Annotated in this window: 53 protein-coding genes and 1 other annotated feature; of the genes, 42 read left to right on the plus strand and 11 right to left on the minus strand. The window is 49.6% G+C overall.

Features of this window, described 5'->3' with window-relative positions:
- Nucleotides 1-371: 371 nt before the first annotated feature.
- From wcaA to RT197_RS00115, 23 genes are all read left to right on the plus strand, one after another.
- Entirely contained in the window at nt 372-1,211 is an 840-nt protein-coding gene (gene wcaA / locus RT197_RS00005; RefSeq protein ID WP_312947527.1) for a colanic acid biosynthesis glycosyltransferase WcaA, read from the plus strand.
- 2 nt (nt 1,212-1,213) lie between these two features.
- Complete coding sequence (wcaB, locus tag RT197_RS00010) at nt 1,214-1,702, plus strand: colanic acid biosynthesis acetyltransferase WcaB (protein WP_312947530.1); 489 nt, start codon at nt 1,214-1,216, stop codon at nt 1,700-1,702.
- Complete coding sequence (wcaC, locus tag RT197_RS00015) at nt 1,699-2,916, plus strand: colanic acid biosynthesis glycosyltransferase WcaC (RefSeq protein ID WP_312946048.1); 1,218 nt, start codon at nt 1,699-1,701, stop codon at nt 2,914-2,916. The genes wcaB and wcaC overlap by 4 nt, the downstream gene beginning before the upstream one ends.
- Nucleotides 2,891-4,111, plus strand: a complete 1,221-nt coding sequence (gene wcaD, locus RT197_RS00020) for a colanic acid polymerase WcaD (RefSeq protein ID WP_312946051.1) — start codon at nt 2,891-2,893, stop codon at nt 4,109-4,111. The genes wcaC and wcaD overlap by 26 nt, the downstream gene beginning before the upstream one ends.
- A gap of 13 nt (nt 4,112-4,124) precedes the next feature.
- Nucleotides 4,125-4,871 (plus strand): colanic acid biosynthesis glycosyltransferase WcaE, encoded by a 747-nt coding sequence (gene wcaE / locus RT197_RS00025; protein WP_312946054.1) that lies wholly within the window; start codon nt 4,125-4,127, stop codon nt 4,869-4,871.
- 140 nt (nt 4,872-5,011) lie between these two features.
- Nucleotides 5,012-5,548, plus strand: a complete 537-nt coding sequence (gene wcaF, locus RT197_RS00030) for a colanic acid biosynthesis acetyltransferase WcaF (RefSeq protein ID WP_312946057.1) — start codon at nt 5,012-5,014, stop codon at nt 5,546-5,548.
- A 324-nt stretch (nt 5,549-5,872) separates the two neighbouring features.
- Entirely contained in the window at nt 5,873-6,994 is a 1,122-nt protein-coding gene (gene gmd / locus RT197_RS00035) for a GDP-mannose 4,6-dehydratase (RefSeq protein ID WP_312946060.1), read from the plus strand.
- Nucleotides 6,995-6,996: 2 nt separating this feature from the next.
- Nucleotides 6,997-7,962, plus strand: coding sequence for a GDP-L-fucose synthase (locus RT197_RS00040; RefSeq protein ID WP_312946062.1), 966 nt, complete (start codon nt 6,997-6,999; stop codon nt 7,960-7,962).
- A 2-nt stretch (nt 7,963-7,964) separates the two neighbouring features.
- Nucleotides 7,965-8,444 carry a GDP-mannose mannosyl hydrolase gene (locus RT197_RS00045; protein WP_312946064.1) on the plus strand — a complete coding sequence of 160 codons (480 nt, stop codon included), beginning with the start codon at nt 7,965-7,967 and terminating at the stop codon, nt 8,442-8,444.
- Entirely contained in the window at nt 8,441-9,667 is a 1,227-nt protein-coding gene (gene wcaI, locus RT197_RS00050) for a colanic acid biosynthesis fucosyltransferase WcaI (RefSeq protein ID WP_312946066.1), read from the plus strand. Before RT197_RS00045 ends, wcaI begins: the two co-directional genes overlap by 4 nt.
- Before the next feature lies 1 nt (nt 9,668).
- Nucleotides 9,669-11,105 carry a mannose-1-phosphate guanyltransferase gene (gene cpsB / locus RT197_RS00055; RefSeq protein WP_312946068.1) on the plus strand — a complete coding sequence of 479 codons (1,437 nt, stop codon included), beginning with the start codon at nt 9,669-9,671 and terminating at the stop codon, nt 11,103-11,105.
- Between the two features lie 25 nt (nt 11,106-11,130).
- The gene (cpsG, locus tag RT197_RS00060; RefSeq protein WP_312946069.1) at nt 11,131-12,501 is read left to right on the plus strand and encodes a colanic acid biosynthesis phosphomannomutase CpsG; all 1,371 of its coding nucleotides are present in this window, start codon (nt 11,131-11,133) and stop codon (nt 12,499-12,501) included.
- Nucleotides 12,502-12,858: 357 nt separating this feature from the next.
- Entirely contained in the window at nt 12,859-14,241 is a 1,383-nt protein-coding gene (gene wcaJ, locus RT197_RS00065) for an undecaprenyl-phosphate glucose phosphotransferase (protein ID WP_312946070.1), read from the plus strand.
- Between the two features lie 10 nt (nt 14,242-14,251).
- Entirely contained in the window at nt 14,252-15,730 is a 1,479-nt protein-coding gene (locus RT197_RS00070; RefSeq protein WP_312946072.1) for an MOP flippase family protein, read from the plus strand.
- Nucleotides 15,731-15,769: 39 nt separating this feature from the next.
- Entirely contained in the window at nt 15,770-17,050 is a 1,281-nt protein-coding gene (wcaK, locus tag RT197_RS00075; RefSeq protein WP_312946073.1) for a colanic acid biosynthesis pyruvyl transferase WcaK, read from the plus strand.
- On the plus strand, nt 17,047-18,267 hold the full coding sequence (gene wcaL, locus RT197_RS00080) for a colanic acid biosynthesis glycosyltransferase WcaL (RefSeq protein WP_312946074.1): 1,221 nt from the start codon (nt 17,047-17,049) through the stop codon (nt 18,265-18,267). The genes wcaK and wcaL overlap by 4 nt, the downstream gene beginning before the upstream one ends.
- A 12-nt stretch (nt 18,268-18,279) precedes the next feature.
- Nucleotides 18,280-19,686: a colanic acid biosynthesis protein WcaM gene (gene wcaM, locus RT197_RS00085; protein ID WP_312946076.1), complete on the plus strand. Its 1,407-nt coding sequence runs from the start codon at nt 18,280-18,282 to the stop codon at nt 19,684-19,686.
- Nucleotides 19,687-19,832: 146 nt separating this feature from the next.
- Nucleotides 19,833-20,729, plus strand: coding sequence for a UTP--glucose-1-phosphate uridylyltransferase GalF (galF, locus tag RT197_RS00090; RefSeq protein ID WP_312946078.1), 897 nt, complete (start codon nt 19,833-19,835; stop codon nt 20,727-20,729).
- Nucleotides 20,730-21,484: 755 nt separating this feature from the next.
- Complete coding sequence (locus RT197_RS00095; RefSeq protein WP_312946080.1) at nt 21,485-22,603, plus strand: glycosyltransferase family 4 protein; 1,119 nt, start codon at nt 21,485-21,487, stop codon at nt 22,601-22,603.
- Nucleotides 22,597-23,055: an acyltransferase gene (locus tag RT197_RS00100; RefSeq protein ID WP_312946081.1), complete on the plus strand. Its 459-nt coding sequence runs from the start codon at nt 22,597-22,599 to the stop codon at nt 23,053-23,055. Before RT197_RS00095 ends, RT197_RS00100 begins: the two co-directional genes overlap by 7 nt.
- Complete coding sequence (locus RT197_RS00105) at nt 23,045-24,298, plus strand: oligosaccharide flippase family protein (RefSeq protein ID WP_312946083.1); 1,254 nt, start codon at nt 23,045-23,047, stop codon at nt 24,296-24,298. Before RT197_RS00100 ends, RT197_RS00105 begins: the two co-directional genes overlap by 11 nt.
- Before the next feature lie 9 nt (nt 24,299-24,307).
- Entirely contained in the window at nt 24,308-25,507 is a 1,200-nt protein-coding gene (locus RT197_RS00110; protein WP_312946084.1) for a hypothetical protein, read from the plus strand.
- Complete coding sequence (locus RT197_RS00115) at nt 25,504-26,460, plus strand: glycosyltransferase (protein WP_312946085.1); 957 nt, start codon at nt 25,504-25,506, stop codon at nt 26,458-26,460. Before RT197_RS00110 ends, RT197_RS00115 begins: the two co-directional genes overlap by 4 nt.
- 313 nt (nt 26,461-26,773) lie before the next feature.
- Here the strand turns inward: RT197_RS00115 and RT197_RS00120 are convergent, their stop codons facing one another.
- Nucleotides 26,774-27,739 (minus strand): right-handed parallel beta-helix repeat-containing protein, encoded by a 966-nt coding sequence (locus tag RT197_RS00120; protein ID WP_312946087.1) that lies wholly within the window; start codon nt 27,737-27,739, stop codon nt 26,774-26,776.
- Nucleotides 27,740-27,944: 205 nt separating this feature from the next.
- Between RT197_RS00120 and RT197_RS00125 the strand changes: the two genes are divergently transcribed.
- The 4 genes from RT197_RS00125 (at nt 27,945) to ugd (ending at nt 33,393) form a co-directional block, all read left to right on the plus strand.
- Nucleotides 27,945-29,066 (plus strand): glycosyltransferase, encoded by a 1,122-nt coding sequence (locus RT197_RS00125; protein WP_312946089.1) that lies wholly within the window; start codon nt 27,945-27,947, stop codon nt 29,064-29,066.
- A gap of 69 nt (nt 29,067-29,135) precedes the next feature.
- On the plus strand, nt 29,136-30,149 hold the full coding sequence (gene galE / locus RT197_RS00130; protein ID WP_312946090.1) for a UDP-glucose 4-epimerase GalE: 1,014 nt from the start codon (nt 29,136-29,138) through the stop codon (nt 30,147-30,149).
- Nucleotides 30,150-30,557: 408 nt separating this feature from the next.
- The gene (gene gndA / locus RT197_RS00135; RefSeq protein WP_312946092.1) at nt 30,558-31,964 is read left to right on the plus strand and encodes an NADP-dependent phosphogluconate dehydrogenase; all 1,407 of its coding nucleotides are present in this window, start codon (nt 30,558-30,560) and stop codon (nt 31,962-31,964) included.
- Nucleotides 31,965-32,226: 262 nt separating this feature from the next.
- On the plus strand, nt 32,227-33,393 hold the full coding sequence (gene ugd, locus RT197_RS00140; RefSeq protein ID WP_312946094.1) for a UDP-glucose 6-dehydrogenase: 1,167 nt from the start codon (nt 32,227-32,229) through the stop codon (nt 33,391-33,393).
- Nucleotides 33,394-33,468: 75 nt separating this feature from the next.
- On the opposite strand, the gene RT197_RS00145 is transcribed toward ugd, so the two are convergent.
- The gene (locus RT197_RS00145; protein ID WP_312946096.1) at nt 33,469-34,473 is read right to left on the minus strand and encodes an NAD-dependent epimerase; all 1,005 of its coding nucleotides are present in this window, start codon (nt 34,471-34,473) and stop codon (nt 33,469-33,471) included.
- Between the two features lie 812 nt (nt 34,474-35,285).
- On the opposite strand from RT197_RS00145, the gene RT197_RS00150 reads away from it, so the two are divergent.
- The 12 genes from RT197_RS00150 to RT197_RS00205 all read left to right on the plus strand — a co-directional run bounded on the left by RT197_RS00150 (nt 35,286) and on the right by RT197_RS00205 (nt 47,710).
- The gene (locus RT197_RS00150) at nt 35,286-36,539 is read left to right on the plus strand and encodes a flippase (RefSeq protein WP_312946097.1); all 1,254 of its coding nucleotides are present in this window, start codon (nt 35,286-35,288) and stop codon (nt 36,537-36,539) included.
- 1 nt (nt 36,540) lies between these two features.
- Nucleotides 36,541-37,365: a glycosyltransferase family 2 protein gene (locus RT197_RS00155; RefSeq protein WP_312946099.1), complete on the plus strand. Its 825-nt coding sequence runs from the start codon at nt 36,541-36,543 to the stop codon at nt 37,363-37,365.
- A 15-nt stretch (nt 37,366-37,380) separates the two neighbouring features.
- Nucleotides 37,381-38,292 carry a glycosyltransferase family 2 protein gene (locus RT197_RS00160; RefSeq protein WP_312946100.1) on the plus strand — a complete coding sequence of 304 codons (912 nt, stop codon included), beginning with the start codon at nt 37,381-37,383 and terminating at the stop codon, nt 38,290-38,292.
- Nucleotides 38,285-39,424 carry a glycosyltransferase gene (locus RT197_RS00165; protein ID WP_312946101.1) on the plus strand — a complete coding sequence of 380 codons (1,140 nt, stop codon included), beginning with the start codon at nt 38,285-38,287 and terminating at the stop codon, nt 39,422-39,424. Before RT197_RS00160 ends, RT197_RS00165 begins: the two co-directional genes overlap by 8 nt.
- Nucleotides 39,424-40,362 (plus strand): glycosyltransferase, encoded by a 939-nt coding sequence (locus RT197_RS00170; RefSeq protein ID WP_312946103.1) that lies wholly within the window; start codon nt 39,424-39,426, stop codon nt 40,360-40,362. Before RT197_RS00165 ends, RT197_RS00170 begins: the two co-directional genes overlap by 1 nt.
- Nucleotides 40,363-40,368: 6 nt before the next feature.
- A complete protein-coding gene (gene wbaP, locus RT197_RS00175) occupies nt 40,369-41,796 on the plus strand; it encodes an undecaprenyl-phosphate galactose phosphotransferase WbaP (protein ID WP_409529660.1) in 1,428 nt (475 codons plus the stop codon).
- A gap of 19 nt (nt 41,797-41,815) precedes the next feature.
- Nucleotides 41,816-42,358, plus strand: coding sequence for a dTDP-4-dehydrorhamnose 3,5-epimerase (gene rfbC / locus RT197_RS00180; RefSeq protein ID WP_312946105.1), 543 nt, complete (start codon nt 41,816-41,818; stop codon nt 42,356-42,358).
- 26 nt (nt 42,359-42,384) lie between these two features.
- Nucleotides 42,385-43,470: a dTDP-glucose 4,6-dehydratase gene (rfbB, locus tag RT197_RS00185; RefSeq protein ID WP_312946106.1), complete on the plus strand. Its 1,086-nt coding sequence runs from the start codon at nt 42,385-42,387 to the stop codon at nt 43,468-43,470.
- Nucleotides 43,470-44,369, plus strand: a complete 900-nt coding sequence (rfbD, locus tag RT197_RS00190) for a dTDP-4-dehydrorhamnose reductase (protein WP_312946107.1) — start codon at nt 43,470-43,472, stop codon at nt 44,367-44,369. Before rfbB ends, rfbD begins: the two co-directional genes overlap by 1 nt.
- 23 nt (nt 44,370-44,392) lie before the next feature.
- The gene (gene rfbA / locus RT197_RS00195) at nt 44,393-45,265 is read left to right on the plus strand and encodes a glucose-1-phosphate thymidylyltransferase RfbA (protein WP_312946108.1); all 873 of its coding nucleotides are present in this window, start codon (nt 44,393-44,395) and stop codon (nt 45,263-45,265) included.
- A 99-nt stretch (nt 45,266-45,364) separates the two neighbouring features.
- The gene (gene wzzB / locus RT197_RS00200) at nt 45,365-46,345 is read left to right on the plus strand and encodes an LPS O-antigen chain length determinant protein WzzB (protein ID WP_312946110.1); all 981 of its coding nucleotides are present in this window, start codon (nt 45,365-45,367) and stop codon (nt 46,343-46,345) included.
- 252 nt (nt 46,346-46,597) lie between these two features.
- Nucleotides 46,598-47,710 (plus strand): hypothetical protein, encoded by a 1,113-nt coding sequence (locus RT197_RS00205; RefSeq protein WP_312946112.1) that lies wholly within the window; start codon nt 46,598-46,600, stop codon nt 47,708-47,710.
- 28 nt (nt 47,711-47,738) lie between these two features.
- Here RT197_RS00205 and hisIE read toward each other — a convergent pair whose 3' ends face one another.
- From hisIE to hisL, 9 genes are all read right to left on the minus strand, one after another.
- Complete coding sequence (gene hisIE / locus RT197_RS00210) at nt 47,739-48,347, minus strand: bifunctional phosphoribosyl-AMP cyclohydrolase/phosphoribosyl-ATP diphosphatase HisIE (RefSeq protein ID WP_312946114.1); 609 nt, start codon at nt 48,345-48,347, stop codon at nt 47,739-47,741.
- Nucleotides 48,341-49,117: an imidazole glycerol phosphate synthase subunit HisF gene (gene hisF, locus RT197_RS00215; RefSeq protein ID WP_312946116.1), complete on the minus strand. Its 777-nt coding sequence runs from the start codon at nt 49,115-49,117 to the stop codon at nt 48,341-48,343. Before hisF ends, hisIE begins: the two co-directional genes overlap by 7 nt.
- A complete protein-coding gene (gene hisA / locus RT197_RS00220; protein WP_312946117.1) occupies nt 49,099-49,836 on the minus strand; it encodes a 1-(5-phosphoribosyl)-5-[(5-phosphoribosylamino)methylideneamino]imidazole-4-carboxamide isomerase in 738 nt (245 codons plus the stop codon). The genes hisF and hisA overlap by 19 nt, the downstream gene beginning before the upstream one ends.
- Nucleotides 49,836-50,426, minus strand: coding sequence for an imidazole glycerol phosphate synthase subunit HisH (gene hisH, locus RT197_RS00225; RefSeq protein WP_312946118.1), 591 nt, complete (start codon nt 50,424-50,426; stop codon nt 49,836-49,838). Before hisH ends, hisA begins: the two co-directional genes overlap by 1 nt.
- On the minus strand, nt 50,426-51,493 hold the full coding sequence (gene hisB, locus RT197_RS00230; protein WP_312946120.1) for a bifunctional histidinol-phosphatase/imidazoleglycerol-phosphate dehydratase HisB: 1,068 nt from the start codon (nt 51,491-51,493) through the stop codon (nt 50,426-50,428). The genes hisH and hisB overlap by 1 nt, the downstream gene beginning before the upstream one ends.
- Nucleotides 51,490-52,551: a histidinol-phosphate transaminase gene (hisC, locus tag RT197_RS00235; RefSeq protein WP_312946122.1), complete on the minus strand. Its 1,062-nt coding sequence runs from the start codon at nt 52,549-52,551 to the stop codon at nt 51,490-51,492. The genes hisB and hisC overlap by 4 nt, the downstream gene beginning before the upstream one ends.
- Entirely contained in the window at nt 52,548-53,852 is a 1,305-nt protein-coding gene (gene hisD / locus RT197_RS00240) for a histidinol dehydrogenase (RefSeq protein WP_312946124.1), read from the minus strand. Before hisD ends, hisC begins: the two co-directional genes overlap by 4 nt.
- Nucleotides 53,853-53,857: 5 nt before the next feature.
- Nucleotides 53,858-54,757: an ATP phosphoribosyltransferase gene (gene hisG, locus RT197_RS00245; RefSeq protein WP_312946126.1), complete on the minus strand. Its 900-nt coding sequence runs from the start codon at nt 54,755-54,757 to the stop codon at nt 53,858-53,860.
- Between the two features lie 33 nt (nt 54,758-54,790).
- Nucleotides 54,791-54,912: a sequence feature (His leader region), on the minus strand.
- Nucleotides 54,888-54,938, minus strand: coding sequence for a his operon leader peptide (gene hisL, locus RT197_RS00250; RefSeq protein ID WP_312947534.1), 51 nt, complete (start codon nt 54,936-54,938; stop codon nt 54,888-54,890). It overlaps the preceding feature by 25 nt.
- A 172-nt stretch (nt 54,939-55,110) precedes the next feature.
- Here hisL and RT197_RS00255 point away from each other — a divergent pair, with 172 nt between their 5' ends.
- From RT197_RS00255 to RT197_RS00260, 3 genes are all read left to right on the plus strand, one after another.
- The gene (locus RT197_RS00255) at nt 55,111-55,935 is read left to right on the plus strand and encodes an SDR family oxidoreductase (protein ID WP_312946128.1); all 825 of its coding nucleotides are present in this window, start codon (nt 55,111-55,113) and stop codon (nt 55,933-55,935) included.
- Nucleotides 55,936-56,221: 286 nt separating this feature from the next.
- Entirely contained in the window at nt 56,222-56,284 is a 63-nt protein-coding gene (yoeI, locus tag RT197_RS21950) for a membrane protein YoeI (RefSeq protein ID WP_103674467.1), read from the plus strand.
- Nucleotides 56,274-57,632: an APC family permease gene (locus RT197_RS00260; protein ID WP_312946130.1), complete on the plus strand. Its 1,359-nt coding sequence runs from the start codon at nt 56,274-56,276 to the stop codon at nt 57,630-57,632. The genes yoeI and RT197_RS00260 overlap by 11 nt, the downstream gene beginning before the upstream one ends.
- The last annotated feature ends 39 nt before the right edge of the window (nt 57,633-57,671 follow it).

Genomic DNA, 57,671 nt, shown 5'->3' on the forward strand with positions numbered 1-57,671 from the left:
GGGGGAGAGGGTGAGGGAGAGGCGTTGACGTGAGGGAAGGAGGATAAACGCCCCCTCACCCCGACCCTCTCCCTCAAGGGAGAGGGAGAAAACAGGACGTTACCCCGAACTCGATCTGTTCCCTCTCCCGGGGGAGAGGGTTAGGGAGAGGGCGTTGACGTGAGGGAAGGAGGATAAACGTCCCCCCCCCCCCCCCCCCCCCCCCCCCCCCCCCCGGAGAAAACAGGACGTTACCACGAACTCGGTTTTGGGGAGAGGGTCAGGGAGAGGGCGGAAACCCATCCCCCGCGCCACCACCCTCCCCGGTAAAGAGAGCAGAACGTGCCGCGTAAGGCCAATAACCATTATCTGGAGAATGGAAAAAAATGAGCATCAATAATACACCACTCATCTCCATCTATATGCCAACCTGGAACCGGCAGCAGTTGGCGATCCGCGCCATAAAATCGGTGCTGCGTCAGGATTACCCGCACTGGGAAATGCGCATTGTGGATGACTGCTCGGCGCAATTTGAACAGCTACAAAAGTTTGTCGAAGACCTTAACGATCCGCGTGTCAGCTACACCCGTAACGACTTCAATTCCGGGGCCTGCGCGGTGCGGAACCAGGCGATTATGCAAGCAAAAGGCCAGTACATTACCGGCATTGACGATGACGACGAGTGGACGCCGGAGCGCCTGAGCATTTTCCTGGAGCATAAACATCAACTGGTCACCCACGCGTTTTTGTATGCCAATGACTATGTCTGCGAAGGGGAAGTCTATGCGCAACCGGCCAGCCTGCCGCTGTATCCGAAATCACCTTTCTCGCGCAAGCTGTTCTACAAACGCAACATCATTGGCAATCAGGTGTTTACCCTGGCGTCGCGCTTCAAAGAGAGCCTGTTTGATACCGGGCTGAAGGCCGCCCAGGACTATGACATCTTTCTGCGCATGGTGGTGGAATACGGCGAGCCGTGGAAAGTGGAAGAGGCCACGCAAATTCTGCATGTGAATCACGGCGAAATGCAGATCACCTCCTCGCCAAAGAAATTTTCCGGCTATTTCCAGTTCTACCGCAAGCACAAAGACAAATTCGACCGCGCCAGCAAAAAATATCAGCTCTTCACGCTGTACCAGATCCGTAACAAACGGATGAACTGGCGCACGCTGTTGACGCTGTTTTCCGTGCGCAACGGTAAACGTCTGGCCGACGGCCTGCGGGGGAAGTGATGCTGCTGGAAGATTTACGCGCCAATAGCTGGAGCCTGCGCCCGTGCTGCATGGTCGTTGCCTACCGCATCGCTCATTTCTGCTCGGTGTGGCGCAAGAAAAACGTCATTAATAACCTGTGGGCCGCGCCGGTGCTGGTGGGGTATCGCCTGCTGACCGAATGCTTTTTCGGTTACGAAATTCAGGCCGCAGCCACCATCGGTCGCCGCTTCACCATTCACCACGGCTATGCGGTGGTGATCAATAAAAATGTGGTCGCCGGGGACGATTTCGTCGTGCGCCACGGCGTCACCATCGGCAATCGCGGGGCGGGAAATCTCGCCTGCCCGGTGATTGGCAACGGGGTGGAGCTGGGAGCCAACGTTATTATTACCGGCGACATCACCATCGGCAATAACGTCAGGATCGGCGCGGGCAGCGTCGTGCTCGACAGCGTGCCGGATGATGCGCTGGTGGTCGGTGAGAAAGCGCGCATAAAGGTCAGCCAATGAATATTCTGCAATTTAACGTTCGACTCGCCGAGGGCGGCGCGGCTGGCGTTGCGCTGGATCTGCACCAGCGGGCGCTGCAACAGGGGCTGCACTCGCGGTTTGTTTACGGCTACGGAAAGGGCGGCAAAAAAAGCGTCAGCCACGATAGCTATCCGAATGTCATCCGCCACACGCCGCGCCTGACGTCAATGGCGAACCTGGCGCTGTTTCGCCTGTTTAACCGCGATCTGTTTGGCAATCTGGATAACTTATACCGCACCGTTACCCGCAGCGAAGGGCCGGTGGTGCTGCACTTTCACGTCCTGCACAGCTACTGGCTGAACTTCGACCGGCTGGTGGATTTTTGCCAGCGGGTGAAGGCCCATAAGCCGGATGTGCGTATGGTCTGGACCCTGCACGATCACTGGAGCGTGACCGGGCGCTGCGCGTTTCTCGATGGCTGCGACGGCTGGAAAAGCGGCTGCAAACAGTGCCCGACGCTCGGCAACTATCCGCCGGTGAAGATCGATCGCGCGCATCAACTGGTGGAAAAGAAGCGCCTGCTGATCCACGAAATGCTCGCCCTCGGCTGCCAGTTTATTTCGCCGAGCCAGCACGTTGCCGACGCGTTCAATACGCTGTACGGCAAAGGCCGCTGCCGGATCATTAATAACGGCATCGACGTGGCGACGGAAGCGATTCTCTCCGGCCTGCCCACCGTCAACCCGGACGCCGGAAAGCCGAAAATTGCCGTGGTCGCGCATGATTTGCGCTACGACGGTAAAACCAATCAGCAACTGGTGCGGGAGGTGATTGCGCTGGACAACGCGCCGGAAGTCCACACCTTCGGTAAATTCTCGCCTTTCGAAGGTGCAAACGTCGTCAACCACGGCTTTCTCACCGACAAACGTCAATTAATGACCGAGCTGAACCAGATGGATGCGCTGCTGTTTACCTCGCGGGTGGATAACTATCCGCTGATCCTGTGCGAAGCGCTGTCGATTGGCGTGCCGGTGCTGGCGAGCCACAGCGACGCCGCGCGGGAAGTGCTGCAAAAATCCGGCGGCGTGACCCTGAGCGATGAGGAAATTTTGCGCCTCGTGCAGCACGGGCGCGAAGACATTACTGCGGCGGTTTTCAACGTCACCCATGACGCGTTCCATGAGCGCAGCCGGGTGGCCTATAGCGGACAACAGATGCTGGAGGAATATGTCTCGTTCTATCAGAATCTGTAGCTACCTGCTGCTGCCGCTGATCTACCTGCTGGTCAACGTAAAAATTGTCCAGCTCGGAGAGAGCTTCCCGGTAACGATCGTCACCTTCCTGCCGCTGTTGCTGCTGCTGTATATCGACAAAATCAGCATTAAAAAGCTGATGATTGCGCTGGGGGCCGGAGCAGGGCTGACGCTCTACAACTATCTGTTCGGGCAGTCGCTGGATGCCAGTAAGTACGTGACCTCGACCCTGCTGTTTGTCTACATCGTCATTATCATCGGCATGGTCTGGAGTATTCGCTTTAAAACCATTTCACCGCATAACCACCGCAAAATCCTGCGCTTCTTTTATCTTGTGGTGACGCTGGTGGTACTGCTCGCAGCAGCCGAAATGGCACAGATTATTCTGAGCGGCGGCAGTAGTTTAATTGAAATAATTTCGAAATATCTTATTTACAGTAATAGCTATGTATTGAACTTTATCAAATATGGCGGTAAACGCACCACCGCGTTATATTTTGAACCGGCGTTTTTCGCACTGGCATTAATCTCAATTTGGCTTAGCATCAAACAGTTTGGTATCAAAACACCAAAGACCGATGGTATGATTCTGGCAGGGATAGTTCTTTCAGGCTCATTTTCCGGGGTGATGACATTTATTCTGTTTTACCTGCTGGAATGGGCGTTTCAGTATCTGAACAAAGAGGCTATCCGCAAACGACTGCCGCTGGCGATTATCTCTCTGGCCATTTTCCTGGTCGGTGTATTTTTTGCCATGCCGTATATTTCAGGACGTCTCGGTGAATTAGGTACGGAAGGATCGTCGTCTTATTATCGCATCATTGGACCGCTGGTGATGGTGGGTTATTCATTAACCAATATTGATGGCGTAGTCAGATTCGGCTCACTTTATGAATATGTCGCATCATTCGGAATCTTTAACGGTGCGGACGTCGGAAAAACAATAGACAATGGCCTGTATCTGCTCATTATTTATTTTTCGTGGATCGCCGTATTTCTGACAGGATGGTATTTATTTAAAGTTGGAAGAATGGCGGTGCGAGCGTTCGGTAATAATCAGAATTATGGCGTTCAGTTGTATCTTTTTACGCCAGTATCGCTGTTTTTTACCGGTTCAATATTTAGCCCGGAATATGCGTTTTTAATCGTTTGTCCGTTTATTTTGCGTAAAGCACTGAATATCGTGCGCGCCTGATGAGGAAAGCCAGATGCTGTTAAGTGTAATTACCGTCGCCTTTCGTAACCACGACGGTGTGGTCAAAACGTGGCAGTCGCTGGCGCATCTGGCACGCGAAAAAGGCATTGAGTTTGAGTGGATCGTGGTTGATGGCGGCTCAGCTGACGGCACGGCGGAGTTCCTGGAAAACCTCAACGGTGAGTACAACTTACGCTACATCAGCGAGAAAGATCGCGGTATTTATGATGCGATGAATAAAGGCATTACCCTGGCGCAGGGCAAGTTTGCCATCTTCCTCAATTCCGGGGATATTTTCCACGCCGACGTCGGCCAGTTCGTCCGCCAGCTGACGGATAAAAAAGAAAATGCCATGTACATCGGCGATGCGCTGCTGGATTTTGGTGACGGCACGAAAGTTCGGCGCAGCGCGAAACGCGGCTGGTATATTTATCACAGCCTGCCCGCCAGTCATCAGGCGATCTTTTTCCCGCTGATGGGATTAAAAAATTATCCTTACGATCTGCAATATCGGGTGTCGTCAGATTATGCATTAGCCGCCAGACTGTATAAAAAAGGCTATAAGTTCGAGCGGATCCCCGGTCTGGTTTCAGAATTTTCAATGGGCGGGGTATCAACGTCCAATAATCTGGAATTATGCCGCGACGCCAGAAACGTCCAGCGCAATATTTTACGCGTGCCGGGCGTATTAGCGGAGTTATCTTATTTATTACGTTTGCGTACGACTGGCAAGACGAAAGCCTTATATAACAAACAGTAAATATACCCGTCATACTTCAAGTTGCCTGTGCGTTGGCTTTCCTCGCTCACCCTGGTCACTTACTGGAGTAAGCTCCCGGGGATGAGCTGCGTCGCCGCCTTCATCCAACTCGAATTATTTAGGGTATAAAAGGGTAAATAATGCAGGAATTAAATGGCTTCTCTGTGCCACGGGGTTTTCGCGGCGGTAATGCGCTGAAAGTGCAATTGTGGTGGGCGGTTCAGGCCACGCTTTTTGCCTGGTCACCGCAGGTATTGTATCGCTGGCGGGCATTTTTACTGCGTGCGTTTGGCGCGAAAATTGGTAAAGGCGTGGTTATTCGTCCGTCGGTAAAAATTACTTATCCGTGGAAACTGACGATTGGCGATTACGCCTGGGTCGGCGATGACGCGGTGCTGTATACGCTGGGCGATATTACGATTGGCGCAAATTCCGTGGTATCGCAGAAGTGTTATTTGTGTACCGGCAGTCACGATTATTCAAGTGCGCATTTTGATATTAACGCCACGCCAATTGTTATCGGCGAAAAATGCTGGCTGGCGACCGACGTATTTGTCGCGCCAGGGGTGACGATTGGCGACGCCACCGTGGTGGGCGCGCGCAGCAGCGTTTTTAAATCGCTTCCGGGCGGAATGATTTGCCGGGGCAACCCGGCGCAGGTAGTGCGGGAAAGGTAAATGCTTTTTCTGGGCAGAGATCGACGTCGCGAGCGCCCTCTCCCTAACCCTCTCCCCCAGGAGAGGGAACCGTCCGAGTGCGGGATGACGTCCGGTGCCGATTTTCTCCTTCTCCCCAGGAGAGGGGACCGTCTGGGGATAGCTTGAACGCCTTTCCCCCAACAGGGAAAAGTGCCGATTTTCTCCCTCTCCCTCGAGGGAGAGGGCCGGGGAGAGGGGGAGCGTTTGTCCACCTTCCCCCGCAACAGGGAAAGGGGAGCGTTTGTCCTCCCTCCCCACAAAACATGATTCAAAGGCCAACACGTTTAACATAGGAAACTTATTATGACTAAAGTTGCTCTCATTACCGGTGTTACCGGGCAGGATGGGTCTTATCTGGCAGAGCTGCTGCTGGAAAAAGGTTATGAGGTTCACGGTATTAAACGTCGCGCCTCCTCCTTTAACACCGAGCGCGTGGATCACATCTATCAGGATCCGCATACCACCAACCCGAAATTTCATCTGCATTACGGCGATCTGACCGACACCTCCAACCTGACGCGCATCCTTCAGGAAGTGCAGCCGGATGAAGTATATAACCTCGGTGCAATGAGCCATGTGGCGGTCTCCTTTGAGTCGCCGGAATATACCGCTGATGTTGATGCGATGGGCACCCTGCGCCTGCTGGAAGCCATCCGCTTCCTCGGTCTGGAAAAGAAAACCCGTTTCTATCAGGCGTCCACCTCTGAACTTTACGGTCTGGTGCAGGAAATTCCGCAGAAAGAAACCACGCCGTTCTACCCGCGCTCGCCGTATGCGGTCGCCAAACTGTACGCCTACTGGATCACCGTTAACTACCGTGAATCCTACGGCATGTATGCCTGCAACGGCATTCTGTTCAACCATGAATCCCCGCGTCGTGGCGAAACCTTCGTGACCCGCAAAATCACCCGCGCGATCGCCAACATCGCTCAGGGGCTGGAGTCCTGCCTGTACCTCGGCAACATGGATTCCCTGCGTGACTGGGGCCATGCCAAAGACTACGTCAAAATGCAGTGGATGATGCTCCAGCAGGAAAAACCGGAAGATTTCGTGATCGCGACCGGCGTGCAGTATTCAGTGCGTGAATTTGTGGAAATGGCGGCGGCCCAGCTCGGCATCAAACTGCGCTTTGAAGGCAAGGGCGTGGAAGAGAAGGGCATCGTGGTTTCCGTGACCGGTCATGACGCGCCGGGTGTGAAACCGGGCGATGTGATTATTGCCGTTGACCCGCGCTACTTCCGTCCGGCGGAAGTGGAAACCCTGCTTGGCGACCCGACCAAAGCGCATCAGGTGCTGGGCTGGAAACCGGAAACCACCCTACAGGAAATGGTTTCTGAGATGGTGGCAAAAGATCTGGAAGCGGCGAAGAAACATTCCCTGCTGAAGTCCCACGGTTACGAGGTTGCCATCGCGCTGGAGTCCTGAGCATGACCAGACAACGTATCTTTGTGGCCGGACATCGCGGCATGGTGGGATCGGCCATCGTGCGCCAGCTTGAACAGCGCGGTGATGTGGATCTGATCCTGCGCAGCCGCGATGAGCTGAATCTGCTGGACGCTGCGCAGGTGCAGCAGTTCTTCGCCCGCGAACGCATCGACCAGGTCTACCTGGCTGCGGCGAAGGTCGGCGGTATCGTGGCGAATAACACGTATCCGGCGGACTTCATCTACGAAAACATGATGATCGAGAGCAACATCATTCACGCGGCGCATCTTAACGACGTGAACAAGCTGCTGTTTCTCGGCTCATCCTGCATTTATCCAAAGCTGGCAAACCAGCCGATGGCGGAAAGCGAACTGCTTCAGGGCACGCTGGAACCGACTAACGAGCCGTATGCGATTGCCAAAATTGCCGGGATCAAGCTGTGCGAATCTTATAACCGCCAGTACGACCGCGACTATCGCTCGGTTATGCCGACCAATCTGTACGGGCCGAACGATAACTTTCACCCCAGCAATTCGCACGTTATTCCGGCGCTGCTGCGCCGTTTTCACGAGGCGACGCAGCAGGGCGCATCTGATGTGGTGGTCTGGGGCAGCGGGACGCCAATGCGCGAATTCCTTCACGTTGATGACATGGCTGCCGCCAGCATTCACGTTATGGAACTGGATCGCAGCGTCTGGCAGGAAAATACCGAGCCGATGCTGTCGCACATCAACGTCGGGACCGGGGTGGACTGCACCATCCGCGAACTGGCGCTGACGCTGGCGCAGGTGGTGGGCTTTAAAGGTCGGGTGGTGTTTGACGCCAGCAAGCCGGACGGCACGCCGCGCAAGCTGCTCGACGTGACGCGCCTGCATCAGCTCGGCTGGTTCCATGAAATCACGCTGGAGGCGGGCCTTGCCAGCACTTACCAGTGGTTTCTGGAAAATCAGCAGCGGTTCCGGGGGTAAATATGTTTCTCAGCGCTGAAGAGTTTGCCACCGTCGTTCGCGCCACGCCGCTGATCTCAATCGATCTGATTGTGGAGAACGAACGCGGCGAGTTTCTGCTTGGTCAGCGGACCAACCGTCCGGCGCAGGGTTACTGGTTCGTTCCCGGCGGACGCGTGCAGAAAGATGAACCGCTGAAGGAGGCGTTTGCGCGCCTGACGGAAGCGGAACTGGGCGTTAGCCTGCCGATGACGGCAGGCGAGTTTTATGGCGTCTGGCAGCATTTTTATGACGACAATTTTTCCGGGAACGGTTTTTCCACCCATTACATCGTCCTGGGTTTCCGCCTGCGGGTGGACGCCAGCACCCTGCGCCTGCCGCCGGATCAGCACAACGATTACCGTTGGCTGACGGCAGAGGCGCTGCTGGCAAGCGATAACGTGCACGATAACACCCGCGCGTATTTCCTCGCAGAACGCCAGGCGGGAGTGCCGGGACTATGAAGATCCTCGTTTACGGCATCAACTATTCGCCTGAACTGACCGGCATCGGCAAATACACCGGCGAAATGGTCGAGTGGATGGCGCGTCAGGGCCATGAGGTGCGGGTGATCACCGCCCCGCCTTATTACCCGGAATGGCAGGTCGGCGAGCATTACTCCGCCTGGCGCTATCGCCGTGAAAACGGCGCGGCCACCGTCTGGCGCTGCCCGCTGTACGTCCCGAAACAGCCTTCCACCCTCAAGCGGCTGATCCATCTGGGCAGCTTTGCGTTAAGCAGTCTGTTTCCGCTGCTGGCGCAGCGCCGCTGGAAGCCGGATCGCATTATCGGCGTGGTGCCGACGTTGTTCTGTACGCCGGGGATGCGCCTGCTGGCAAAGCTCTGCGGCGCGCGCACCGTGCTGCACATTCAGGATTATGAAGTCGATGCCATGCTCGGTCTGGGGATGGCGGGTAAGGGAAAAGGGGGCAAAGTTGCCCGGCTGGCGACGGCGTTTGAGCGCAGCAATCTGCTCGGCGTGGATGCGGTATCCACCATTTCCCGTTCAATGATCAACAAAGCGCAGGAAAAAGGCGTCGCGCCAGAGAAACTGATCTTTTTCCCCAACTGGTCTGAAGTGGCGCGTTTTCGCGATGTTGCTCCGGCAGACGTGGACGTCCTGCGCCAGCGACTGGGGCTTACCGGGGCGCAAAAAATCATTCTTTACTCCGGCAACATCGGCGAAAAGCAGGGGCTGGAGAACGTTATTGAAGCGGCGAATTTGCTGCGCGAACAGCCGTGGACGTTTGTGATCGTCGGGCAGGGCGGAGGTAAAGCGCGGCTGGAGAAAATGGTGGCGGAACGCGGCCTGACCAATATCCGCTTTTTGCCGCTGCAACCGTATGACGACCTGCCTGCGCTGCTGAAAATGGGCGACTGCCATCTGGTGATCCAAAAGCGCGGCGCGGCCGACGCGGTACTGCCCTCCAAACTCACCAATATTCTCGCGGTTGGCGGCAACGCGGTGATCACCGCCGAGCCGGAAACCGAACTGGGCCAGCTCTGCCGCACGTATCCCGGCATCGCGGTATGCGTCGAGCCGGAAGTGGTGACGGCGCTGGTTGCCGGAATTGAACAGGCGCTAACCCTGCCTGAGAGCAACACGGTGGCACGTGAATATGCCGAACGCACGCTCGAAAAAGACAACGTGCTAAGCCAATTTATTTCAGATATTCGGGATCACTAATATGAGTCAACCTACGCTCTATCCGGTCGTCATGGCGGGCGGAACCGGTAGCCGTTTATGGCCGCTTTCCCGCGTACTCTATCCCAAACAGTTCCTCTGCCTGAAAGGGGAACTGACCATGCTTCAGGCCACCATCAGCCGTCTGAACGGCGTGGAATGCCAAAGCCCGGTGGTGATCTGTAACGAGCAGCACCGGTTTATCGTCGCCGAGCAGCTGCGCCAGCTTAATAAGCTGACCGAAAACATCATTCTTGAACCGGCGGGCCGCAATACCGCGCCTGCTATCGCGCTGGCGGCACTGGCGGCCCAACGTAGTTCGCCGCAGGACGATCCGCTGCTGCTGGTGCTGGCGGCGGATCATATGATCCAGGACGAGGCGGCGTTTCGCGCGGCGGTCACCGCCTCCATTCCTCACGCCGAAGCGGGCAAGCTGGTGACCTTCGGCATCGTGCCGGATCTGCCGGAAACCGGCTACGGCTATATCCGGCGTGGCGACGCGGTGCCAGCAGATGCGGACAATCTGGCCTTTGCGGTCGCCCAGTTTGTCGAAAAACCGGATCTCGCCACCGCCCAGGCCTACGTCGCCAGCGGCGAGTATTACTGGAACAGCGGCATGTTCCTGTTCCGCGCGGGGCGTTACCTGGAGGAGCTGAAAAAGTTCCGCCCGGACATCCTGGAGGCGTGCGAGCGCTCAATGGCGACCGTCGATCCCGATCTGGATTTTATCCGCGTGGATGAAGCGGCGTTTCTCGCCTGCCCGGAAGAGTCGGTTGACTATGCGGTGATGGAGCGCACGGCGGATGCGGTGGTCGTCCCGATGGACGCGGGCTGGAGCGATGTCGGCTCCTGGTCGTCACTGTGGGAAATCAGCGCCCACACGCCGGAGGGAAACGTCCACCACGGCGACGTCATCAGCCACAACACCGAAAACAGCTACGTGTACGCTGAATCCGGTCTGGTGACGACGGTCGGCGTGAAAGATCTGGTGGTGGTGCAAACCAAAGACGCGGTGCTGATTGCTGACCGCCATCACGTGCAGGAAGTCAAAAAAGTGGTGGAGCAGATCAAAGCTGAAGGTCGCCATGAACACCACATTCACCGCGAAGTGTACCGTCCGTGGGGCAAATATGACTCTATCGACGCGGGCGACCGCTATCAGGTGAAGCGCATTACCGTCAAGCCGGGCGAGGGGTTATCCCTCCAGATGCACCATCACCGCGCGGAACACTGGGTGGTGGTGGCGGGCACCGCCAAAGTCACCATCAACGGCGACATCAAACTGCTCGGCGAAAACGAGTCGGTGTACATCCCGCTCGGCGCGGCGCACTGCCTGGAGAACCCCGGCAAAATCCCTCTCGACCTGATTGAAGTGCGTTCCGGCGCGTACCTCGAAGAGGACGACGTGGTGCGCTTTGCGGATCGCTACGGGCGGGTGTGAACCCTCATTAAAAGAAGAGAAAAATATGACCAAATTAACCTGTTTTAAAGCCTACGACATTCGCGGCAGGCTGGGCGAGGAGCTTAACGAAGAGATCGCCCGGCGGATTGGACGTGCGTACGGTGAATACCTGAAGCCGCAAACTATCGTCCTCGGCGGCGATGTGCGCCTGACCAGCGAAGCCTTAAAGCTGGCGCTGGCGGACGGCCTGCGCGATGCGGGCGTTGACGTGCTGGACATCGGTCTTTCCGGTACCGAAGAAATTTATTTTGCGACCTTCCACCTCGGGGTGGACGGCGGGATTGAAGTCACCGCCAGCCATAATCCGATGGATTACAACGGCATGAAGCTGGTGCGCAAGGGCGCGCGTCCGATTAGCGGCGATACCGGGCTGCGCGACGTACAGCGGCTGGCGGAAGCCAATGACTTCCCGCCGGTGGACGCGACTAAGCGCGGCAGCTACCGACAAATTGCCCTGCGCGATGCCTATATCGATCATCTGCTCGGCTATATCGACGTGAAAAATCTGACGCCGCTGAAGCTGGTGATCAACTCCGGCAACGGCGCGGCTGGCCCGGTGGTGGATGCCATCGAAGCGCGCTTCAACGCGCTGAACGTACCGGTAGAATTTATCAAAGTACATAACACCCCGGATGGCACTTTCCCCAACGGTATTCCTAACCCGCTGTTGCCGGAATGCCGCGACGACACGCGTAATGCGGTGATCGCTCACGGGGCGGATCTGGGGATTGCTTTCGACGGCGATTTTGACCGCTGCTTCCTGTTTGACGAAAACGGGCAGTTTATTGAGGGCTACTACATTGTCGGCCTGCTGGCGGAAGCGTTTCTGGAAAAACACCCTGGCGCGAAAATCATCCACGATCCGCGTCTGTCCTGGAACACGGTGGACGTGGTCAGCGCGGCGGGCGGCGTGCCGGTGATGTCGAAAACCGGCCATGCGTTTATTAAGGAGCGGATGCGCGAAGAAGACGCCATTTACGGCGGCGAAATGAGCGCTCATCACTATTTCCGCGACTTCGCCTACTGCGACAGCGGGATGATCCCGTGGCTGCTGGTGACTGAACTGCTGTGCCTGAAAGGGCAGATGCTGGGCGAGCTGGTACGCGACCGGATGGCGGCATTCCCGGCGAGCGGCGAGATCAACAGCAAACTGGCGGACCCGGCGACGGCGATTGCCCGCGTCGAACAGCATTTTGCTCCGCAGGCGCTGGAGACCGATCGCACCGATGGATTAAGCCTGACCTTTGCCGACTGGCGCTTCAATCTGCGCTCGTCCAACACCGAGCCGGTGGTGCGTCTGAATGTGGAATCGCGCGGCGATACCGCCCTGATGCAGGCGCGGACTGAGGCTATTCTGGCGCTGCTGAACCAGTAAGGGGCGGGGACGCCCTCTCCCTGACCCTCTCCCCCAGGGAGAGGGAACAGGCCGCGTTTGTGGTTAAGCCCGATGCCGGCTTCCTCCCTCTCCCTTGAGGGAGAGGGCCGGGGAGAGGGGGAGCGTTTAGCCTCCTTCCCCGCAAAAGGGACCGGGGCTGCTTAGCAGAGGGCCGGGGAGAGGGGGAGCATTTAACCTCCTTCCCCGCAAAAGTGACCGGGGCTGCTTAGCAGAGGGCCGGGGAGAGGGGGAGCGTTTAACCTCCTTCCCCGCAAAAGGGACCGGGGCTGCTTACCAGAAGACCGGGGAGAGGGGTTAACAACCTAACCCAACGCAAGGGAACACAAAGGAACAACGATGACGACTCTAACAAAGCGCGAGCGAGCCAAAACGAATGCATCGTTAATCTCAATGGTGCAGCGATTTTCTGACATCACCATCATGTTCGGTGGGCTATGGGTGGTTTGCCAGGTCAGCGCGCTGCCGTTTTTGTACATGCATCTGCTGATGGCGTTGGTCACGTTGGTGGTCTTCCAGATGATTGGCGGCATGACCGACTTTTACCGTTCATGGCGCGGCGTGCGGATGACCACCGAACTGCTGTTACTGCTACAGAACTGGACCCTGAGCCTGATCTTCGCCACAGGCTTAATGGCCTTCAACGATGATTTCGACCACAGCTTTATCACCCTGGTGTCGTGGTATCTGCTGAGCACCTTCGGCATGGTTTCCTGCCGGACGATGATCCGCTTTGGCGCAGGCTGGCTGCGTAATCTGGGCTATAACTCGCGCCGGGTGGCGGTAGCGGGTGAGCTTCCGGCAGGCCAGGCGCTGATGCAAAGCTTCCGTAACCAGCCGTGGCTGGGCTATGACGTGGTGGGAACCTATCACAACAACGCCGCCAGCGAGCGCGAAGGCGATTTAAGCCAGCTGGTTGAAGACGCGCGGGCCGGGAAAATCCACAACATCTATATCGCCATGCCGATGCAGGAAGAGGCCGGGATCAAAAATCTGGTGCGCGAGCTGGCGGATACCACCTGCTCGGTGATCCTGATCCCCGATCTGTTCACGTTTAACATCCTCCATTCGCGGGTAGAAGAGGTGAACGGCGTGCCGGTTGTGCCGCTGTATGACACGCCGCTGTCCGGCATCAACCGCATCCTCAAGCGGCTGGAGGACATCGTGCTGGCAACGCTGATCCTGCTGCTGATCTCCCCGGCGCTGTGCTGCATCGCGCTGGCGGTCAAACTCACCTCGCCGGGACCGGTGATCTTCCGCCAGACCCGCTACGGCATGGACGGCAAGCCCATTATGGTGTGGAAATTCCGCTCAATGCGGGTGATGGAGAACGATGCGGTCGTCACCCAGGCGACGCAGAACGATCCGCGCGTTACGCCGGTGGGTAACTTCCTGCGCCGCACCTCGCTCGATGAACTGCCGCAGTTTATCAACGTGCTGACCGGCGGGATGTCGATTGTGGGACCGCGTCCGCACGCCGTGGCGCATAACGAGCAGTACCGGGCGCTGATTGAAGGCTACATGCTGCGCCATAAAGTTAAACCCGGCATCACCGGCTGGGCGCAGATCAACGGCTGGCGCGGCGAAACCGACACCCTCGAAAAAATGGAAAAACGAATTGAGTTCGATCTGGAGTACATCCGCGAATGGAGCCTGTGGTTCGACATCAAGATCGTCTTCCTGACGGTGTTCAAAGGCTTTGTGAACAAAGCGGCCTACTGAGGAACAGTTGATGAGCTTACGGCAAAAAACCCTCAGCGGCGCAAAATGGTCGGCGCTGGCTACGGTGATTATCATCGGGCTGGGGCTGATTCAGATGACGGTGCTGGCGCGTATTTTCGACAATCACCAGTTTGGTTTGCTGACGGTATCGCTGGTGATCATCGCGCTCGCCGATACGCTTTCCGATTTTGGTATTGCCAACTCGATTATCCAGCGTAAAGCGATCGATTATCGCGAACTGACCACGCTTTACTGGCTGAACGTGATGCTGGGGATCGGCGTGTTCATCAGCGTCTTTTTGCTCAGTGACGTGATTGCCGGGGCGTTGCACAACCCGGATTTAGCGCCGCTGATCAAAACGCTGTCGCTGGCTTTTGTCGTGACGCCGCACGGCCAGCAGTTTCGCGCCCTGATGCAAAAAGAGCTGGAGTTTAACAAGATCGGCTCGATTGAGACGCTCTCGGTACTGGCGGGATTTACCTTCACGGTGATCAGCGCGCAGTACTGGCCACTCGCCATGACCGCCATTCTGGGTTATCTGGTGAACAGCCTGGTGCGCACTCTGCTGTTCGGCTGGTTCGGGCGCAAAATTTATCGCCCTGGCCTGCATTTTTCGCTGCGCTCGGTCGCGCCGAATCTGCGCTTTGGCGCGTGGCTGACGGCGGACAGCATCATCAACTACGTCAATACTAACCTGTCCACCCTGGCGCTGGCGCGCATTCTGGGGGCCAGCGCGGCGGGCGGCTATAACCTCGCGTGGAACGTCGCGGTGGTACCGCCGATGAAACTCAACCCGATCATCACCCGCGTGCTGTTCCCGGCGTTTGCCAAAATTCAGGACGACACCGCAAAGCTGCGCGTCAACTTCTACAAACTGCTGTCGGTCGTGGGGATCATCAACTTCCCGGCGCTGCTGGGGCTGATGGTGGTTTCTGAAAACTTCGTCCTGCTGGTGTTTGGTGAGAAGTGGGTGGGCATCGTGCCGGTGCTGCAACTGCTGTGCATCGTCGGCCTGCTGCGCTCGGTGGGCAACCCCATTGGCTCACTGCTGATGGCGCGGGCGCGGGTCGATCTCAGCTTTAAATTCAACGTCTTTAAAACCTTCCTGTTTATCCCGGCGATCCTGATCGGCGGTCATCTGGCGGGCGTTATCGGCGTGACGCTGGGCTTTTTGCTGGTGCAGATCCTCAACACCATCCTGAGCTATTTCGTGATGATTAAACCGGTGGTTGGGCCGAGCTATCGCCAGTATCTGCAAAGCCTGTGGCTGCCGCTGCGTTTATCGCTGCCGACGCTCGTTACCAGCTATGGCCTCGGTGAATTGCTGAGCGGGCGGCTCTCTCTGCCGCTGCTGTTCGCCGCGCAGGTCGCCATTGGGGTGATGAGTTTTGCGCTGGTGCTGGTGCTTTCACGCAACAGCCTGGTGGTGGAAATGAAAAAACCGTTTTGCCGCAGCGAGAGAGTAAAAACCCTGCTGCGGGCGCATTAATCAATAAATAACGACTGACAACCCCTTTCAGAGGCGAGAATGAAATTATTAATTTTGGGTAATCACACCTGTGGAAACCGTGGTGACAGCGCCATTATGCGTGGCCTGATTGATGCGATTTATCATCAACAGCCGGATGCGGATCTGGATGTGATGAGCCGTTTTCCGATCAGCTCGTCGTGGCTCCAGGGCCGGACGATTCTGGCCGATCCTTTGTACCAGCTAAGCCAGAAACAGCAGGCCGCGCCGGGCATGAGCGGGCGGGTCAAAAAGATCCTTCGTCGCCGCTATCAGCACAAGGTGCTGCTGGCAAAAGCGACCGGCGAAGGCCAGTTGCGTAATTTCCGCCTCGCGCCGGAATTCGACGACTTTGCGCGCTTTATGGAAAAATACGACGCCATTATCCAGGTCGGCGGCTCTAACTATGTTGACCTCTACGGTCTGACCCATTTCGAATATCCGTTCTGCGCGTTTATGGCGAAAAAGCCGATTTATATGGTCGGTCACAGCGTCGGTCCGTTCCAGAACCCGGACTTTAACCAACTGGCGAACTACGTTTTCGCCCGCACCGATGCGCTGATCTTACGCGAAACCGTCAGCCGTGATTTGATGGAAAAAAGTTCGATTGATACCCGCAAAGTGGAGCAGGGCGTGGATACCGCCTGGCTGGTGGATCGTCGCACTGACACCTTCACCCCTGGTTATGCCGTTCAGCACTGGCTGGACATCGTGCGCCAGCAAAAAACCGTCGCCATTACCCTGCGCGAACTGGAGCCTTTCGACAAGCGTCTCGGCACCACCCAGCAGGCTTATGAACAGGCGTTTGCCGAAGTGGTTGACCGCCTGATGGAAGACGGTTATCAGGTGCTGGTGCTCTCAACCTGTACCAGTATCGACCGCTATAACCGCGACGACCGGATGGTGGCGCTGCGCATGGCGCAGTATGTGAAACATCCTGAGCAACTGCACATCGCGATGGACGAACTCAACGACGTGGAGCTGGGTAAGATCCTCGCGGAATGCGACCTGACCATCGGCACGCGCCTGCACTCGGCGATCATTTCCATGAACTTTGGCACGCCTGCCATCGCCATCAACTACGAACACAAATCTGCCGGGATCATGCAGCAACTGGGGATGCCGGAAATGGCGATTGATATCCGCCATCTGCTTGACGGGTCGATGAAAGGCGTAGTCGCGGACATCCTCGCTCAGCTCCCCGCGCTCGGCGAAAAAGTAGAACATGCCGTCGCCCGCGAGCGGGAAAAAGGCTTCGCGATGATCGAATCGGTGCTGGCACGGATCCGGGGGGCACAATGAAGGTCGGCTTCTTTCTGCTGAAATTTCCGCTGTCGTCCGAGACTTTCGTACTGAATCAGATCGTCGCGTTTATCGATATGGGATATGAGGTGGAGATCGTCGCGCTGCAAAAGGGGGATTTACAGAACACCCATCCCGCTTTTCATGAATACCGGCTGGCGGAGAAAACCCGCTGGTTGCAGGACGAGCCGCAGGGCAGGCTGGCAAAACTGCGCCACCGCGCCTGGCGCACGGTAAAAGGCGTTTACCGGCCCGCCACCTGGCGGGCGCTGAACCTGCGGCGCTATGGCGATGAGGCGCGCAACCTGATCCTGCCTGCGATCTGTGCCACCGCGCCGCGCGGCTTACATGCCGATGTGTATATCGCGCACTTTGGCCCGGCGGGGGTGACTGCCAGCCGGTTACGCGAGCTGGGAGTGATCGACGGTAAAATTGCCACCGTATTTCACGGCATCGACATCTCAAGCCGCGACGTACTGGCACGCTACACCCCGCAATATCGCCAGCTATTTCGCTCCGGCGATGTGATGCTGCCGATCAGCGAATTATGGGCGCAGCGCCTGCGCACCATGGGCTGCCCGCCGGAAAAAGTTCAGGTGTCGCGGATGGGCGTGGATATGCAGCGCTTTTCCCGTCGCCCGCTCAGAGCGCCGGGCGAGACGCTCAATATTATTTCCGTGGCGCGACTGACCGAGAAAAAAGGGCTGCACGTCGCCATTGACGCCTGCCGACTGCTCAGGGCGCAGGGGGTTAATTTTCGCTACCGCATTCTTGGCCCCGGTCCGTGGGAGCGCCGACTGCGCGCGCTGATCGAACAGCATCAACTGGAAGACGTGGTGGAGCTGTGCGGTTTTCGTCCCGGTCATGAAGTGAAAGTCATGCTGGATGAGGCCGACGTGTTTTTACTGCCGTCGATCACCGGCAGCGACGGCGACATGGAGGGCATCCCGGTGGCGCTGATGGAAGCGATGGCGGTGGGGATTCCGGTTGTTTCCACCGTTCACAGCGGCATCCCGGAACTGATCGACAGCGGCGAGTCCGGCTGGCTGGTGGCCGAGAACGACGCTACCGCGCTTGCCGCACGGCTGGCCGCCTTCAAAACGCTCAACGGCGAAGCGCTGCTGCCAGTGCTTAACCGCGCCCGCCAGAAAGTCGAAACTGAATTCAACCAGCAGGTGATTAATCAACGGCTCGCCAGCCTGCTGCAATCGCTTTAATACAGAGGTTTTATGGGTAAACATCCGCAGGAACTCTCCCGACGTCATTTTCTTTCGGCGGGCACTGCGCTTGCCGCACTGCCTCTGCTTCACAGCCCACTGGTCAGGGCCGTTGACACCAAAAAAACGGTCGATGTCCGCGATTTCAATACCGGCAATGACTGGATCCGCGCGTTTAAGCTGGCTTTCGCCGCAGGGCAGACCGTCGAAGTGCCCGCGGGACTGGTCTGCGAGAACATCAACGCCAGCATTCTGATGCCGCCGGGTAAAACCCTGCATCTGCGCGGAGTGTTAAAAGGCAACGGGCGCGGACGATTCGCCCTTCAGGACGGCTGTAAAATCATCGGCGAGCCGGGCAGCAGCCTGTATAACGTTATGCTTGACGTGCGCGGATCGGACTGCGCGATCGCGGGCGTCACCATGAGCGGCTACGGCCCGGTCACGCAGATTATGATCGGCAGTAAAAAACCGCGCATTATGCGTAACCTCACCATTGATAACATCACTATCACCAAAGCCAACTACGGCATCCTGCGGCAGGGTTATCACGACACCGTCACCCACGCGCGGATCACTCACAGCCACTTTAGCCACCTTCAGGGCGACGCCATCGAATGGAACGTGGCGATCAACGACCACGACATTCTCATCTCCGATCATGTGATTGAACATATCGACTGCACCAACGGCAAAATTAACTGGGGAATTGGCATCGGGCTGGCGGGCAGCACCTATGACAACAGCTACCCGGAAGACCAGGCGGTGAAAAATTTCGTTGTCGCCAATATCACTGGCAGCCATTGCCGCCAGTTAGTTCACGTCGAGAACGGCAAACACTTTGTCATCCGCAACGTTAAAGCCCGCGATATCACCCCGGAATACAGTAAAAACGCCGGAATTGATAATGCGACGGTAGCAATTTATGGCTGTGATAATTTCATTATTGATAATATCGATATGCAAAATAGCGCCGGAATGCTTATCGGCTACGGCGTAATAAAGGGCAACTATCTCTCCATCCCGCAGAACTTCCGCCTTAATAACATCCACATTAATAACGGCGACCTGCCGTGGAAGCTGCGCGGCATCCAGATCTCCTCCGGCAATGCCACCTCGTTTGTCTCCATCACTAACCTCACCACCCGGCGCGCCTCGCTGGAGTTTCACAACAAACCGCAGCATCTTTTTATGCGCAATATCAGCGTGATGCAGGAAGCCCGGCGCGGCCCGGCGTTAAAGCTGAACTTCGATCTGCGCAAAGATGTGCGCGGCAAATTTATGGCCCGCGACGACACGCTCCTTTCACTGGCGAACATCAAGGCTGTCAATGAGAAAGGGGAAAGCTCGGTGGATATTGACCGGGTGGATCAGCATGTAGCGCGGGTGGAAGGGTTGAACTTTAAGCTGCCGGGGCGGTGATTTGCGATTATTCCTGGAGGCAGACCGGCTCGCTTAGGAATTTGTCCAGGGTATTCATCTGTCGTAAGGCGTATCATCTTAAAACTGGCTGGATAAAACATTTTTAGAGTCTATAATTCACAAATCATTTATAGGTGGAAGAAATAATGATTAATTTGAAAGCGGTTATACCGGTAGCGGGTCTGGGGATGCACATGTTGCCTGCTACTAAGGCCATTCCTAAAGAAATGCTGCCGATTGTCGACAAACCTATGATTCAGTACATCGTCGACGAGATTGTTGCTGCAGGGATCAAAGAGATCGTTCTGGTCACTCACTCTTCCAAAAACGCCGTTGAAAACCACTTTGACACGTCCTATGAACTGGAAGCTTTGCTGGAGCAGCGCGTTAAGCGTCAGCTGCTGGCGGAAGTACAGTCCATCTGCCCTCCGGGCGTGACCATTATGAACGTGCGTCAGGCTCAGCCACTTGGCCTCGGCCATTCGATTCTTTGCGCTCAACCGATTATCGGCGATAATCCTTTCGTCGTCGTGCTGCCGGATATTATCCTGGATAACGCCAGCGCCGACCCGCTGCGTTATAACCTGGCCGCTATGGTGGCACGTTTTAAAGAAACGGGCCGTAGCCAGGTTCTTGCAAAACGTATGGAAGGCGATCTGTCTGAATATTCCGTCATTCAGACCAAAGAGCCGCTGGATAATGAAGGTAATGTAAGCCGCATCGTTGAGTTTATTGAAAAACCCGATCAGCCGCAGACGCTGGAATCCGATCTGATGGCCGTTGGCCGCTATGTTCTTTCAGCCGATATCTGGCCAGAACTGGAACATACCGAAGCCGGTGCCTGGGGGCGTATTCAACTGACCGACGCCATCGCGCAACTCGCTAAGAAACAGTCCGTTGATGCGATGCTGATGACCGGCGACAGCTACGACTGCGGTAAAAAAATGGGCTACATGAAGGCATTTGTTAATTACGGTCTTCGCAACCTGAAAGAAGGTGCGAAATTCCGTGACAGCATTAAAAAGTTGCTTAATGCAGGATAACTAATACCCCTGACAGCCCGAGGGTAATCCAGACCAACGACGGCAGTGAAATTATGATGTTTGAGAATTTACTCACATCATGATTTCACTGCCGTTTTGTTTTTGCTTTATCAATCAATAACTAAAAATGGTAGGCTTAGACATATTTTTTATTATGTAGATTAAGAATTTTCTTGTCTCAAATGTAAATTCATATAACATTGAAGCAGATGTTGATGAAGGATTTAGTGTGCCTGTTGCGTGCCGGGAAGCGGCGCGCGCTGCATACGCGCGGGTGAGGTTACAGTGGACTGGTAGCTGTTGAGCCAGGGGCGGTAGCGTATGTGCTCAATATAAATTGGAAACAGGAAGTATATTCAAAAAAGAAGCTTTAAATAATTTTGGGAAGAAATTAGCGGGGCCGAGAGTCAAAACTAGTTGGTTGTAGCTACTTTCAGTAAGCTACAAAGGGGACATAAAAAAACTATCTATTTATTAATCAAGGCGATGAGCTAGAATAGCTGTCTCCATACTGGAAAGTGTGTACAACCATCCATATGCAATACTAATGAAGAGTTAGCAGATCTTAAAGCAAAGAGTTTAAATGCATCCATATATACTTTAAAAATTCTATAGCTCTTTAGCTTTTTATTGAATGATTAATATATTTAAAACTAAAATGTATATGAATACACAGGTAATTTAAAAATTAACTAACTGTCCCCAGGGACAATAAGTTGAAAGGTGATATTTTTACTATTCTGGGATAATTAATTGTGGTGAAAAATAAAATAGTGCTATCTGCCAACTCGGATTGGTATATTTATAATTTTCGTAAAAACACAATTTTGGAGCTTCTGTCTCAGGGATATGATGTTTTTATACTATGTCCAATGGGAGAGTATAGCCTTAAGCTCGAGAAGCTAGGTTGTGCTGTTATTAACATCAAAATGGCCAGGAAAAGTAAGAATCCATTTCGTGAAATACAAAGTGTTTTTGAATACTTAAAAATATATAGAAAGTTGAATCCTGACGTTATTCTAAATTTTACACCTAAAGCAAATATCTACAGTACGCTTGCTGCTCCCATATCGAAAGCCAGAGTTATAAATAATATTTCTGGGTTAGGTAGCGCATTTTTTAATGGAAAGAAAACATCTTTTTTAATTAAATATCTATATAAAGTGTCACAACATTTTGCAGATCACGTTTTTTTCCAAAATAACGATGACTTGGAATTATTCGTGAAGAATAAAATAATTTCCAAATTTAAAGCTTCCAGGATTCCAGGATCTGGTGTTGATCTAAAAAAATTCAGTCTAAAAGTCAGAGAAGATGACGGATATATTAAGTTTATCCTGGTTGCAAGGATGTTATGGGAAAAGGGAGTACAATATTACATCGACGTTGCTCGTAAAATAAAAGAAGATTACCCTAACGCCAAATTTTTCTTGTTAGGGGCTATTGATGACGGAAATCCACATGGTATTTCTGTTGAACAAATTAATATTTGGACCAGTGAAGGTATTGTTGATTATTTAGGTGTGACTGATTCAGTTGAGAGTATCCTTCAGGACATGGATGCTATTGTTTTACCTTCATATTACCGAGAGGGGGTTCCAAAATCTTTATTAGAAGCTGGTGCCTTAGGTAAAATAATTATTACAAGTAATAATGTAGGTTGTAGGGATACGGTAGATGACGGAGTAAATGGGTATCTATGTGAACCTAAAGATTCAGAATCACTTTATAACGTTGTTCAGAAGACTATACTATCTCCTTACAATGTTCGTATTCAAATGGGACAAATGGGAAGGAGGAAAATGGAAAAAGAATTTAGTGAAGAAATAGTTTTACAAGCATATATAGAAAAAATAAGAGAAACATTATGCTGATTTTCGAAAAAATAATATTAAAGTATCACAGAGTTAGATTTTTTCTGCTCTACCCATCAATTAAGCGCGATGCATACAGTATTTATGGGGATTTCAATATTATTGATCCTGTCAATTTTTTCTTTGAAAGTGGTTTATCCTTAAATCATGGCTGTTATATAAATGCTAGTGGGAAAATTTCAGTCGGTAGAAATGTATCAATATCTGCGGGTGCTAAATTGCTTTCAACTAGCCTTGATGTGAAAAATGGGCTACCAGCAGATCATTATTTTGGTGAAATAAAAATTGGCTCAAATGTTCAAGTTGGTGCTGGAGCTATACTCCTACCTGGAGTTAAAATTATAGATAATGTGGTAATAGGCGCTGGCAGTGTTATTACAAAAGATATTAATGTAAGCGGTATTTATGTAGGTTCTCCTGCAAGACTGTTGAGAAAGTTTAATGAACAATAAATTATTATCTAATATTTTTTCATTAACTTTTGTTAAATTTTTCGATGTATTCATACCAATATTATTGATACCTTTTTTAATTAGAGTCTTAGGTAGTGATGGTTATGGCGTTTTTGCAACATGTTTAGTATCGCTAAATTTTTTATTAACATTAACTGACTTTGGCGTTAATGTACATGCAACAAAACTAATAGCAACAACAAGAAATAAATATAAGCCCTTATTTATTTTACGAAATGTTATATATACTAAATGTTTTTTGCTGGCAATAGCTATTGCAATTATTTTCTTTATCGGACTATATTACAGCGGGCAGTATTTAATTATATGTATGATCATGAGTATAGCATTGATAGGTGATGCTTTTTCGCCACTATGTTACTATCAAGGACTACAAAAATTACGCTTTTATGCCATAATAAGCTTAGTCTGGCGAACGTTATCTGCGATTTTAGTTGTTTTGTTAGTGAAAGACAAAAACGATATTTTCGTTTATGCATTATTGCACTCAGCTACGTATTTCGTGATAAGTTTGAATTTATATGTTCATATTATTAAACAAAACAATCTATTAAAGATAAAAAAACAATTCCAAAAACTAAATTTTAAAACCAACTCAAAATCAATTCTCATTGGTGGATGGCAAATCTATTCTTATAGGTGTATGAGTGGTTTGTTTCTACCAATACTTACAAACTTTATTGCTATAACAAACACATCCGATATGGTTGCAGTATTTAATGTAATTCAAAGATTATTTTCTGCTGCATATAGATTCTTTGAGCCAATCAATAGCGCTATTTATCCTTACTTAAGTAAAAGTTATAAGGAGAGTTTTTCTTTTTTTAGAGCTAAAAGTATAAAGTTTTTATTTTTATTTTTAGGAATCAGCCTGGGGGGATATGCTGTTTCACTAATTATCAAGCCCTATGTTATAGATTTCTTTGTAGGGAGCACTCCAATAAAAGATAAAGATATAGATTATATGTATATATTTATTGGCTTATCATTAGTTTTCAATGCCATGAATTTGTATATAACACATAACATGATTATTTTAAACCAAACTCGATTTATAAAATATTTCGTGTCTATATCATTAATTGTGCTTTTACTGGGGTTGAGTATCATATACTATCTATCATTATCTATAGTGTATATATCGATAATGTCATTTTTACCATCGATGATCATTTTTTCATTTGCATTTTTTCTATATATAAAAGCTTTTAAATTAAATTAGGTATTTATAATGATAGATAAAATATTAATTTCACTATTTATTGTTTCACCTAAAATTGGGTTATTTGATCTTTCTATACTTGCTATGCTTGTACATGTGGGTTTAGCACTAAGTTCAGCTCTAGGTTCTTATAGACCGAATACGGCTTTAGATAAAAGAATAGTCGTAGCATCTTTTTTTATGTTTCTCCTTTTCTTTTTAGCCATATTATCTTTCTTCATTAATGGCGCCTATGATTTTGATGAGCAGTTTTTATTTAAACCAATAAGAATAATATTGATTTTGATGATATATTATTTTATTTTTAATCAAAGGAAATTAACAACTGATAATATATTAAAAGCGATAGTCCTTGCAGCTTTGATAAATGCTGTTGTGATATACATTCAGTATTATGGTTCATTTATTGGTGTAAGCAGTACGTTTTTGCAAAATCCTAATTTCAGTGAGTCTGTTATTACTCCATATCGTAAAGCCGGTATGATGTCTGGCTTTCCTGTAGCTGGACTACTTTCTTTTTGTGGAGCAATGATTTGTTTTCACTTTTATTTAAAGTCGAATAGCTATAAGTATCTTGCTTTGTACCTTTTTATTGGTTTGACTTGTTTTGTTACTGCACGTACTGCAATGATGCTATTTTTCTTAGGAACAATGGCATACATTTTAATCCTTGTTTTTAAAAAGGGGAAAATAGGTTCCTTCGCTTTATTTACTACTCTTTTCCTGGTTGCGCTAATATATATTTCTAACTCAACCAATGACGTTATAGCTAAAACACGAGATAAAATGTTTGCTAATGTAATTAATTACGTTACAACTGGGGATGCCAATGATTACTCTACAAACGACTTATTAACAAATCATTATGTATTCCCAACGGATTTTAAAACATTTATTTTTGGTAATTCTATTCCTTCTGAAAAAAATATCGTTAATACGGATGTGAGTTTCTTTAGAATTACATGGAACAATGGATTCATTGCCATGTTGATTTATGTGTTTTCCTACCTTTTTATCTGGCGTTCTACGGTTAAAAGTCTTAGAGGTGAATATCTTAATAAGCTCATAGTATCTATAATATTTATGGGTGTATTCGTATCTAATTTTAAAGGGTTTTATTTCTTCTCTCGAGTTATAGGTGACATAACAATGCTATTATTTATTATCAGTGTATCAGTAACTCATGTGAACTCCAGAGATCATAAATGAAGAGTAATAATAAAATATCAGTATTAATGTCAGTTTATAATGAAAAGGATGAGTGGGTTATAAAGGCAGTTAATTCTATCTTGACTCAAGATTATGAAAACTATGAATTAATCATTATAATTGATAATCCAAATAGAGATATTTCTCATATTAAGGTGGCTGTAGAAAGACATAATAATGTTTTAATAAAAATAAATGAAAAAAATATTGGACTGGCAGATAGCCTGAATCGAGCTGCATCTATGGCCAATGGGTCTTATTTGGCTCGAATGGATGCTGATGATATTAGTTTACCAGGCCGTCTAAAATGTCAGTTTGATTATCTTCAGAAATATGATTATGACATGGTAGGCGGAGCTATAGAGCTAATTAATGATCAAGAAGAACCCATAAGTTTCAGCCGATTACCAAGTGATCTTTCTTTATTAAAAAAATTGGTTAAATATAGAACAATTTGCTTTCACCCGACATGGCTATTAAAACGTGAAGTATATGATCTTATTAATGGATATAGAGCGTTTCCAGCAGCACAAGATTTAGATTTTATATTACGAGCTTTAGACAAAGGGGTGAAAATTAGTAATGTGAGTGATGTTGTATTAAAATATAGGATAAATGATAACTCTATTTCAGTAAAAAAATCACTTATACAGCGTCGTTGCCAGAGATTTGCGCATAAATTATCTAAAAAAAGATTCAATAATAATGGTGTTGATGGATTTACTAATAAATCGATGATGAAAGCTATCAGAGTAAGTCGAACGCTTGAATATTTGCATAATATATCTAATCGATTGATAAAAAAATCTTCTTTTTTAAGGAAAAAGGGAAATGGAATTTTAGCTTCAATTTACTTATTTTTATCTATTATTATTTCATATGAACAGTTTATATTCGTGTACAAGGCAGTGGCGTCTAAAGTTATTTTAAGGTTAAATAGTAATAATAGTTAAAGGTGTATTCCAAAACGTAATAGCTTTACTTATTCCATAACACATGCTCGAAATGAATGATATGCCGATTTTGTTGCTTGCAGAGTAAATACTAATGAAATATGGTGAGTTTAAGAGCCTCTTCTTACAGTTCGTGCATATATATAAATATGTTGTTCTGCTAAGTAATTAAAATCGAGCACCATAGGACTTTGAGGGATGATAGGTAGAATTTATAAGTGTTTAGTTAGTTAAATTTATATTTTCTAAATATAAAAGTGATCGATGAATCGACCACTTTTATATGCTACATCTTGTTATCTATACATTATATCTAACGCTTATCATTACCTGATTGAAGATTGACGTTTAACTTACTGTATTTTATTCCAGAGATGTGAATGCTATCATTATTTTGAGATGATAAGTTGTTATCATATATCGATAATTTATCCCATTCTTGCGGAGTTTTTAATTTTCTGATGTCTCTGAAAGCAATGCTCTTAGTATTTCCCTGGACTTCAATATTATTTTGCGTAATAGTATAGTTAGATGGAGTTACAGAAGCTTTCTTCGAAAAATATATTGATATGGCTGAATAGCCTCCTATATTATAAAAATTGTTTTTTGTAATGATAATATCCTCAATTTTGTCTTTGTGATCATTTGGCTCCAGATCAATCGCACCAGGCATATTTTCTTTTGTTGTATTGATAAATTTGTTGTCGATGATTTTAATACTTTTTCCGGAAATAATACTAATTGCATTTCTGTTATTATGGTTTACACCATCAAAAGTATTTTGTGTTATTGATATATTTTCATTAATAGCGTTATCCTTTTTTCCAATGTAAATGCCATCGCCACGAAATTCTTTAAATATAATTCTTTCCAATGAGATGTTAGAAACACCTAGTAGTTTTATTAAGTGCTGGTGCTCGGTCATTTCCTTTGTGAGCGACATTCCTTGCAATGTTATATTTTTTATTGTTGAACCTGAAGCATTTGCCGTCAAAGTAAAAAGACTATTGGCTTCAGGAGGAGAACCCGTCTGTATGATCTGTGTATTATTTGCTGAAAGACTATAAATATTTACTTTATTCGATAACGTTATACTTTTTGTTACGATGCATTTTCCTTCTGGGATAAGAACGTTCTTATAATTATTGACTACATATTGAATTGCTTTTGTATCATCTGTTTGTCCATCGCATTTTATGGTATTTTCGCTAGCTTTGAGTGAACCAGACGTGCTGATAGCTATCATGAAAAGGCAAGATATAGGGATCGATTTTGTCATAAGTTAAACTCCTTCGGGGCGAAATTTTTTGGAGATACTAAAATAACATTCTACTATCTTTTAGTATAGAGATGCTTTTTTAATTATATTTCATTTTTATTCACTTGCTAATTTTTTGTGTGTCAAAATAAATTCGTGAAAATATTCAATGATTTATTTCATGTTGCTGATAATAATTTTTTCATGTCTTAACTATTGGTAATATATGCAAAATAAAATTATAGAACGTATCGTTATATCTGCTGAATCCATTGCCAATGGAGGTGCGGAAAGAGTTTCTGTTAATATCGCTAATAAGCTATCAGAGAAATATAATGTCGCGATTTTACCTTTTGAAGATAAAAGTTATTATACTCTTGAGCCTGGTGTTTCAGTAATAGCGAAAAGAAAAAGAATAGAGTCCTCCAAACTATTGGACTTTTTTAGTTGTATATGTTTCGCTCTTAAATATACTACAAAAAATGATATTATAATAAGTAACATGATACGCCCAAATTTAATTTTCTGTATAGTCAAAGCCATTCGAGGCGGTAATGTTATATGTGTTCACCACTCCAGTTTTCGTAGATTAAAGAATGTCTTTCTTCGACTCCTTGTTAAAATTTTATATGCTCAAGCGACTAAAGTTGTTTGTATCTCACAAGATATGCTTATGGATTATGAAAATATTTTTAAAAATCGCAATGGCGTCCTAATACATAATCCTCATGAGATTGAGAAAATAAATGCATTGGCGATGGAAGATATTTCTGATTTTGAATTTATAAAAGGAAATTATTACTTCTGTATGGTGGGTAGAGTAATTGGCTTAAAGCGAATTGGAGATTTTTTGGAAGCTATAGCTACCTTACCTGAAAATATTCATGGATTGATAATAGGTACGGGGTCTGATTCAGATTTGGAAAAATTGGAAATAAAGATACAAGAATTAAACGTGTCTAATAGAGTTTCTATGCTTGGTTCAAAGACAAATCCTTTTCCTTATATTAAGGAGTGTACTGCATGTGTATTATGTTCAGAAACCGAAGGGTTCCCTAATATATTAGTGGAATCCATATCATTAGGTATTCCAGTAATATCATCGAATTGCATTTCAGGCCCCAAAGAGTTAATTTGCACTCAATTTTTTAAAAGTATTCCGATCGGTGGTGTGGTTTCAGGTGATAATGGACTACTTTTTAATGTTGGTGATGTTGGCGGATTAAAGACTGCCATTTTAAAAATCATTTCAAATAATGATTTTAATTCTACAGAGTTAAAAAATAACTCTATGATTTATAATGTAGATGCAATTATAAGAAAATATGAAGATTTAATCACTCGTTAGTGAATGATTATGTTATTTATTTTTTTTGATTCGGAATCTTATAAACACGCGTTGAAAAAAGAGGTTGCCATGACTATTCTCGTTACCGGTGGTAGTGGATATATAGGTTCGCATACAGTTCTGTCGTTACTTGAAAGTGGTGAAGAAATTGTAGTGTTGGATAATTTTATTAATTCATCACCGATAGCTTTACAGCGTGTCAGGGCTATATCTGAACGTGATTTTAGAGTATATGATGGTGATGTCCGAGATCGCAGTTTATTAAAAAACATCTTCAATGAAAATGATATTACAGATGTAATTCATTTTGCAGGACTTAAGTCTGTTAACGAATCTGTTATAAAACCTCTGGAATATTATGACAATAATTTGACTGGTAGCTTGGTTTTACTGGATGAAATGAATAATGCTGGTATAAAAGGGCTAATTTTCAGTTCTTCAGCTACAGTTTACGGTGAGCCTGAATCTATCCCTTTAGAAGAATCAAATAAAATTGGTGGTACAACGAATCCTTATGGCACTTCTAAATTGATGGTTGAGCATATTCTAAGTGACTTTTCTAAGGCACATAATGATTTCCGTATTACCGTGTTGCGTTATTTTAATCCGGTCGGTGCCCACTCTTCTGGAATGATTGGAGAAGACCCTAATGGAATACCCAATAACTTGATTCCTTATATTTCACAGGTGGCGATAGGGAAACTTGATTATCTTTCTGTTTTTGGGGGCGATTATCTAACCAAAGACGGTACAGGAGTTAGAGATTATATTCATGTTATGGATTTGGCGAATGGTCATCTTGCAGCTTTAAAACATAGAAACCATGGAGCATCTTATAAAGTATATAATCTTGGAACGGGAATAGGCTATTCGGTATTGGATATCATTAATGCATTTCAGAGAAGTTCTGGAGTAAATATCAGTTATAATATTAAAGAACGACGCCCTGGTGATATTGCTGAATGCTGGTCAGATCCATCGCTTGCTCATAAAGAACTTGGATGGGTAGCTAGTAGGGGTATTGATGAAATGATGGATGATACATGGCGTTGGCAAAAAAATAATCCCAATGGATATAAATAAAATCTTATAACTTATTGTAGTTTTTGTATGGAAGCAAATGCTTGTGTAATAATTACTAAAATGAGTAAAGTTCTTTGTAGATGCTGCTTTACATTCTTTTGAGAATCGACTTAATCTGCCTAAAAAGGACATTTTGTGGTTGGTCGAAATTTTATGATATAGAATTATAACTGTAAGTCTTTTCGCAAATGCTTACGATCCAATAATTTATATATTCGTTTTTTGAGTAACAGCTATTGAAAACACCATGAAAGCTAGGTGTTATAACTTTAGATTAGTTTGTCAATTTTCAGTCTTAGGCGATCATAAAGCCTGTGATTATTAGACGGAATGGTATATATTCACTGACTGTCCGTTATACGAGAAAATCACTCATTAAGTGATGACCACACCTGACAGGAGTACATAATGTCCAAGCAACAGATCGGCGTCGTCGGTATGGCAGTGATGGGGCGCAATCTGGCGCTCAACATCGAGAGCCGAGGTTATACCGTCTCCGTATTCAACCGCTCCCGTGAAAAGACCGAAGAGGTCATTGCCGAGAACCCAGGCAAGAAGCTGGTTCCTTACTACACGGTGCAGGAGTTTGTTGAATCCCTTGAAACGCCGCGTCGTATCCTGTTAATGGTGAAAGCGGGCGCAGGTACTGACAGCGCCATTGATTCGCTGAAGCCGTATCTGGATAAGGGCGACATCATTATTGATGGTGGCAATACCTTCTTCCAGGACACCATTCGCCGTAATCGTGAGCTTTCAGAAGAAGGTTTTAACTTTATCGGCACGGGCGTGTCCGGTGGCGAAGAGGGCGCTCTGAAGGGGCCGTCCATCATGCCTGGCGGTCAGAAAGACGCTTATGAGCTGGTTGCGCCAATCCTGACTAAAATTGCTGCTGTCGCAGAAGACGGTGAGCCGTGCGTGACTTATATCGGTCCCGATGGCGCAGGCCATTACGTCAAGATGGTACATAACGGTATTGAATATGGCGATATGCAGCTTATTGCTGAAGCCTATGCATTGCTGAAGGGCGGTCTGAACCTTTCGAATGATGAACTGGCGAGCATCTTCACCGAATGGAACGAAGGCGAGCTGAGTAGCTATCTGATCGACATCACCAAAGATATCTTCACTAAAAAAGATGAAGAAGGTAAATACCTGGTTGATGTGATTCTGGATGAAGCGGCTAACAAAGGCACCGGTAAGTGGACCAGCCAGAGCTCGCTGGATCTCGGTGAGCCATTATCGCTGATCACTGAATCGGTATTTGCCCGCTATATCTCCTCCCTGAAAGAACAGCGTGTTGCGGCATCGAAAGTGTTAAGCGGCCCGCAGGCTAAACCAGCGGCAGATAAAACAGAATTTGTTGAGAAAGTGCGTCGCGCTCTGTATCTGGGCAAGATTGTTTCTTATGCGCAGGGCTTCTCACAGCTGCGTGCGGCTTCCGACGAGCATAGTTGGGATCTGAACTACGGCGAAATCGCGAAGATCTTCCGTGCGGGTTGCATCATTCGTGCGCAGTTCCTGCAGAAGATTACTGATGCTTACGCAGAGAATGCCGGTATCGCCAACCTGCTGTTAGCGCCTTACTTTAAGCAGATTGCTGACGACTATCAGCAGGCGCTGCGCGATGTCGTGGCTTATGCGGTACAAAACGGTATTCCGGTTCCTACTTTCTCCGCCGCCGTGGCCTACTATGACAGCTATCGCTCAGCCGTGCTGCCTGCTAACCTGATTCAGGCGCAGCGTGACTATTTCGGTGCGCACACTTACAAGCGCACTGATAAAGACGGCGTGTTCCACACAGAGTGGCTGGATTAATCTGATTTAGGTTGAAAACGTAAAAGCTCGGACTAACAAAGTTCGGGCTTTTTTATTTGCTGCTCTTCCTTCATTCATCACTCTTGTTAGTCGAGTTTCTAAGAAAAAACGCAGTATCAATCATAATCGGGACACTCGCATTCAGCGAAAGCCGCCTTGACAGGCTATAAGCCGAAGCGTTAAAAACGCTCTTAGCTGAAGGTAATCGTGGTGGCTGTACAGTCATCTCCTCCACATTTAAACTCACATAAGTTGCTCTCTAATGAAAATAACAATTTCTGGTACAGGCTACGTTGGTTTATCAAATGGTATTTTGATTGCACAACATCATGAAGTCGTGGCATTGGATATCGTTCCCGCCAAAGTGGAGATGTTAAATCAGAAAAAATCGCCCATTATTGATAAAGAGATCCAGCAATACTTGGCTGAGAAAGATCTGAATTTTCGTGCGACAACGGATAAGCATGAAGCTTACCGCAACGCAGATTATGTCATTATTGCCACGCCGACGGACTACGATCCTAAAACTAACTACTTCAATACAACGTCGGTAGAAAGCGTTATTCGGGATGTGGTTGAAATCAATCCGTCCGCAGTGATGATTATTAAGTCTACAATTCCGGTTGGCTTTACCGAGTCGATTAAAAAAGATCTCAACGTCGACAATATCATTTTCTCCCCGGAGTTCCTCCGTGAGGGCCGGGCGCTTTACGATAACCTGCACCCCTCACGAATTGTGATCGGAGAGCGTTCCGAACGCGCCGAGCGTTTTGCGGCGCTGTTGCAGGAAGGAGCCATTAAGAAAGATGTGCCGGTGCTGTTTACAGATTCTACCGAAGCAGAAGCGATTAAACTTTTCGCCAATACCTACCTGGCGATGCGCGTGGCCTACTTCAACGAACTGGACAGCTATGCGGAAAGTCTGGGACTGAATACGCGCCAGATTATCGAAGGGGTATGCCTCGATCCACGTATCGGCAGCCATTATAACAACCCTTCGTTTGGATACGGTGGTTACTGCCTGCCGAAAGATACGAAGCAGCTGCTGGCGAATTACGAGAGCGTGCCAAATAATTTGATTTCCGCAATTGTCGATGCTAACCGTACGCGCAAGGACTATATCGCTGATTCAATCCTGGCGAGGAAACCTGCCGTGGTGGGTGTTTATCGGCTGATCATGAAAAGTGGGTCGGACAACTTCCGCGCGTCGTCCATTCAGGGAATTATGAAGCGTATTAAGGCGAAAGGTGTGGAGGTCATTGTCTACGAGCCGGTGATGAATGAGAATGAATTTTTCCATTCACGGGTGATAAAGGATCTGGACGCTTTCAAACAAGAAGCTGATGTAATTATCTCTAATCGTATGGCTGAAGAGTTGTCAGACGTTGCGGAAAAAGTTTATACCCGTGATTTGTTCGGTGGGGATTAATATTTACTGATTTATTTCTTTATTCTGGTTATTAAAGCCGTATCAGAGCAGCCCTCATCCCTGAGGGCTTACTTCCTAAATATTATAATAACCCTTATACCACTCAACAAAGTTCGCCACACCTTTCTTAACGCTGGTTTCAGGTTTGAATCCAATCGTTTCATACAGTGCTTTGGTATCTGCACTCGTTTCTAAAACATCTCCAGCCTGAATCGGCATCATATTCTTTTCCGCTTCAATTCCCAAAGCTTCCTCAAGCGCAGTGATATAATCCATGAGTTCAACGGGAGAACTGTTGCCAATGTTATAAACCCGATAAGGCGCGGAACTGGTGGCAGGGGAACCTTCCTCAACACTCCATTCGCTATTCACGTCAGGGATGACATCCTGAAGACGCACAATCGCTTCGGCAATATCATCAATATAGGTGAAGTCACGTTTCATTTTGCCAAAGTTATAAACGTCGATGCTTTTTCCTTCGAGCATCGCTTTGGTAAATTTAAACAGCGCCATATCGGGGCGGCCCCAGGGGCCATATACGGTAAAGAAACGCAGGCCGGTTGTTGGCAACCCGTATAAATGGGAATAGGTGTGCGACATCAGCTCGTTAGCCTTTTTTGTCGCCGCATAAAGAGATACGGGGTGATCGACAGAGTCTTCAGCCGAAAAAGGCATTTTACGATTCAAACCATATACCGAACTGGAAGATGCATATAACAAGTGCTGAACATGGTTATGTCTGCACCCCTCCAGCACGTTCAGATGACCAATGAGATTGGATTCAGCGTAAGCATGAGGATTTTCTATGGAGTAACGTACTCCTGCCTGTGCGGCCAGATGAATGACACGATCAAATTTGCCGTCTGCAAACAGCTGTTCCATTGCTGCCCGGTCAGCTAAATCAATTTTCTTAAAAACGAAATCGGGAGATGTTATTTGCGCGAGGCGGGCTTCTTTGAGGGAGACTTCGTAGTAACCGTTTAGATTATCAATGCCCGTAACCTGATGTCCTGCCTCAAGGAGACGCTGACTGACGTGAAAACCAATGAATCCTGCTGCGCCGGTAATCAGAAACTTCATGTTATTTCTCCGCTTTGAGTTTTTCCTTATTGGATATGATTTTACATTGATTTATAGCCCATGCTAATCACTAATTTGGCTTAACTCAACTTGCGTGAAATTTAGCGTCGATTTTAGCTGCTATCCCCTGGCTTAAGCGGGCGCTAATAGAGCGGATAACGCGGCGGTTTGCCTCACAACTCCGAAAAGCCGCAGATAGCGAGAAAATGGGGGACAGACTGATAGTACAAAGCGGAGCGGATAACTTCTATGCATTGTCTGGCTGGCTGACTGCCCGGAACATCACTGGTGATTAATCCTAAAAGCTCCGGGTGGTACTTCTCTCCTGATGCTTTATATGTAAATATTTGTTTTTAATATTTTTTTAATGATTGTGAGCTAATGGGCGCAATCTAATGATCTGTAACTTCCCTGATTCATTTGCTTGTAAAAGAGAGTTACATAACTTTTTGCCCGATAAGATGCGGTGATCACACTGGCAATAATATCAAGGTGGTATTATTGACTTGCTATGCATTAACTTGAGGTTGTTGCTGTTACATCTCATCAATCAGAAAAAACCTCTGGTAACAGCAAGTTTACCTGTCGTTAAATAGCGCTGACGCATTATAAAAGCTGCTTGTAACCGCGAATGATACAAACGACAATAGGTGCGCAAAAATTAGGGGCAGGTTGAGGTTTTAGGCGCGTTTTGCTCACAACCTGTACAAAACTGAATGCACATCAGTACACTGGTAGCTGTCAAGCCAGGGGCGGTAGCGTGCCTGAGCGAAATATGAGCATTCAGTCTTTTAACTATAATTATCAGAATTATGAGTCTAATCAAAAATAGTTTTTACAACCTGGCTGGTTTTGCTATTCCCACACTTATCGCCGTTCCCGCTCTTGGGTATCTGGCCCGAACTATAGGCGTTGAAGCGTTTGGTATTTTTACTTTGGCTTTTGCTATTGTAGGGTATGCCAGTATATTTGATGCGGGGTTAAGTCGAGCGGTTATCAGAGAAATTTCCATTTATCGAGACGATCTGTCTGAACAACAAAAAATTATTGCCACGGCTGGCATTGTGGTCCTTATTCTTGGGATTATTGCTGCGCTGCTACTATTACTCACCACTCCGCACCTGACGACCTTATTAAAAATATCTGCTGATATGAGTAGTGAGGTCAAGCAGTCGTTTGTGTTGCTGGCTTTTATTATCCCTGTCTATTTATTAAATCAGGTCTGGCTGGCATGGCTGGAAGGGCATGAGCAGTTTATCAATATTAACGTGCAGCGTTCGGTCAGTAATTCGGCGATTGCAGGTCTTCCTGCATTATGTTGTTTTTATCAGGCGTCTCTAAAATCCGCCATTATTGGACTGGTATTAGGGCGTATTATCTCTTTTGTCATAACCTGCGTAATTTGCCGTAAAATTATTTTAGGCAGCGGCGTTAAGTTCAGCAAAATTACTTTCATTCGCCTTATCCAGTTTGGCGGTTGGCTAACCATCAGTAATGTCATCAGCCCGATGATGGTCTATTTTGACCGGTTTGTGGTGTCTAACTTACTGGGAGCCGGTAAAGTCGCTTATTATACTGCGCCATCAGAAGGCGTAGGCAGATTGCTGAATATACCGGCGGCGCTGGCCAGAGCGCTGTTTCCTAAATTAAGTTATGCGCAAACGGTAGAAGAACGCGTCCGGCTTGAAAAGCAAAGCTTTCTTCTGATGTCTGCGGCCTGTATTCCGATTGTGATTTTTTGTTTGTTATTCGCTAAATGGCTAATGACAATGTGGATGGGCGAAGAGTTAGGCACGCATTCCGCAACAATTTTACAAGTTTTGATCATCGGTTTTTATTTCAATGCTGTCGCGCAAATCCCTTATTCATTAATTCAGGCAGCAGGTAAAGCAAAGCTGACGGCGTTTATCCATCTCATTGAAATCATCCCCTATCTGGTGGTTCTGTATGTGTTAACACTGCATTACGGTTTATTGGGAACCGCTATTGCCTGGAGCGGAAGAGTCGCCATCGATGCACTATTGTTGAAAATAGTGTCTAATAAAATTAGCAGACATCAAAGATAATATGGACTATAAATCAGCGGCAATAATTGTTACCTATAATCCAGACAATGCCATTGTCGATGCCTTTATCACTACGCTTGTTCCGCAAGTTGAACATGTGATTATTGTTGATAATAGTGAGAGATCGTCTGTCAGCCATTATGATAATGAAAAGGTAAACGTTGTCAGATTGAATGATAATATTGGCATCGCGGCGGCGCAAAACATGGGCCTGCAACAGGCCATTGATGCGGGTTGTGATTTCATTTTTACGTTCGATCAGGATTCCCGGATCTCTGATACATACTGTCACGATATGATTGCGGAATATGGGCATTATCAGGGTTCCCATCCTATCGCCTGTCTGGGGCCGGTAATCAATCAGCCGTCAACAAATAGTCCATTAGTTGAAAAGGACTTTATCATTTCTTCTGGTGCTCTCTTTCCTGTTGATGCCATTAAACGTGTCGGATTGTTCAGGGCCGACTGGTTTATCGACATGATAGACGTTGAGTGGAGTTACCGGGCGCGAACGAAAGGTCTGCTTTCCTACGAAACGCCACGTATTTCCATGCAGCATAATATTGGTGAGAACGACTATCCTAAGTTGTTCAACCGGGAGGTGCGGATCGGCTCGCCAGTAAGGCAATACTATCTGGTGCGCAACTGGATTTTTTCTTTAAAATCAGACAGTTTCAATACGAAATATAAAATTTATATTATTACGTTGCTGTTGAAAAAAATTCCTCTTTTTATGCTCCTTGCCCCACGAAAAAAACGGATCAAATTTATTTTACAGGGATTGCGGGATGGTATTGCTGGTAAAGGAGGGAAGTACTCATATTAATGAGTCTTCAATGTGATGATGAACGCGAATATTAATGTTGATATTATCCTTGCTGCGCATAATGGCGCTAAATTTATCCAGGAACAAATAAATTCACTACTTCAGCAGTCCCATAAGGCGTTACGGGTGATCGTGACCGACGATGGTTCTGAGGATGGCACCATCGATGTTGTTAACGACATTATGGCGAAAGACCCGCGCGTGAGCTGCCATATCTGCCATGATGCGAAAGGCGTCGTAGAGAATTTTAATAACGGTTTGCAGTTCAGTGATGCGGATTACATTATGTTCTGCGATCAGGACGACGTCTGGGAAAATAATAAAGTTGAAGTGATGCTGGCGGAGATAGTGCAGAAGGAGCGCCGCGGAGGGGATATCATCCCTTGTCTCGGGTTTTCCAATCTGCAGGTTGTTGATGAAAACCTCACCACCATTGATGAAGACTTCTACCGTTTTTCACACCTTGATCCTCGCAATAATTTAAAGCTGAATTATCTGCTTTGGCGTTCCTCAGTGTACGGCTGCACCATAATGATGAATAAAACGCTGCTGAACCTGGCGGGTAAAGTGCCTGATAAAATTGCCATGCACGATCACTGGTATGCATTTCAGGCCGCTCTCAGTGGCAATGTTTTTTACGTGGCCCGGTCGCTGATTAAATATCGTCAGCATTCGGCTAACGTTGTCGGTGCACATCAGCGCGGCTTAGGCGCACGCCTGAAAAGATTCAAAAAAACCCTGAAGGGCATTCAGCGTTCCGTCGAATCAGCCCGCGTAATGAACGCGTTGCTGCATCATCAGGATGTGAATCAAACACTTTCAATTGGCGAGAAATTCACGTTTTTGCAGAAAAATGTGATGCCTTACAATCATGAGCGACCGGCTTACAGTACCCTTTTTTCATTACTTTGGTTAATTCATGGATAAGTTAATTGTTCTTTCTGGCGTCAATATGGTGGAAGGCGGCATCCTGACCGTTTACAGAACGATGATTGCCACGTTTAGTAATGTTCCTGGCGTTAAGCTTATCTGCCTGGTTCATGATACCGCGCTGTTCGAGGAATATACCTCGCTGCCGAATGTGGAATTTCGTGAATACAAAGAGATTAAGTCTGGCTGGCTAAAACGGCTTAAGTTTGAATACATCACCAGCTATGCACTCAGCAAAGAGATTAACCCTGATGCGTGGATATGCCTGCACGATATGTCTGCGCGAGTTGCCACGCCGAATCAGTTTGTTTATTGCCATAATCCGTCGCCGTTCTATCAGTCCAGCGCGGTTGATCTGAAGTATGACCGGACCTTTTTCCTGTTCACTAAATTTTATAAGTTTCTGTACGGCCTCAATATCAAAGCCAATCGTTATGTGATTGTGCAGCAGGAATGGATCGCAAAATATTTTCAGAAGACCTACGGGATTCGCAATTTGCTGGTCGCGCGTCCGGTTTCTGACGCTGCGCCAGTGCATGAAACTGCGCGCCTTACGGCAGCGTCATCAGGCGCGAAATCGCTGCTTTATCCCGCTTTTCCTCGCACCTTTAAAAATTTCAGCGTGCTGGTGGAGGCTATGGATCTGTTAAAGCAGCAGCAACGCGACGTTTATGACGGTCTTCAGATTCTACTGACCTTCGATAAGGGAATGACCCGATTCGGTGATTTCATCATTGAAGAGTGTGAAAAGCGTCAGCTTAATAACATTCGCTTTATCGGCCTGCAAAGTAAAACGCGGCTCGATGAGATGTATCGCCATGAAGCCGATGCGCTGATTTTCCCGTCAAAACTTGAGACCTGGGGATTACCGCTGTCGGAAGCGAAAGCGTTCGGCTTGCCAATTCTGTCGGCTGAACTACCCTATGCGCATGAGACGATAGGTGATTACGATAAAGTCGCTTTTTTTGCTCCTGATAACGCTCAACAGCTGGCCGATAAACTGGCAGCATTTTATCAGGGGCAGAATATTTTCACGGCGACGAGCTATGTGGACGATCCGGCATTTTTGGTCAGCCACAGTTGGGATGCTTTAGCGCAACACATTCTTAATTCTTTGGACGTGAAATAATGAGTTCTTCTGTCAAGGTTGGTATTGCGGTAGTGACCTATAACGGTGGAGAAATTTGGCAGCAGGCGGCGCAGGCCATCCACGAAAATTGCCAGCCGGGTTTTGAGGTAGTAGTTATCGATTCCCAAAGTCGGGATAACACCCAACAGGTTGCCAGACAATATGGTTTTACGGTGCATGAAATCCCGCAGAGTGAGTTTAACCACGGTGGGACGCGGAATGTGGCAATGGAGTTATTCCGGGATAAGGATTATGTGGTTCTCCTTACCCAGGATGCCATTCTGGATACCCGTGATGCCGTCGCAACGCTGGTGAATTTTATGGCAGAAAATGACCTCAGCGCGGCATATGGTAAACAGCTGCCCCATCGGGATGCCAATGCCGTGGCGGCTCACGCGCGCTATTTTAACTATGGCAGCCAGTCGCTCATTAACCAGCAGCAAAGTATTCCGCAGCGCGGCATCAAAACCGTGTTTATGTCGAATTCTTTCTCGGCATACAAAGTAGCTGACTTTCAACGTATTGGCGGCTTTCCAACCGGCACGATCCTTTGCGAAGATATGTACTTTGCAGCGAAAGCTATCCAGCAAAATTATAAAACGGGTTATTGCGCCGATGCCGCGGCTCGTCACTCGCACAATTATTCCACTATTGAAGAGTTTAAACGCTATTTTGACATCGGCGTGTTTCATTATGATGAACCCTGGATTCGAAAAGAGTTTAATGGTGTCTCTTCTGAAGGCAGCAAGTTTATTAAGTCGGAAATTAGCTATTTAATTAAACACAATCCATTATTATTGCCTAAAGCATTTGCTAATAATGCTGCTAAATTAATTGGCTATAAACTCGGTTTGAAATACAAATCCCTGCCGTTCTCACTCGTTAAAAAAATGAGTATGCACAGACGGTACTGGGATAGCAGTGCTTATAACAGGTGAGTCATAATGAATAACAAGGTACGTCAGTTTTTGCCAAAATATTTATTTGCATTAGTTGATTTTGGTATCTATATTTCTTGTCTTTTTGTGGCGATGGCGCTAACCAAACATTATTTTGGTGGCGATCTTTCACCCTTCCTGCCGCAGGAAGATTATAACTACCGTGTGCTTTCGCACTTTATCCTCGGCTTTATTGCGGTGGCCTGGTTTGGCATTCGCCTGCGGCACTATACCTACCGCAAGCCGTTCTGGAATGAGCTGAAAGAGATCCTGCGGACCATCGTGATCTTCGCAGTTATTGACCTGGCGATGGTGGCGTTTTCCAAATGGCATTTCTCCCGTTACCTGTGGGCGTTTACCTGGTGCGGCATTTTTGTACTCATCCCGGTCGGCAGGAAGCTGGTTAAGCTTTTCCTCAATAAAATAGGTATGTGGAAGAAGAAGACCATCATCCTCGGCGGCGGTATTAACGCTTATGACGCCTACCAGGCCCTGATGAGCGAAAAGAACCTCGGCTACGACATTCAGTATCTTTATGCCATTAACGGCCAGGATGTGCCGATTGATGCGAACATCAAAGTCCTGAGTGCAGAAGAAGAAATCTATCGCCTGGATGATTATAAAAACATTCAGTACATTCTGGCATTTGATGATGGTGATTCGCAGCAACTGGAAAGATGGCTGAAAAATCTGACCAAGAAAAAATGCCGCTCGATTTCGGTGATCCCAACGATTCGCGGCGTTCCGCTGTATGGCACCGATATGGCCTTCATTTTCAGTCATGAAGTACTGCTGCTGCGCGTGAATAACAACCTTGCCAAGCGCAGTTCCCGCTTTGTTAAACGCACGTTTGATATCGTGGTCTCCAGCCTGCTGTTAATTTTACTTTCGCCGCTGTTTATTTATTTAAGCCTGCAGGTGAAAAAAGATGGCGGCTACGCGATTTATGGTCACGAACGGGTAGGGCGCAGAGGGCGCCTGTTTAAGTGCCTGAAGTTCCGTTCGATGGTGATGAATTCACAAGAAGTTTTACAGAACTTACTGGAAAGCGATCCCGTGGCGCGCGCCGAGTGGGATAAAGACTTTAAGCTGCGTGACGATCCGCGCATCACGCCCATCGGCAAGTTTATCCGCCGTACCAGTCTTGATGAACTCCCGCAGTTGTTTAACGTGCTGAAAGGTGAGATGAGTCTGGTCGGGCCGCGTCCGGTCATCGCTGAAGAGCTTCTGCGTTACTGTGACGATGCGGATTACTACCGTATGGCAAAACCGGGTATGACGGGGTTGTGGCAGGTGAGCGGACGTAATGACGTGGACTATGAAAAACGCGTCTATTTCGATTCGTGGTATGTGAAGAACTGGTCCCTGTGGAACGATATCGTTATATTATTCAAAACTGTTAGCGTCGTGCTGAAGCGCGACGGTGCATATTAAAAGTACGAAAGGAATGATGATGAAAGTTATTGACACCAAAATCGCGGGTGTAAAAATTATCGAACCCCGCGTTTTTGAAGATTCACGCGGTTTTTTTCTCGAAACCTTTAACGCCCAGCGTTACAAGGAAATGCTGAACATCGATCTGGATTTCATTCAGGACAACCACTCGCGCTCGGTGAAAAACGTGCTGCGCGGTCTGCATCTGCAAACCAACAACCCGCAGGGCAAGCTGGTTCGCGTGGTGCAGGGCGAAGTGCTTGATGTAGCCGTGGATATCCGCAAAGATTCACCCACCTTTGGTGTCTGGGAGTCGGTGATCCTTAGCGAAAGTAATAAAAAACAATTCTGGATCCCGCCGGGTCTGGCCCACGGTTTTGTGGTCCTGTCAGACACCGTTGATTTCGAGTACAAGTGCACGAACTATTACGATCCAAAAAGTGAAAAATGCATTCTGTGGAATGATACCGACCTGAATATCGACTGGCAGGTGACCGATCCCATTCTGTCTGAAAAAGATATGAAAGGATTGACCTTCAAAGAATATATTTCTCAACTTTAAATATTAAATCTACAAAGGTCCAATTGATGAAAATTCTGGTAACGGGTGGCGCGGGTTTTATTGGTTCTGCCGTGGTGCGTCATATTATTGAGAATACCGCCGATCGGGTTGTTAACGTTGATAAATTAACCTACGCAGGCAATCTTGAATCGCTGGAAAGCGTGGCTGACAGCGATCGCTATGCGTTTGAAAAAGCAGACATCTGCGATCAGGCCGCGCTGGAGCGTATTTTTGCAGAGCACCAGCCTGATTTAGTGATGCACCTGGCGGCAGAAAGCCACGTTGACCGCTCTATTACCGGTCCGGCGGCGTTTATCGAAACTAACGTGGTTGGCACCTACACGCTTCTCGAAGTTGCGCGTGCTTACTGGAACAATCTGGAAGGCGCGCGTAAAGAAGCGTTCCGCTTTCATCACATTTCGACCGATGAAGTCTACGGTGATTTACCGCACCCGGACGAATGGACCGGCAGCGAGCCGCTGCCGCTGTTCACTGAGCAGACGGCCTATGCGCCAAGCAGCCCTTATTCCGCGTCCAAAGCGTCCAGCGACCATCTGGTTCGCGCGTGGAAACGCACCTACGGCCTGCCGACTATCGTGACCAACTGTTCCAATAACTACGGTCCTTATCACTTCCCGGAGAAGCTGATCCCGCTGGTGATCCTCAATGCGCTGGAAGGCAAGCCGCTGCCGATTTACGGTAAAGGCGACCAGATCCGCGACTGGCTGTACGTGGAAGATCATGCCCGCGCGCTGTACTGCGTCCTGACCCAGGGTAAACCGGGCGAGACTTACAATATCGGCGGCCATAACGAGAAGAAAAACATCGAAGTGGTGCACACCATTTGCGATCTGCTTAACGAACTGGCTCCGTCGGCGACTTCCTATCGCGACCTGATTACCTGGGTTGCAGATCGTCCGGGCCATGACCGTCGCTATGCTATCGATGCGGACAAAATTCAGCGTGAACTGAACTGGGCACCGCAGGAAAGTTTTGAAACCGGCATCCGTAAAACCGTTCAGTGGTATCTGGATAACCAGACGTGGGTGAACAACGTCAAGAGCGGTGCTTATGCTAACTGGATCGACCAGAACTATAAGGATCGCGCGTAATGAATATCCTGTTGTTTGGTAAAAGCGGGCAGGTAGGCTGGGAGCTTCAGCGTGCGCTGGCTCCGCTGGGCCAGGTCACGGCGCTGGATTTTAACTCCACCGATTACTGCGGTGATTTCACTAACCCGGAAGGCATCGCGGAAACCGTGCGCCAGCTGAAGCCGGACGTGATCGTCAACGCGGCGGCGCACACCGCCGTTGATAAAGCCGAATCAGAGCCTGAACTGGCGTATCTGCTCAATGCGCAGAGCGTGGAAGCCATTGCCCGTGAAGCACAACTGCTGGGTGCCTGGGTTGTGCATTATTCCACCGATTACGTGTTCCCCGGTGACGGTGAGACGCCGTGGAAAGAGACCGACGCTACCGGGCCGCTCAACGTGTACGGCGAAACCAAACTCGCCGGTGAGCAGGCATTGCAACAGCATTGCGATAAGCATCTTATTTTCCGTACCAGCTGGGTTTATGCCGGTAAAGGCAATAACTTCGCCAAAACAATGCTGAATCTGGCGAAAAGCCGCGAAACGCTGTCGATCATCAGCGACCAGTTTGGCGCGCCGACCGGGGCGGAACTGCTCGCCGACTGTACCGCGCACGCGATTCGTACCGCGCAGGCTAAGCCGGAAGTCGCTGGCCTGTATCACCTGGTGGCATCCGGGATCACCACCTGGGCCGACTATGCGCAGCTGGTATTCGACCAGGCGCGTGCAGCCGGTATCGAGCTGGCGGTGCAGGAAGTGAAAAAAGTGCCGACCAGTGCTTATCCAACGCCAGCACGCCGCCCGAATAACTCGCGCCTGTCGACTGAAAAATTCCAGACCACTTTTGATCTTCAACTGCCGCACTGGCAGTTGGGCGTTGAAAGAATGCTGGCAGAACTGTTCACCGCAGCGCCGCTTTAACCAATAAAATCAGAGATAAAACAATGACAACTCGTAAGGGCATTATTCTGGCTGGTGGTTCGGGAACGCGCCTCTATCCGGTCACGATGGCGGTGAGCAAACAGTTACTGCCGATCTATGATAAACCGATGATTTACTATCCGCTGACCACCCTGATGCTGGCTGGCATCCGCGATATTCTGATCATCAGCACGCCAATGGATACGCCGCGCTTTGAGCAGTTGCTGGGCGACGGTAGCCAGTGGGGATTAAACCTGCAATATAAAGTGCAGGAAAGCCCGGACGGTCTGGCACAGGCGTTTATTATCGGCGAAGAGTTTATCGGCAATGACAGCTGCGCGCTGGTGCTGGGCGACAATATTTTCTACGGTCATGACCTGCCGAAGCTGCTGGCTAATGCGGTAAATAAAGAATCCGGCGCGACGGTATTCGCCTACCACGTTAACGATCCAGAGCGTTACGGCGTGGCCGAATTTGACGAAACCGGCAAGGCGATTTCGCTGGAAGAAAAACCGGCGCAACCGAAAAGCAACTATGCGGTGACGGGGCTTTATTTCTACGACAACAGCGTAGTTTCGCTGGCGAAAAACCTGAAACCGTCCGCGCGCGGCGAACTGGAAATTACTGACATCAACCAGCTTTATCTGGAGCAGGGCAAACTCTCCGTTGAGATGATGGGTCGTGGTTACGCATGGCTGGACACCGGCACCCACCAGAGCCTGATTGAAGCCAGTAACTTCATCGCGACGATTGAAGAGCGTCAGGGTCTGAAAGTCGCCTGCCCGGAAGAGATTGCCTACCGTAAAGGCTTTATTGATGCCGACCAGGTTCGCAAGCTGGCCGCACCGCTGGCGAAGAATAACTACGGTAAGTATCTTGTGAAGATGATTAAATAATCCTGTTTATAGTGGCCGTAATCATGAAATGATTGCGGCCACTTTTTTAAGATTGAAAGTTATTGTCTTGCTTTTTTAAATAATGTCTTTAAGGTAATTATGAATCGAATCAGTAACAGTGATTTTCCTTCAGGGTATAATAGCCAGCAGGTAAACCTTGTCGATTTACTAGGTCAAATCTGGAAGGGAAAAAAAATCGTTGCGGCGTTTATAATCGCGGCTATTGTGCTCGCTGTTGTTTATTTATCAGTGGCTAAAGAGAAATGGACGTCTACCTCTATCATTAACCGCCCTGATGTTGGCCAGATCAATAATTATAGTAACGCTATGAATATTCTTTATGGCGATGCAGCACCGTCTCTGGTCAATATTCAACAGGATTTTATCGATCGTTTTAATGCCGCTTTTTCCGCACTCGCAGAAACTCTGGATAATCAGAACGAACCGGAAAAGCTGACCATTGAATCGGCTGTGAAGGGGCAGACTCTGCCGTTAAAAGTTTCCTATACGGGGCCATCACCTGAAATTGTGCAAAGAAAGCTCTCTGAGTTTATTCAGAAGACCGATGAGCAGGTAGCCAATGAACTGCGTGCGGATTTGACCATGAACATTCGTGCAAAATCTGATGAGCTTACCAAAGCGGTCACGCGCCAGGAAACGATTGCGAAAGAGCAAAAAACGCAAAAGATGGCCCAGATAAATCAGGCGCTCACTGTGGCTTCCCAGTCGAACGTGAAAGAGCCTAAGGCACAGCAGGTCGATCAGGTGACGCAGGACACCATGTTTATGCTGGGTAGCGATGCGCTGAATTCGATGATGAAAAACGAAGCCAGTCGTCCGCTTGCTTTTTCCGACGAATATTATTCTCTTCGCCAAAATTTACTTGCGGTGTCAGCGTTAACCATCGATAAGGCTGAGATTCATTCTTACCGCTATGTTATGAAACCAAATCTGCCGTTTCGCCGTGACAGCCCGAAGAAAAGCATCGTCCTTGTTATTGCAGTGTTCCTGGGATTGATGGCTGGCTCTGGTTGGGTGCTTGCGCGCAATGCAGTAAATAATATTAATCATAAAAGATAATCATTATTTAGAGCTTATCCCATCAGACTATTCTATTACGCTGCGGTTTTCAGCATCCAACTGGCTGCAACAATGTACGCCTGATGGGACAGGCTCTTATTCTGGTTACGCTTAAAATGAAGGGGAGTGTTTTTGCAATATGAAATGCTTCCCTGTTATCATTGTATTACTACAAAATCATGGGCAACTTATTTCGTAGTTATCCATACTGGCGCTCACTACAATGGATGTTGTCAAACCTACCTGATAAATATGATTGCACTATTACTATTTTTCATGCAGTTTAATTCTCTGTTTATATCGGGACTGCAGGCAGTTGACGATCATACGGCATTGCTCCTGCGTGTCGTTATTGGTCTGATTATAATAATTATGTATTTAAAAAGCCTGGAGGTTGAAAATAATTTAATCATAGGGACAGCAATCCTCGCACTTTTTTTTCTGATTAATTTAAATGCCACCTGCATTAACCTGATTTTTACGTTATGGTTTGTTTATTTGGTGCGAAGAAAAGGGGCGACTGGCGTTATTCAGAGCGTTTATTATTCAACGCTTTTATTCTCCGTTTTTTTTGCTTTATTAGTGGTAAAAGGTATTATTTATCCCGATATCGTCTACATCCCGGAAACGGGGCGATACCGGAATAACATGGGATTTTGGTCAGCCAACTATCCCGGTTTCATTGCCTATTCATGCTTTATGACGCTGTTTGCCTGTAAGGGATATCTTTCGGGGTTAATCCATCCAGTGTTCCGCTGGTTTACAAATGGCTTGATGGCGTTTTTCATTATCATTCCTTTTTTGGCAGATTCGCGTACTCCCGGCTACGCGATGATCGCCTCTCTGATGGTTTTCATTGCTCTTTCCAGCAATTTGATTCGCTATCTGATGGCGTTTTATCTGCCACTTGTACCCGTGGTTCTGCTGGCGATGTCGTTATATTTGCCGTGGTATTATCACGGGGGAGAGCTGGATTATGTACTCAGTGGGCGTTTGAGTTATTATTATGACTATTTAAGCGCGCTAAAAGTTAATAATTACTTCTTTGGATCGCCGCTGCCTGATTTTGCGCTGGATAATTCATACCTGATCCTCATGACTGCGTTGGGTCTCGGTTTTATCATTCCGTTCACCTATATGGTATACAGGTCGGTGTTAAATAATCCCAACAAGTATTTTATCGTTTTAGTTTTTTCATTGATTTGTTATGGATTTACCGAAGCGGTAATGGCCCGGGCGGAAACCAGTGTGGTAATCCTGTTTTATTTGCTGATGTTTATTAAAACCCAGGGGACCGAGTTTGATAAGCACGGCAATGCGCTAAAAGTTGACGATTTGTTATATCGCAAAAGCACAGCAGAATAGCGCCGAAGGGCGCTATTCTTTATGTCATTTAATGACGTTTGCGTAAATTCTCAATCACCGTCGTCAAATCCAGATCCTGATCCTGCAATAGCACCAGCAGGTGATACATCAAATCAGAAGCCTCGTTGGTCAGCTCTTCACGGTCATGCACCGTGGCGGCCAGCGCGGTTTCCACGCCTTCTTCCCCCACTTTTTGTGCAATGCGTTTGGTTCCGCTGGCGTACAGCTTCGCGGTGTAGGAGCTTGCCGGATCGGCGGTTTTTCTTTCCGCCAGTAACTGTTCAAGCTGATACAGGAACAGCCACTGGTGGGACGTGTCGCCGAAGCAGCTGGACGTGCCTTTGTGGCAGGTCGGGCCAATGGGATTGACCAGCACCAGCAGGGTGTCATTGTCACAGTCCGGCGCGATGCTGACTACGTTGAGGAAGTGACCGGAGGTTTCGCCTTTGGTCCACAGCCGTTGTTTGGTGCGGGAAAAGAAGGTGACTTTGCCGCTTTCCTGCGTTTTTTCCAGCGCTTCCGGGTTCATATAGCCCAGCATTAATACCTCACCGGAGACCGCGTGCTGCACCACTGCCGGAAGCAGGCCGTCGGTTTTCTCCCAGTCCAGTTTTGCGCGTTGTTCCTCAGTTAACATACTCTTATCTCCACGCCCTGATTGACCAGGAACGCTTTTAATTCACCAATATTGATTATCTGTTTGTGGAACACCGAAGCCGCCAGCGCACCGTCAACGTCGGCATCGCGGAAGGCTTCAAGGAAATGCTCCATCGTTCCCGCGCCGCCGGAGGCGATCAGCGGCACGTGGCATACTTCGCGCACTTTTTTGAGTTGCTCAAGATCGTAACCGTTACGCACCCCGTCCTGATTCATCATGTTCAGAACGATTTCGCCCGCGCCGCGCTTTTGCACTTCCTGTACCCAGTCGAGGGTTTCCCAGGGGGTGATGCGGGTTCGGCTCTCATCACCCGTATATTGATTAACGTGATACTTGCCGCTTTGTGCGTCGTACCAGGTATCAATGCCAACCACAATGCACTGCACGCCAAAGCGGTCTGCCAGCCGGGTGATGAGTTCCGGGTCAGCCAGCGCCGGGGAGTTGACGGAGATTTTATCCGCGCCGAAGGAGAGGATCTGCGCCGCGTCGTCTGCGGATTTAATGCCGCCCGCCACGCAGAACGGGATATCGATAACCTCCGCCACGCGTGAAACCCAGCTTTTATCGACCACGCGCCCGTCGCTGGATGCGGTGATGTCGTAGAATACCAGTTCGTCCGCGCCTTCTTCAGCGTAGCGCTGGGCCAGCGGCACGATGTCGCCGATGATCTCGTGATTGCGGAACTGTACGCCTTTGACGACCTGACCATCACGCACGTCCAGGCAGGGGATTATCCGTTTTGCCAGCATTCGATGGCCTCCTTCACCGTAAATTTACCTTCCAGCAGCGCACGTCCGACGATCACGCCGCGCACGCCCGTACCGCGCAGGGCGGCTATATCATTGATGCCACCAATACCACCGGAAGACTGAAAAGCCACCTGCGGATAGCGGGCGCAGACTTCTTCATATAATGAGACGTTGGAGCCAGCCAGGGTGCCGTCGCGGGAAATATCGGTACACAAAACGTGTTTGAGTCCCACCGGCAAATAAGTTTCTACTAGCGCCTCCAGCGACACCCCGGAGTCTTCCTGCCAGCCGCTCACCGCCACCTGCTTGTTGCCTGCCGCATCTATACGCACGTCCAGCGCCAGCACCAGCGCGTCTGCGCCAAAACGTTGAAACCAGCCTTTGACGATTTCCGGGGACTTGACCGCCGTCGATCCAACTACCACGCGCGCCACGCCAGCCGCCAGCAGCGCCGCCACGTCTTCTTCACTACGCACACCGCCACCCACCTGCACCGGGACGTTAACCCCGGCGACCAGGGTTTGCAGCAGCGGAATTTGCCGTTTTGCCGGATCTTTCGCGCCGGTCAAATCCACCAGGTGCAGCACGTCAGCCCCCTGCGCGGCGTAATCCTGTAAGCGGGGGAGCGGGTCGTTGCCGTAATCTCGCTGCTGCGCGTAGTCGCCCTGATGCAGGCGGACGACCGTGCCATCGATTAAATCCAGTGCCGGAATAATCATTACATCTCCAGAAAGTTTTTCAGCAGCTGCGCGCCTGCCGCACCGGAGCGCTCAGGGTGAAACTGCACGCCGTAGAAGTTATCTTTTTGTATTGCGGCGGTGAAGGGTTCGCCGTAGTGACACTGGGCGATAGTCCAGGTATTCACCGGCATGGCGTAGCTGTGAACGAAATAGAAATATGCGCCGTCGTCGATGCCGCTGAACAGTCGGTTGCCCGCCTGCGGATAAACCCGGTTCCAGCCCATGTGAGGCAGCGGCAGGCCGAAATCGGTCATCTTCGGCACCTGCTGATCGATAATCCCCAGCAGATCCACGCCGTTGCTCTCTTCGCTACGGCTGCCAAGCAGCTGCATCCCAAGGCAGATACCCAGCACCGGCTGGGTGCAGGCGTTAATCAGATCGAATAACTCGCGCTCGCGGATTTGATCCATCGCCGCCTGCGCGGTGCCAACGCCCGGTAAAAACAGTTTGTCGGCGCGCAGTACCACGTCGGGATCGCGACTGACCACCGGCTCGTAGCCGTGGCGCAGGATCGCAGACCTGACCGAGTTCAGGTTGGCACAACCGGTATCAAGGATTGCAACGTTCATTACAGCACCCCTTTGGAGGAAGGAAGCGTGTCGCCTTCCACGCGGATCGCCTGTCGCAGCGTGCGGCCAAAGGCTTTAAACAGGCTCTCTACCCGGTGGTGGTCATTCTTGCCCTTGGTTTTCAGGTGCAGCGTGACGCCCATCGTATAGGAAAGCGAGCGGAAGAAATGCTCGACCATTTCGGTGCTTAAATCACCCACCCGCTGATAGGTAAACTCGGCGCGGTATTCCAGATGCGGACGACCGGAAATATCCAGCGCGCAGCGGGCAAGGCATTCGTCCATCGGCAGCACAAAGCCAAAACGGTTGATGCCGCGTTTGTCGCCGAGCGCCGCTTTCAGCGCCTCGCCCAGTGCCAGACCGGTGTCTTCAACGGTGTGGTGATCGTCAATATATAAATCACCTTTAACCATAATTTCCATACGAAAGCCGCCGTGGGTGGCAATCTGATCCAGCATATGGTCGAAGAAGCCGACGCCGGTGTTGATTTTGCTGCCGCCTTCACGGTCAAGCCACAGCTTGACGTCAATCTGCGTTTCTTTGGTGCTGCGCTCAACGTGCGCATAGCGGTCACGCTTTGTAAGCTGCGCGGCAATGGCTGACCAGTTCAGTGTTTCGCGGTTATAAAGCAGGCCGGTAATGCCCATGTTGTCGGCGAGCTGGACGTCGGTAGCGCGATCGCCAATCACGTAGCTGTGGGCTTTATCCATCACGCCGTCAACCAGCCAGGCCTCAACCAGCCGGGTTTTCGGTTTACGGCAGTCGCAGTTATCCGCTGGCATATGCGGGCAGATAAGCACCTCGTCAAACTGTACGCCCTGCGAAGAGAAAATCTGCATCATCAGGTTATGCGGACCGTCAAACTCCGCCTGCGGCAGGCTGTCAGTACCCAGCCCATCCTGATTGGTGATCATCACCAGCGTAAAGCCCGCTTTTTGCAGCTGGAGCAGCGCCGGGATTGCCTCTGGCTCAAACGCCAGCTTGTCAAAACGGTCGACCTGAAAATCGCTGGGTGGCTCGGCAATCAGCGTTCCATCGCGATCGATAAACAGAAACTTCTGTGTCATACCTTCTCCGCACTTAAGGCGTCAATGACGCGCTGAGACTCTTCACGGGTGCCGATGGTGATCCGCAGGCAGCCGCTTAAAGAGGGTTGTTTATTCTGATCCCGTAAGATAATGCCCTGATCCCACAAAGATTTAAATACCGCGCTGGATGCGGTGATCCGCACCAGAATATAGTTCGTTTCTGAAGGAAATACCTGTTCGACACAGGGGATATTTTTCAGCGCGTTTACCAGATACTGACGTTCGTCGAGGATCGCCGCCACCCGCTCGCGCATCGCCAGGATCCCCTGCGGGCTGGTAGCCTGCGCGGCGATGTCGGCGACCGGCGTGGAAAGCGGGTAGGGCGCGATGACTTTCAGCAGCAGCCTGATGATTTCTTCATTTGCCAGCGTAAAGCCGCAGCGCAGCCCGGCGAGGGCAAAGGCTTTTGACAGCGTGCGCAGGATCACCAGATGCGGGTACTCTTCCAGCCAGCCGACCAGCGAGGCTTGCGGGCAAAACTCAATATAGGCTTCGTCCGCCACCACCAGCGCCTTGTCGCGGGTCATCTCCAGCAGCACGCGAAAATCCTGCGGATTGACAATTTGCCCGGTCGGGTTATTCGGGCTGCAAACGTAGACCACTTTCACGCCGTCGAGCTTATCGGCAATGGCCTGCAAATCGAGCTGCCAGTTTTCCAGCGCCGGAACGGTACGGTACTCAACGCCAAGCGTTTCAGCGCTGACGCTGTACATGCCGTAAGTCGGTGGGCAAAACAGCACCGCATCCTGCCCCGGCTCGCAGAACGCGCGGATCAGTAGTTCGATGCCCTCGTCCGCGCCACGGCTGACCAGCACCTGTTCGGCTTTGACCCCCGCATACTGCGCATAGTTGTTGATCACGGCGGCGGGCTGGCATTCCGGGTAGCGGTTGAGGGTCTGGGCGCTGAGCTGATACTCCACCGGCGTCGGGTATTCGTTGGCGTTGAGCCATACGTCGCCCTTGCCGCCGAGGCGACGGGCGGACTGATAGGGCACCAGCGTGCGGACGTTAGCGCGGGCTAGTTCTTCGATACTCATGCTTGCTCCTTCAGCGCGTTCATGCGCAACGTGACGGCATTCTTGTGCGCGGTCAGCCGTTCAGCCGCCGCCAGCGTTTCGATGGTGGAAGCCAGAGCCGCGAAGCCCTCGCGCGACAGCTCCTGAACGGTCATCCGTTTCTGGAAATCCGCCAGCCCAAGACTTGAGCAGGTGCGGGTGTAACCATAGGTCGGTAACACGTGGTTGGTGCCGGAAGCGTAATCGCCCGCCGATTCCGGCGACCAGTCGCCGAGGAAAATCGAGCCTGCGCTGGTGATATCCGTCACCAGATCGCGGGCGTTGCGGGTCTGAATGATCAGGTGCTCCGGGCCGTACTGGTTGGAGATGTCCACGCACTGCGCCAGATCCCGCGCCACAATCAGACGGCTGGCTGCCAGCGCCTGACGCGCGGTGTCGGCACGCGGCAGGTCGGCCAGCTGGCGTTCGACGGCCTCGGCGACGCGCCCGGCAAGCGCCGCATCCGGGGTCAGCAAAATCACCTGCGAGTCCGGGCCGTGTTCGGCCTGGGAGAGCAGGTCGGAAGCCACGAAATCCGGGGTCGCTCCGCTGTCGGCAATGACCAGCACTTCCGACGGACCGGCAGGCATGTCGATAGCCGCGCCGTCCAGCCGCTGGCTGACCTGACGTTTGGCTTCGGTCACAAAGGCGTTGCCGGGACCAAAAATCTTATCGACTTTAGGGATCGATTCGCTGCCGAACGCCAGTGCGGCGATGGCCTGCGCGCCGCCGACGTTGAAGATCTCTTCCACCCCACACAGCTGCGCGGCATAAAGAATTTCATCGGCGATCGGGGGCGGCGAGCACAGCACCACTCGATTACAGCCCGCGATACGCGCGGGCGTTGCCAGCATCAGCACCGTTGAAAAGAGGGGCGCCGAGCCGCCGGGGATGTACAGCCCGACAGATTCAACCGGGCGCGTCACCTGCTGGCAGCGCACGCCGGGCAGGGTTTCTATGTCGACAGCGGGCAGGATCTGGGCGCGGTGAAAGGTGGTGATATTACTGACCGCCACCGCCATGGCCTGTTTCAGCTCCTCGCCCAGACGCGCGCTGGCATCGGCGATGTCCTGCGCGCTGACTTTCACCGTCTGCACGTCGGTTTTATCGAAGCGGGCACTGTACTCGCGCAGCGCCTCGTCACCGCGCGCTTTCACGTTGTCGAGGATCTCCGTCACCGTACGGGTAATGCTGTCCGAGGCAGAGATTGCCGGGCGCATAAGAAGTTCACGCTGCTGCGCGGGGCTACAGCTATTCCAGTCAATGAGAGTCGTAAAGCTCATCGGTTTCACTCCATCATCTTCTCAATCGGCAGTACCAGAATCGAACTGGCACCCAGCGCTTTCAGTTTTTCCATGGTTTCCCAGAACAGGGTTTCGCTGCTGACCATATGCATAGCCACGCGCTGCTGATCGCCTGCCAGCGGCAGGATGGTCGGACGCTCCGCGCCTGGCAGCAGGGCGATGACGTCATCCAGCCGTTCGGTCGGTGCGTGCATCATGATGTATTTCGATTCGCGGGCCTGGATCACGCCCTGGATACGGGTCAGGAGTTTATCGATCAGTTCCTGCTTGCTGGCGGCCATTTCGCCGTCGCGCTGGATCAGACAGGCTTTTGAGCGGTAGATAACTTCCACCTCGCGCAGTCCGTTTGCTTCCAGCGTCGCGCCGGTGGAAACGAGATCGCAGATAGCATCCGCCAGGCCCGCGCGCGGCGCGACTTCAACCGAGCCGTTAAGCAGACAGGATTTGAAGGCGATGCCTTTCTGGTCGAGATAGCGTTTGAGCAGGTGCGGATAGGAGGTGGCGATACGTTTGCCGTTAAGCATGGCCGGGCCGTCCCAGGCTTCGTCAGCGGGGGTGGCCAGCGACAGGCGACAGCCGCCGAAATCAAGGCGGCGCAGCGTGAAGTAGCGTGGATCTTCGCCCTGCGCGCGGCGGGTCAGCAGTTCCTCTTCCAGAACGTTTTCACCAATGATGCCGAGATCCACCACGCCATCCATGACCAGCCCCGGAATATCGTCATCACGCACGCGCAGAATATCAATCGGCATATTCTCTGCCAGCGCAATCAGGCGCTGGGTGTGAAGATTAATTTTGATGCCGCAGCGGGCCAGTAATTCGCGTGAGTCATCGCTAAGACGGCCTGATTTCTGCATAGCTATGCGTAAACGGGTGTTATCTAACATTCGGTAGTCCTCGTTATCCTGTCAATTCTGCCCAAAAAAAAGCCCCCGGAAGGCGATCTTCCGGGGGCTCTCTTGCGTTCATGCACCACTGGAAGATCTGAATGTCTTCCAGCACACATCGCCTGAAAGACTAGTCAGGGTGATGGTGATGATGGTGGTTTTTAAATTGAACGCTGGTCATAGTAATTCCGATGAATGCTTATTCATGTGTTGGGTTTAACCTAAACCAATTCACTGGAGGAAGGCAAGCCATTTTTTTAATCATTAAATCATTTCATATTCATACGCTGAATTGTCAGTTCCTTCACGGTGGCGTAGCCTTAAGAGAGCAGCTTACACCCAGGAGATAATGCATGAAAAAGGTCGCCATAGTTGGTTTAGGATGGCTGGGAATGCCGCTGGCGCTTTCATTAACGGCGCGCGGCTGGCAGGTTACCGGCAGTAAAACCACCCCTGATGGCGTCGAGGCGGCGCGGATGTGCGGGATTGAAAGCTATCCGCTGCGTCTGGAGCCGACGCTTTCGTGCGAGACGGACGATCTTGACGCGCTGATGAACGTTGATGCGCTGGTGATCACCCTCCCGGCAAGACGTTCCGGGCCGGGCGAAGACTTCTATTTTCAGGCGGTGCAGGAAATTGTCGATAGCGCACTCGCTTACCAGATCAAACGTATTATCTTCACCAGCTCGACCTCGGTTTACGGCAATACGCAAGGGACCTTAAAAGAAAGCGCCCCGCGCGAGCCGGTGACTGCCAGCGGGCGGGTGCTTAAAGAGCTGGAGGACTGGCTGCACCAGTTGCCCGGTACCTCGGTCGATATTCTGCGCCTGGCCGGGCTGGTCGGGCCGGGGCGTCATCCGGGGCGCTTCTTTGCCGGTAAAACGGCCCCGGACGGGCAGCAGGGGGTGAATCTTGTGCATCTGGAGGATGTGATTGCGGCAATCACCCTGCTTTTACAGACGCCGAAAGGCGGACACATTTATAACCTCTGTGCGCCAACGCATCCGGCGCGCGACGTTTTCTACCCGCAAATGGCGCGCCAGCTTGGCCTGGAGCCGCCGGTATTCACCCGTAACCCGCAGGGAAATAGCGGTAAGCTGATTGACGGGAGCCGTATTTGTCACGAACTGGGCTTTGAGTATCAGTATCCCGATCCGCTGGCAATGGCGATGGACTAACCGTATTTTTACCAAAAAATGCCATTAGCACTTCTAATGGCATCTGACTCGCTGGAAAATCAACCGGTTAGGTCATAGAAGAAGACGATCTTCCTTACGCTCTCTTGTCATCGCGCCTTTTTTTAGGGCAAAATACGCCGCCTGCAAAAAATGACACTAACCGACGTTAAACACGTCGGTTATTTTTTTGCATAAAGACACTCATTCAATACCAAGAGGCCGGGCTTCGTACCGGATAGATATTTACTAAAAACCGACAGTTGTTGTCGCTGAGGAATCCTGAAAAATGGGGCAATTTTTTGTTTACGCGACGGCATTCGCCGAAAAGGGGAATGACCATGTCGCATAACGTTACTCCAAACACCTCTCGCGTGGAATTGCGTAAAACGCTGACGCTAATTCCGGTTGTTATGATGGGTCTTGCCTATATGCAGCCGATGACGCTGTTCGATACGTTCGGCATTGTCTCTGGTTTGACCGATGGTCACGTCGCAACGGCTTACGCCTTTGCGCTGGTGGCGATCCTCTTCACTGCGCTGAGCTACGGTAAACTGGTGCGTCGTTTCCCGTCCGCTGGCTCAGCCTATACCTACGCCCAGAAATCCATTAGCCCGGTTGTTGGCTTTATGGTGGGCTGGTCATCACTGCTGGACTACCTGTTCATGCCGATGATCAACATTCTGCTGGCGAAAATCTATTTCGAAGCGCTGGTGCCTTCGATGCCGTCGTGGATCTTTGTTGTCGCGCTGGTGGCCTTTATGACCATCTCCAACCTGCGCAGCATTAAGACCGTGGCTAACTTCAATACCCTGATTGTAATTTTGCAGATGGGCATTGTGGCGGTGATTGTTGGTCTGATTATCTACGGCGTGTCGCACGGTGAAGGCGCGGGTACGCTGACCAGCTCCCGTCCGTTCTGGTCTGAAGGTGCGCACGTGGTGCCGATGATCACCGGGGCGACGATCCTGTGCTTCTCGTTCCTTGGCTTTGACGGTATTTCTTCCCTGTCTGAAGAAACCAAAGATGCCGAGCGCGTGATCCCGAAAGCGATTTTCCTGACCGCGCTGATTGGCGGACTGGTATTTATTGTTGCTTCTTACTTCCTGCAACTCTATTTCCCGGATATCTCGCGCTTTAAAGACCCGGACGCTTCCCAGCCGGAAATCATGCTTTACGTTGCGGGCAAAACCTTCCAGTGGGGCGTGCTGATTTTCTCCAGCGTGACCGTTCTGGCATCCGGTATGGCTGCGCACGCGGGCGTTTCCCGCCTGATGTACGTTATGGGCCGCGACGGCGTATTCCCGACCCGTTTCTTCGGCTACGTGCATCCGAAATGGCGTACTCCGGCATGGAACGTGGTGCTGGTGGGCGCGATTGCTCTGCTGGCTATCAAATTCGATCTGGTGACAGCAACGGCGCTGATTAACTTTGGTGCGCTGGTGGCATTTACCTTCGTTAACCTGTCGGTGATTTCCCAGTTCTGGATCCGCGAAAAACGCAACAAGACGCTGAAAGACCATTTCAACTATCTGTTCCTGCCGGTGTGCGGTGCGCTGACCGTGGGTGCGCTGTGGATCAACCTGGAAGAGAGTTCAATGGTGCTGGGCCTTATCTGGGGTGCCATCGGCCTGATTTATCTGGCCTGCGTCACCCGCGTATTCCGCAGCCCGGTACCGCAGTACGAAGATATCGCCTGAGTAGCCTGCCGGTTCTCACTGGCTGCCTGAAAAACCGGA

The organism is Superficieibacter sp. (genome assembly GCF_032071645.1).
In the GTDB taxonomy this organism is placed as follows: Bacteria; Pseudomonadota; Gammaproteobacteria; order Enterobacterales; family Enterobacteriaceae; genus Superficieibacter.

Bases quoted from the DNA above. Each gene is read 5' to 3' on its own strand.
- wcaC (WP_312946048.1), top strand. From the start codon at position 1,699: ATGAATATTCTGCAATTTAACGTTCGACTCGCCGAGGGCGGCGCGGCT.
- wcaD (WP_312946051.1), top strand. From the start codon at position 2,891: ATGTCTCGTTCTATCAGAATCTGTAGCTACCTGCTGCTGCCGCTGATC.
- wcaE (WP_312946054.1), top strand. From the start codon at position 4,125: ATGCTGTTAAGTGTAATTACCGTCGCCTTTCGTAACCACGACGGTGTG.
- wcaF (WP_312946057.1), top strand. From the start codon at position 5,012: ATGCAGGAATTAAATGGCTTCTCTGTGCCACGGGGTTTTCGCGGCGGT.
- gmd (WP_312946060.1), top strand. From the start codon at position 5,873: ATGACTAAAGTTGCTCTCATTACCGGTGTTACCGGGCAGGATGGGTCT.
- RT197_RS00040 (WP_312946062.1), top strand. From the start codon at position 6,997: ATGACCAGACAACGTATCTTTGTGGCCGGACATCGCGGCATGGTGGGA.
- RT197_RS00045 (WP_312946064.1), top strand. From the start codon at position 7,965: ATGTTTCTCAGCGCTGAAGAGTTTGCCACCGTCGTTCGCGCCACGCCG.
- wcaI (WP_312946066.1), top strand. From the start codon at position 8,441: ATGAAGATCCTCGTTTACGGCATCAACTATTCGCCTGAACTGACCGGC.
- cpsB (WP_312946068.1), top strand. From the start codon at position 9,669: ATGAGTCAACCTACGCTCTATCCGGTCGTCATGGCGGGCGGAACCGGT.
- cpsG (WP_312946069.1), top strand. From the start codon at position 11,131: ATGACCAAATTAACCTGTTTTAAAGCCTACGACATTCGCGGCAGGCTG.
- wcaJ (WP_312946070.1), top strand. From the start codon at position 12,859: ATGACGACTCTAACAAAGCGCGAGCGAGCCAAAACGAATGCATCGTTA.
- RT197_RS00070 (WP_312946072.1), top strand. From the start codon at position 14,252: ATGAGCTTACGGCAAAAAACCCTCAGCGGCGCAAAATGGTCGGCGCTG.
- wcaK (WP_312946073.1), top strand. From the start codon at position 15,770: ATGAAATTATTAATTTTGGGTAATCACACCTGTGGAAACCGTGGTGAC.
- wcaL (WP_312946074.1), top strand. From the start codon at position 17,047: ATGAAGGTCGGCTTCTTTCTGCTGAAATTTCCGCTGTCGTCCGAGACT.
- wcaM (WP_312946076.1), top strand. From the start codon at position 18,280: ATGGGTAAACATCCGCAGGAACTCTCCCGACGTCATTTTCTTTCGGCG.
- galF (WP_312946078.1), top strand. From the start codon at position 19,833: ATGATTAATTTGAAAGCGGTTATACCGGTAGCGGGTCTGGGGATGCAC.
- RT197_RS00100 (WP_312946081.1), top strand. From the start codon at position 22,597: ATGCTGATTTTCGAAAAAATAATATTAAAGTATCACAGAGTTAGATTT.
- RT197_RS00105 (WP_312946083.1), top strand. From the start codon at position 23,045: ATGAACAATAAATTATTATCTAATATTTTTTCATTAACTTTTGTTAAA.
- RT197_RS00110 (WP_312946084.1), top strand. From the start codon at position 24,308: ATGATAGATAAAATATTAATTTCACTATTTATTGTTTCACCTAAAATT.
- RT197_RS00115 (WP_312946085.1), top strand. From the start codon at position 25,504: ATGAAGAGTAATAATAAAATATCAGTATTAATGTCAGTTTATAATGAA.
- RT197_RS00120 (WP_312946087.1), bottom strand. From the start codon at position 27,739: ATGACAAAATCGATCCCTATATCTTGCCTTTTCATGATAGCTATCAGC.
- RT197_RS00125 (WP_312946089.1), top strand. From the start codon at position 27,945: ATGCAAAATAAAATTATAGAACGTATCGTTATATCTGCTGAATCCATT.
- galE (WP_312946090.1), top strand. From the start codon at position 29,136: ATGACTATTCTCGTTACCGGTGGTAGTGGATATATAGGTTCGCATACA.
- gndA (WP_312946092.1), top strand. From the start codon at position 30,558: ATGTCCAAGCAACAGATCGGCGTCGTCGGTATGGCAGTGATGGGGCGC.
- ugd (WP_312946094.1), top strand. From the start codon at position 32,227: ATGAAAATAACAATTTCTGGTACAGGCTACGTTGGTTTATCAAATGGT.
- RT197_RS00145 (WP_312946096.1), bottom strand. From the start codon at position 34,473: ATGAAGTTTCTGATTACCGGCGCAGCAGGATTCATTGGTTTTCACGTC.
- RT197_RS00150 (WP_312946097.1), top strand. From the start codon at position 35,286: ATGAGTCTAATCAAAAATAGTTTTTACAACCTGGCTGGTTTTGCTATT.
- RT197_RS00155 (WP_312946099.1), top strand. From the start codon at position 36,541: ATGGACTATAAATCAGCGGCAATAATTGTTACCTATAATCCAGACAAT.
- RT197_RS00160 (WP_312946100.1), top strand. From the start codon at position 37,381: ATGATGAACGCGAATATTAATGTTGATATTATCCTTGCTGCGCATAAT.
- RT197_RS00165 (WP_312946101.1), top strand. From the start codon at position 38,285: ATGGATAAGTTAATTGTTCTTTCTGGCGTCAATATGGTGGAAGGCGGC.
- RT197_RS00170 (WP_312946103.1), top strand. From the start codon at position 39,424: ATGAGTTCTTCTGTCAAGGTTGGTATTGCGGTAGTGACCTATAACGGT.
- wbaP (WP_409529660.1), top strand. From the start codon at position 40,369: ATGAATAACAAGGTACGTCAGTTTTTGCCAAAATATTTATTTGCATTA.
- rfbC (WP_312946105.1), top strand. From the start codon at position 41,816: ATGAAAGTTATTGACACCAAAATCGCGGGTGTAAAAATTATCGAACCC.
- rfbB (WP_312946106.1), top strand. From the start codon at position 42,385: ATGAAAATTCTGGTAACGGGTGGCGCGGGTTTTATTGGTTCTGCCGTG.
- rfbD (WP_312946107.1), top strand. From the start codon at position 43,470: ATGAATATCCTGTTGTTTGGTAAAAGCGGGCAGGTAGGCTGGGAGCTT.
- rfbA (WP_312946108.1), top strand. From the start codon at position 44,393: ATGACAACTCGTAAGGGCATTATTCTGGCTGGTGGTTCGGGAACGCGC.
- wzzB (WP_312946110.1), top strand. From the start codon at position 45,365: ATGAATCGAATCAGTAACAGTGATTTTCCTTCAGGGTATAATAGCCAG.
- RT197_RS00205 (WP_312946112.1), top strand. From the start codon at position 46,598: ATGATTGCACTATTACTATTTTTCATGCAGTTTAATTCTCTGTTTATA.
- hisIE (WP_312946114.1), bottom strand. From the start codon at position 48,347: ATGTTAACTGAGGAACAACGCGCAAAACTGGACTGGGAGAAAACCGAC.
- hisF (WP_312946116.1), bottom strand. From the start codon at position 49,117: ATGCTGGCAAAACGGATAATCCCCTGCCTGGACGTGCGTGATGGTCAG.
- hisA (WP_312946117.1), bottom strand. From the start codon at position 49,836: ATGATTATTCCGGCACTGGATTTAATCGATGGCACGGTCGTCCGCCTG.
- hisH (WP_312946118.1), bottom strand. From the start codon at position 50,426: ATGAACGTTGCAATCCTTGATACCGGTTGTGCCAACCTGAACTCGGTC.
- hisB (WP_312946120.1), bottom strand. From the start codon at position 51,493: ATGACACAGAAGTTTCTGTTTATCGATCGCGATGGAACGCTGATTGCC.
- hisC (WP_312946122.1), bottom strand. From the start codon at position 52,551: ATGAGTATCGAAGAACTAGCCCGCGCTAACGTCCGCACGCTGGTGCCC.
- hisD (WP_312946124.1), bottom strand. From the start codon at position 53,852: ATGAGCTTTACGACTCTCATTGACTGGAATAGCTGTAGCCCCGCGCAG.
- hisG (WP_312946126.1), bottom strand. From the start codon at position 54,757: ATGTTAGATAACACCCGTTTACGCATAGCTATGCAGAAATCAGGCCGT.
- RT197_RS00255 (WP_312946128.1), top strand. From the start codon at position 55,111: ATGAAAAAGGTCGCCATAGTTGGTTTAGGATGGCTGGGAATGCCGCTG.
- RT197_RS00260 (WP_312946130.1), top strand. From the start codon at position 56,274: ATGTCGCATAACGTTACTCCAAACACCTCTCGCGTGGAATTGCGTAAA.